The organism is Streptomyces sp. NPDC059875 (assembly GCF_042731085.1).
Taxonomy (GTDB): domain Bacteria; phylum Actinomycetota; class Actinomycetes; order Streptomycetales; family Streptomycetaceae; genus Streptomyces.
Genome location: NZ_JBHWJZ010000023.1, coordinates 55,095 through 110,901, shown reverse-complemented (window position 1 = coordinate 110,901; position 55,807 = coordinate 55,095). Strand labels below are relative to the sequence as shown.

The 55,807-nt window shown below is 73.0% G+C and carries 50 protein-coding genes and 1 riboswitch (1 of these 51 running past the window's edge); of the genes, 30 read left to right on the top strand and 20 right to left on the bottom strand.

What is annotated here, in order from left to right; translation table 11 throughout:
- A protein-coding gene (locus ACFV9D_RS26200; RefSeq protein ID WP_385150952.1) for a VOC family protein crosses the window boundary here: on the top strand, positions 1-150 show its final stretch. 252 nt of this gene lie to the left of the window's left edge; only the last 150 of its 402 coding nucleotides appear in the window; the start codon falls outside the window, past its left edge; it ends in the stop codon at positions 148-150.
- 7 nt (positions 151-157) lie between these two features.
- On the opposite strand, the gene ACFV9D_RS26195 is transcribed toward ACFV9D_RS26200, so the two are convergent.
- Positions 158-1,612, bottom strand: a complete 1,455-nt coding sequence (locus ACFV9D_RS26195; RefSeq protein WP_385150949.1) for a hypothetical protein — start codon at positions 1,610-1,612, stop codon at positions 158-160.
- A 144-nt stretch (positions 1,613-1,756) separates the two neighbouring features.
- On the bottom strand, positions 1,757-2,884 hold the full coding sequence (locus ACFV9D_RS26190) for an alpha/beta hydrolase (RefSeq protein WP_385150946.1): 1,128 nt from the start codon (positions 2,882-2,884) through the stop codon (positions 1,757-1,759).
- 392 nt (positions 2,885-3,276) lie between these two features.
- On the opposite strand from ACFV9D_RS26190, the gene ACFV9D_RS26185 reads away from it, so the two are divergent.
- The 7 genes from ACFV9D_RS26185 (at position 3,277) to ACFV9D_RS26155 (ending at position 11,653) form a co-directional block, all read left to right on the top strand.
- The gene (locus ACFV9D_RS26185; RefSeq protein ID WP_385150944.1) at positions 3,277-4,533 is read left to right on the top strand and encodes an anion permease; all 1,257 of its coding nucleotides are present in this window, start codon (positions 3,277-3,279) and stop codon (positions 4,531-4,533) included.
- Between the two features lie 12 nt (positions 4,534-4,545).
- On the top strand, positions 4,546-4,767 hold the full coding sequence (locus tag ACFV9D_RS26180; RefSeq protein WP_385150941.1) for a hypothetical protein: 222 nt from the start codon (positions 4,546-4,548) through the stop codon (positions 4,765-4,767).
- Positions 4,768-4,887: 120 nt separating this feature from the next.
- A riboswitch (cobalamin riboswitch) is annotated at positions 4,888-5,032 on the top strand.
- Positions 5,033-5,064: 32 nt separating this feature from the next.
- Positions 5,065-6,027, top strand: a complete 963-nt coding sequence (locus tag ACFV9D_RS26175; RefSeq protein WP_385150938.1) for a cobalamin biosynthesis protein — start codon at positions 5,065-5,067, stop codon at positions 6,025-6,027.
- Positions 6,024-7,541: a cobyric acid synthase gene (locus ACFV9D_RS26170; protein ID WP_385150935.1), complete on the top strand. Its 1,518-nt coding sequence runs from the start codon at positions 6,024-6,026 to the stop codon at positions 7,539-7,541. Before ACFV9D_RS26175 ends, ACFV9D_RS26170 begins: the two co-directional genes overlap by 4 nt.
- 46 nt (positions 7,542-7,587) lie before the next feature.
- A complete protein-coding gene (locus ACFV9D_RS26165; RefSeq protein ID WP_385150932.1) occupies positions 7,588-9,618 on the top strand; it encodes a putative cobaltochelatase in 2,031 nt (676 codons plus the stop codon).
- Positions 9,618-10,226 (top strand): cob(I)yrinic acid a,c-diamide adenosyltransferase, encoded by a 609-nt coding sequence (cobO, locus tag ACFV9D_RS26160; RefSeq protein ID WP_385150929.1) that lies wholly within the window; start codon positions 9,618-9,620, stop codon positions 10,224-10,226. The genes ACFV9D_RS26165 and cobO overlap by 1 nt, the downstream gene beginning before the upstream one ends.
- Positions 10,220-11,653: a cobyrinate a,c-diamide synthase gene (locus ACFV9D_RS26155; RefSeq protein ID WP_385150926.1), complete on the top strand. Its 1,434-nt coding sequence runs from the start codon at positions 10,220-10,222 to the stop codon at positions 11,651-11,653. Before cobO ends, ACFV9D_RS26155 begins: the two co-directional genes overlap by 7 nt.
- Positions 11,654-11,655: 2 nt before the next feature.
- Here ACFV9D_RS26155 and ACFV9D_RS26150 read toward each other — a convergent pair whose 3' ends face one another.
- Positions 11,656-12,384 carry a ZIP family metal transporter gene (locus ACFV9D_RS26150; protein ID WP_385150923.1) on the bottom strand — a complete coding sequence of 243 codons (729 nt, stop codon included), beginning with the start codon at positions 12,382-12,384 and terminating at the stop codon, positions 11,656-11,658.
- 68 nt (positions 12,385-12,452) lie between these two features.
- Here ACFV9D_RS26150 and ACFV9D_RS26145 point away from each other — a divergent pair, with 68 nt between their 5' ends.
- Together ACFV9D_RS26145 and cobC are read left to right on the top strand one after the other, a co-directional pair.
- Positions 12,453-13,619 (top strand): precorrin-6Y C5,15-methyltransferase (decarboxylating) subunit CbiT, encoded by a 1,167-nt coding sequence (locus tag ACFV9D_RS26145; protein WP_385150920.1) that lies wholly within the window; start codon positions 12,453-12,455, stop codon positions 13,617-13,619.
- Positions 13,616-15,163 (top strand): Rv2231c family pyridoxal phosphate-dependent protein CobC, encoded by a 1,548-nt coding sequence (gene cobC / locus ACFV9D_RS26140; protein ID WP_385150917.1) that lies wholly within the window; start codon positions 13,616-13,618, stop codon positions 15,161-15,163. The genes ACFV9D_RS26145 and cobC overlap by 4 nt, the downstream gene beginning before the upstream one ends.
- 64 nt (positions 15,164-15,227) lie before the next feature.
- On the opposite strand, the gene ACFV9D_RS26135 is transcribed toward cobC, so the two are convergent.
- Together ACFV9D_RS26135 and ACFV9D_RS26130 are read right to left on the bottom strand one after the other, a co-directional pair.
- Positions 15,228-16,199: an SCO1860 family LAETG-anchored protein gene (locus ACFV9D_RS26135; protein ID WP_385150914.1), complete on the bottom strand. Its 972-nt coding sequence runs from the start codon at positions 16,197-16,199 to the stop codon at positions 15,228-15,230.
- 310 nt (positions 16,200-16,509) lie between these two features.
- Entirely contained in the window at positions 16,510-17,229 is a 720-nt protein-coding gene (locus ACFV9D_RS26130) for a siderophore-interacting protein (protein WP_385150911.1), read from the bottom strand.
- A gap of 79 nt (positions 17,230-17,308) precedes the next feature.
- Between ACFV9D_RS26130 and ACFV9D_RS26125 the strand changes: the two genes are divergently transcribed.
- Together ACFV9D_RS26125 and ACFV9D_RS26120 are read left to right on the top strand one after the other, a co-directional pair.
- Positions 17,309-19,630: a penicillin acylase family protein gene (locus tag ACFV9D_RS26125; RefSeq protein WP_385150908.1), complete on the top strand. Its 2,322-nt coding sequence runs from the start codon at positions 17,309-17,311 to the stop codon at positions 19,628-19,630.
- Positions 19,617-20,192: a GNAT family N-acetyltransferase gene (locus ACFV9D_RS26120; protein WP_385150905.1), complete on the top strand. Its 576-nt coding sequence runs from the start codon at positions 19,617-19,619 to the stop codon at positions 20,190-20,192. The genes ACFV9D_RS26125 and ACFV9D_RS26120 overlap by 14 nt, the downstream gene beginning before the upstream one ends.
- Before the next feature lie 39 nt (positions 20,193-20,231).
- On the opposite strand, the gene ACFV9D_RS26115 is transcribed toward ACFV9D_RS26120, so the two are convergent.
- Entirely contained in the window at positions 20,232-21,317 is a 1,086-nt protein-coding gene (locus tag ACFV9D_RS26115) for an amidohydrolase family protein (RefSeq protein WP_385150902.1), read from the bottom strand.
- Between the two features lie 41 nt (positions 21,318-21,358).
- Positions 21,359-22,882, bottom strand: a complete 1,524-nt coding sequence (locus tag ACFV9D_RS26110; RefSeq protein WP_385150899.1) for an esterase — start codon at positions 22,880-22,882, stop codon at positions 21,359-21,361.
- Positions 22,883-23,169: 287 nt separating this feature from the next.
- Between ACFV9D_RS26110 and ACFV9D_RS26105 the strand changes: the two genes are divergently transcribed.
- Positions 23,170-24,270, top strand: coding sequence for a pyridoxal-phosphate-dependent aminotransferase family protein (locus tag ACFV9D_RS26105; protein ID WP_385151071.1), 1,101 nt, complete (start codon positions 23,170-23,172; stop codon positions 24,268-24,270).
- A gap of 49 nt (positions 24,271-24,319) precedes the next feature.
- Here ACFV9D_RS26105 and ACFV9D_RS26100 read toward each other — a convergent pair whose 3' ends face one another.
- On the bottom strand, positions 24,320-26,605 hold the full coding sequence (locus tag ACFV9D_RS26100; protein WP_385150897.1) for a DUF4157 domain-containing protein: 2,286 nt from the start codon (positions 26,603-26,605) through the stop codon (positions 24,320-24,322).
- 448 nt (positions 26,606-27,053) lie between these two features.
- Here ACFV9D_RS26100 and ectA point away from each other — a divergent pair, with 448 nt between their 5' ends.
- From ectA to thpD, 4 genes are read left to right on the top strand one after another with little or no spacing between them, the layout of a single operon-like run.
- Entirely contained in the window at positions 27,054-27,587 is a 534-nt protein-coding gene (gene ectA / locus ACFV9D_RS26095) for a diaminobutyrate acetyltransferase (protein WP_385150893.1), read from the top strand.
- Positions 27,584-28,852, top strand: coding sequence for a diaminobutyrate--2-oxoglutarate transaminase (gene ectB / locus ACFV9D_RS26090; RefSeq protein ID WP_385150890.1), 1,269 nt, complete (start codon positions 27,584-27,586; stop codon positions 28,850-28,852). The genes ectA and ectB overlap by 4 nt, the downstream gene beginning before the upstream one ends.
- Before the next feature lie 32 nt (positions 28,853-28,884).
- Positions 28,885-29,283 carry an ectoine synthase gene (locus ACFV9D_RS26085; RefSeq protein WP_329122052.1) on the top strand — a complete coding sequence of 133 codons (399 nt, stop codon included), beginning with the start codon at positions 28,885-28,887 and terminating at the stop codon, positions 29,281-29,283.
- A gap of 2 nt (positions 29,284-29,285) precedes the next feature.
- Positions 29,286-30,152 carry an ectoine hydroxylase gene (gene thpD / locus ACFV9D_RS26080; protein WP_385150887.1) on the top strand — a complete coding sequence of 289 codons (867 nt, stop codon included), beginning with the start codon at positions 29,286-29,288 and terminating at the stop codon, positions 30,150-30,152.
- A 39-nt stretch (positions 30,153-30,191) separates the two neighbouring features.
- On the opposite strand, the gene ACFV9D_RS26075 is transcribed toward thpD, so the two are convergent.
- Positions 30,192-31,259 carry an alkene reductase gene (locus ACFV9D_RS26075; protein WP_385150884.1) on the bottom strand — a complete coding sequence of 356 codons (1,068 nt, stop codon included), beginning with the start codon at positions 31,257-31,259 and terminating at the stop codon, positions 30,192-30,194.
- 136 nt (positions 31,260-31,395) lie between these two features.
- Here ACFV9D_RS26075 and ACFV9D_RS26070 point away from each other — a divergent pair, with 136 nt between their 5' ends.
- Entirely contained in the window at positions 31,396-31,923 is a 528-nt protein-coding gene (locus ACFV9D_RS26070) for a MarR family winged helix-turn-helix transcriptional regulator (RefSeq protein WP_385150881.1), read from the top strand.
- Positions 31,924-32,131: 208 nt separating this feature from the next.
- Here ACFV9D_RS26070 and ACFV9D_RS26065 read toward each other — a convergent pair whose 3' ends face one another.
- The 4 genes from ACFV9D_RS26065 to ACFV9D_RS26050 all read right to left on the bottom strand — a co-directional run bounded on the left by ACFV9D_RS26065 (position 32,132) and on the right by ACFV9D_RS26050 (position 35,558).
- The gene (locus ACFV9D_RS26065) at positions 32,132-33,187 is read right to left on the bottom strand and encodes an aminotransferase class V-fold PLP-dependent enzyme (RefSeq protein ID WP_385150878.1); all 1,056 of its coding nucleotides are present in this window, start codon (positions 33,185-33,187) and stop codon (positions 32,132-32,134) included.
- 123 nt (positions 33,188-33,310) lie between these two features.
- Positions 33,311-34,009, bottom strand: a complete 699-nt coding sequence (locus ACFV9D_RS26060) for a DsbA family oxidoreductase (RefSeq protein ID WP_385150875.1) — start codon at positions 34,007-34,009, stop codon at positions 33,311-33,313.
- Positions 34,010-34,071: 62 nt separating this feature from the next.
- Positions 34,072-34,557 (bottom strand): GNAT family N-acetyltransferase, encoded by a 486-nt coding sequence (locus ACFV9D_RS26055; protein WP_385150873.1) that lies wholly within the window; start codon positions 34,555-34,557, stop codon positions 34,072-34,074.
- The gene (locus ACFV9D_RS26050; RefSeq protein WP_385150870.1) at positions 34,554-35,558 is read right to left on the bottom strand and encodes an AraC family transcriptional regulator; all 1,005 of its coding nucleotides are present in this window, start codon (positions 35,556-35,558) and stop codon (positions 34,554-34,556) included. Before ACFV9D_RS26050 ends, ACFV9D_RS26055 begins: the two co-directional genes overlap by 4 nt.
- 87 nt (positions 35,559-35,645) lie before the next feature.
- Between ACFV9D_RS26050 and ACFV9D_RS26045 the strand changes: the two genes are divergently transcribed.
- The gene (locus ACFV9D_RS26045) at positions 35,646-36,644 is read left to right on the top strand and encodes a zinc-dependent alcohol dehydrogenase family protein (RefSeq protein ID WP_385150868.1); all 999 of its coding nucleotides are present in this window, start codon (positions 35,646-35,648) and stop codon (positions 36,642-36,644) included.
- A gap of 15 nt (positions 36,645-36,659) precedes the next feature.
- Here ACFV9D_RS26045 and ACFV9D_RS26040 read toward each other — a convergent pair whose 3' ends face one another.
- Positions 36,660-38,153 carry an aldehyde dehydrogenase (NADP(+)) gene (locus ACFV9D_RS26040; protein WP_385150865.1) on the bottom strand — a complete coding sequence of 498 codons (1,494 nt, stop codon included), beginning with the start codon at positions 38,151-38,153 and terminating at the stop codon, positions 36,660-36,662.
- Between the two features lie 119 nt (positions 38,154-38,272).
- Between ACFV9D_RS26040 and ACFV9D_RS26035 the strand changes: the two genes are divergently transcribed.
- Positions 38,273-39,043 carry an IclR family transcriptional regulator gene (locus tag ACFV9D_RS26035; protein WP_385150862.1) on the top strand — a complete coding sequence of 257 codons (771 nt, stop codon included), beginning with the start codon at positions 38,273-38,275 and terminating at the stop codon, positions 39,041-39,043.
- A gap of 1 nt (position 39,044) precedes the next feature.
- On the opposite strand, the gene ACFV9D_RS26030 is transcribed toward ACFV9D_RS26035, so the two are convergent.
- Positions 39,045-39,539, bottom strand: a complete 495-nt coding sequence (locus ACFV9D_RS26030; protein WP_385150859.1) for a cupin domain-containing protein — start codon at positions 39,537-39,539, stop codon at positions 39,045-39,047.
- Between the two features lie 162 nt (positions 39,540-39,701).
- Between ACFV9D_RS26030 and ACFV9D_RS26025 the strand changes: the two genes are divergently transcribed.
- From ACFV9D_RS26025 to ACFV9D_RS26010, 4 genes are all read left to right on the top strand, one after another.
- The gene (locus tag ACFV9D_RS26025) at positions 39,702-40,700 is read left to right on the top strand and encodes a hypothetical protein (protein ID WP_385150856.1); all 999 of its coding nucleotides are present in this window, start codon (positions 39,702-39,704) and stop codon (positions 40,698-40,700) included.
- Positions 40,697-41,926 (top strand): sensor histidine kinase, encoded by a 1,230-nt coding sequence (locus tag ACFV9D_RS26020; protein WP_385150853.1) that lies wholly within the window; start codon positions 40,697-40,699, stop codon positions 41,924-41,926. The genes ACFV9D_RS26025 and ACFV9D_RS26020 overlap by 4 nt, the downstream gene beginning before the upstream one ends.
- A gap of 29 nt (positions 41,927-41,955) precedes the next feature.
- A complete protein-coding gene (locus ACFV9D_RS26015) occupies positions 41,956-42,573 on the top strand; it encodes a response regulator (RefSeq protein WP_385151068.1) in 618 nt (205 codons plus the stop codon).
- Positions 42,574-42,684: 111 nt separating this feature from the next.
- The gene (locus ACFV9D_RS26010) at positions 42,685-44,133 is read left to right on the top strand and encodes a peptidoglycan D,D-transpeptidase FtsI family protein (RefSeq protein WP_385150851.1); all 1,449 of its coding nucleotides are present in this window, start codon (positions 42,685-42,687) and stop codon (positions 44,131-44,133) included.
- 13 nt (positions 44,134-44,146) lie between these two features.
- Here the strand turns inward: ACFV9D_RS26010 and ACFV9D_RS26005 are convergent, their stop codons facing one another.
- Entirely contained in the window at positions 44,147-44,689 is a 543-nt protein-coding gene (locus tag ACFV9D_RS26005) for a GNAT family N-acetyltransferase (RefSeq protein ID WP_385150848.1), read from the bottom strand.
- 71 nt (positions 44,690-44,760) lie between these two features.
- Here ACFV9D_RS26005 and ACFV9D_RS26000 point away from each other — a divergent pair, with 71 nt between their 5' ends.
- Both ACFV9D_RS26000 and ACFV9D_RS25995 read left to right on the top strand, forming a co-directional pair.
- Positions 44,761-45,150, top strand: coding sequence for a hypothetical protein (locus tag ACFV9D_RS26000; protein WP_385151065.1), 390 nt, complete (start codon positions 44,761-44,763; stop codon positions 45,148-45,150).
- The gene (locus tag ACFV9D_RS25995) at positions 45,147-47,147 is read left to right on the top strand and encodes a hypothetical protein (RefSeq protein WP_385150845.1); all 2,001 of its coding nucleotides are present in this window, start codon (positions 45,147-45,149) and stop codon (positions 47,145-47,147) included. Before ACFV9D_RS26000 ends, ACFV9D_RS25995 begins: the two co-directional genes overlap by 4 nt.
- Here ACFV9D_RS25995 and ACFV9D_RS25990 read toward each other — a convergent pair.
- Positions 47,140-48,558: an NCS2 family permease gene (locus ACFV9D_RS25990; RefSeq protein ID WP_385150842.1), complete on the bottom strand. Its 1,419-nt coding sequence runs from the start codon at positions 48,556-48,558 to the stop codon at positions 47,140-47,142. The two genes, ACFV9D_RS25995 and ACFV9D_RS25990, sit on opposite strands and share 8 nt — an antisense overlap.
- 141 nt (positions 48,559-48,699) lie before the next feature.
- Between ACFV9D_RS25990 and ACFV9D_RS25985 the strand changes: the two genes are divergently transcribed.
- Positions 48,700-49,926, top strand: coding sequence for an MFS transporter (locus ACFV9D_RS25985; RefSeq protein ID WP_385150839.1), 1,227 nt, complete (start codon positions 48,700-48,702; stop codon positions 49,924-49,926).
- A gap of 62 nt (positions 49,927-49,988) precedes the next feature.
- Here the strand turns inward: ACFV9D_RS25985 and ACFV9D_RS25980 are convergent, their stop codons facing one another.
- Positions 49,989-51,119: a hypothetical protein gene (locus tag ACFV9D_RS25980; RefSeq protein WP_385150836.1), complete on the bottom strand. Its 1,131-nt coding sequence runs from the start codon at positions 51,117-51,119 to the stop codon at positions 49,989-49,991.
- Entirely contained in the window at positions 51,116-52,054 is a 939-nt protein-coding gene (locus ACFV9D_RS25975; protein ID WP_385150833.1) for a 5-dehydro-4-deoxyglucarate dehydratase, read from the bottom strand. The genes ACFV9D_RS25980 and ACFV9D_RS25975 overlap by 4 nt, the downstream gene beginning before the upstream one ends.
- A 224-nt stretch (positions 52,055-52,278) precedes the next feature.
- On the opposite strand from ACFV9D_RS25975, the gene ACFV9D_RS25970 reads away from it, so the two are divergent.
- Positions 52,279-53,088 (top strand): NAD-dependent epimerase/dehydratase family protein, encoded by an 810-nt coding sequence (locus ACFV9D_RS25970; RefSeq protein WP_385150829.1) that lies wholly within the window; start codon positions 52,279-52,281, stop codon positions 53,086-53,088.
- A 174-nt stretch (positions 53,089-53,262) separates the two neighbouring features.
- On the opposite strand, the gene ACFV9D_RS25965 is transcribed toward ACFV9D_RS25970, so the two are convergent.
- The gene (locus ACFV9D_RS25965; protein ID WP_385150826.1) at positions 53,263-54,231 is read right to left on the bottom strand and encodes an AraC family transcriptional regulator; all 969 of its coding nucleotides are present in this window, start codon (positions 54,229-54,231) and stop codon (positions 53,263-53,265) included.
- Between the two features lie 70 nt (positions 54,232-54,301).
- Here ACFV9D_RS25965 and ACFV9D_RS25960 point away from each other — a divergent pair, with 70 nt between their 5' ends.
- Both ACFV9D_RS25960 and ACFV9D_RS25955 read left to right on the top strand, forming a co-directional pair.
- Positions 54,302-54,532, top strand: coding sequence for a hypothetical protein (locus tag ACFV9D_RS25960; RefSeq protein ID WP_385150823.1), 231 nt, complete (start codon positions 54,302-54,304; stop codon positions 54,530-54,532).
- Positions 54,533-54,577: 45 nt separating this feature from the next.
- A complete protein-coding gene (locus ACFV9D_RS25955; protein WP_385150820.1) occupies positions 54,578-55,804 on the top strand; it encodes a TerD family protein in 1,227 nt (408 codons plus the stop codon).
- Positions 55,805-55,807 lie beyond the last annotated feature (3 nt).

The window sequence follows — 55,807 nt, the reverse complement described above, 5'->3', positions numbered from 1 at the left end:
GACGTACACCACGCGCGGGCGGTGGAGCACGGCATCGAGATCGTCATGCCGCCGAAGGACCAGGACTACGGCTCGCGGGACTACATGGCCCGCGACGCCGAGGGCAACATCTGGAGCTTCGGTACGTACCTCCCGGGAGGCGCGGAGTAGCCGACCCTCACGCTCCCCCGGTGTGGACCTGGAAGGCCGCCCTGCGGACGGCCTTGGCGAGGGCCGGATCGGGGTGGGCGGCGGCGAGGGCCACCAGGACCTGGACCGTACGGGGGTGACCGATGGCCCGGACCTCGTCGAGGAGGGCCGGGACGGTGCCCTGTACGGCGGAGTCGAGGTGGCGGACGAGCAGCGTGCTCTCGCCGTGGTCGGCGACGGCCGCGGCGGTGTCCACCCAGAGCCAGGTGGCCTCCTCGCGGGTGAGCACGTCCGGGGCGTCGTCGGGGTCGGCGCCGTCGTACTCGGCGAGCCAGAGCAGGGCGTAGGGCCGGAGCGACGCCTCCTCCGCGGCGGCCCGGACCTCGGCCTCGGCGGGGGCTCCGACGACCCGGAGCGCCTCGAAGGCGAGACCGCGCAGCAGGGCGTCCTCACCGCGGGCGACGGCGAGGAGTTCCGTGACCGCGCTGGAGAGCGTGCGGGCCGCGAGCCAGGCCCGGTACTCGTCACGGGCCGGACCGGGGGTGAGGCCGGCGCAGCCGCGGAGCATGTCCTCGGCCGACTGCTCGATGTTTCCGGCCGGGCTCTGGGCGGCGACGCAGATCTGCTCCAGCTTGACCCAGACCGCCCAGTTCCCGAGCGGGGTCAGGGTGGCCTGGCCGCGGTCCGCACCCTCGCCGAGGGTCAGGGCGCCTACGGCGGCCAGGCCTTCGAGGGCCCAGTCGAGCAGCGCGGAGAGCCCGTCGGTGCCGGCCGGGGACACGCTGTCGGTGTCGGTGCCCGCCCCCTCGACGGGGACCTCGCAGCGCTCCTCGCGCAGCTCCTCGACCCGCTGCTGGAGCAGGTCGAGAAGAGCGGGGACGTGCACGGGTCCGGCGGAGAGCTGGAGGAGGGAGAGCACCTGGGGGACGGCCTCGACGACCTCGGCCACGGCGCTGGGCGCCACGTCCTCGGGAGCCGGGTGCACGAGGGACCAGGCGTCGAACAGGGCGACCCAGCCGCGCAGCACGGCGGAGTCGTCGCGGTCCCAGGCGTGCAGCCGCCAGCCGGGGCGTGCGGTGCCGCCGTGGAGTTCGACGAGTCCGGCGAGCCTGGCCCGGTCCCAGCCGGCCCGGATCTGGCCGGGCGTCAGGTCCAGTGCGGCGGCGGCGCGTTCCTGGGCCAGGACGGCCTCGGGGTCGCCTGCGGTGCGAGTCGGGGTGCTCGGTGCGGTGCGTGGTGCGGTGCGGGTCGCCTCGGCGCCGCCGTCGACGGCCGCCCAGCGGGCGATCCGTACGGCGTCGGCGAGGACGATCCGTGCCTGTCGGGCCAGTTCCGACCGGGGCGGAGTGCCCTCGGGCGGCCGCGGCGCCGGCCGGGTGCGCCGGGTCGTCACGGCCCGTCGGGCGGTGGCGAGTGCCCGCGGACGGACGAGTCGGAGTCTGGAGTTGCGCGCCAATTGCTCATCAGGCTTTCGAGACGTCACGGAGGCAGTCTTCCCGCTGACGGCCCGAAAGCCCAATCGGAATCGACAGCGCCGGTGGAGCGCCGCCGGACGAGGGGTCGGCGCAGGGGGATGGCGCCCCGAGAGGAAGGGTCGGCGCAGGGGGATGGCGCCCCGAGAGGAGGGTCAGAGCAAGGGGGTGAGGAAGCGGCGCAGGGCCTCTTCGTAGGGGACCGGGTCGGCGTTCCACATCGAGGCGTGCGGGGCGCCGCGGACCGTGTGCAGGGTGACCAGTTCCGGGCGGCGGGCGGCCAGTTCGAGGGAGGGCTCCCAAGGGGCGATCGTGTCGTCGGGGCCGTGGAAGATCAGCGTCGGCACGCGCAGACCGGCGGGGTCGGCGACCTCCTGGAGGTGGGCGCCGTGCAGCCCGGTCCTGCCCTGGGCGGAGCGGACGGCTAGCGGCAGCAGCGGGCCGGGGACGCGGCGGGCGGCGGCGAGGTTGCGCAGGGTGGTCTCCCAGTCGAGGACCGGGGAGTCCAGGACGAGCCCGTGGACCATGTCGCGCAGGCCGGAGTCGGCGGCGGCGTGCAGGGCCATCGCGGCGCCGGTCCCCCAGCCGTGCAGGACGACGTGCTGGGCGCCCTTGCGGACGGCGTAGCGGATGGCGGCGTCGACGTCGCGCCACTCGGAGTCGCCGAGGTGGCCGAGGCCGTCCGGGGAGGGGGGCGCGCCCTCGTCTCCCCGGTAGGCGACGCAGAGGACGGGGATCTGCCGGCGGGAGAGGAAGGGGACGAGGTTGAGGGGGTGCCGGCGGGTGGTGCCGATGCCGTGCAGGGCGATCACCCAGGTGGATCGGGCGCCGGGGACGAGCCAGGCCGGCAGGGCGCCGAGTTCGCCGGGGATCTCGATGTCCTCGTAGTCGACACCGAGCGCGGTGCGCGGGGTGCCGCTGTGGAGCTCGGGGGTGAGACGGACCTTGGCACCGGGTTCCAGGGTGCCGAGCTCGACCCGTTCCAGGCGGCGGACGACGGTGTCCGCGGTGTGCGGCACGCGGTCGAGGACCGGTCCGACGACGGCGTGGACGCCGGGGCCCTCCATCCCGTACGTACCGGGGCGCAGCGAGGCAAGGCTGCGCGTGAGGGTGACCCGGTCGGAACCGGTCGCGTGCACGGTCAGCCGGGGGTCACCGGGCAGTGGGGGTCCGGACGCCGCCTTGAGGGCGGCATCGCTGGCGTACCGGCCGGCCGCGAACGCGGCCGCGCCGACACCGAGCAGAGTGGTGACGGCCGCTGCCGTCGCTGTAGCCGGGCGCACGGTCCCAGTGTCGGCAGGGCGGGAGCGGGCTGCCACCGGACAGACCCGCACGGGGCCGAACCCGCACGGGACCGGACCCGCACGGGGCCACTCGGGAGTGACATGGATCTCCTCGGCGGGTCCCTCGGTCGGCTGACACGGGCCCGGGGGTGTCCAGGGGGTGACATGCGACGAGAGCGACGCAAGTGGAGGAAGTCGCTTCTGTCCCGCAACAGCACGGCTTACCCATGGTTGCGGGGTGACCGCATCGTGGACAGAACCTGCCCCGGGACGCTAAGCGGAATGTCCGGACGCCGGATAGAGACACCATGCAGCCCGACCCAGTTCACCTTCCGTTCACTCAGGTTGCCTACGTTCGTCCAGCCACTGACGTCAAACGATTGCCTGGGTAAATGGAACACATCACGCTGCTGCTCGCGATTGTGGTCGTGACAGCTCTCGTGTTCGATTTCACGAACGGTTTCCACGACACCGCCAACGCGATGGCGACGACCATCTCGACCGGTGCCCTCAAGCCCAAGACGGCGGTGGCCATGTCCGCCGTGCTGAACCTGGTCGGCGCGTTCCTGTCGGTGGAGGTTGCCAAGACGATCTCCAAGGGACTCGTCAACGAGGAGGGCATTCAACCCGAGGTCATCCTCGCCGCGCTCGTCGGCGCGATCCTCTGGAACCTGGTGACCTGGCTGGTCGGCCTGCCGTCCAGCTCCTCCCACGCCCTGATGGGCGGCCTCATCGGCGCGACCATCGCCTCCATCGGCGTCAGCGGCGTCAACGGCGGGACCGTCGTCAGCAAGGTGCTCATCCCGGCGGTCGCCGCCCCCCTGGTCGCCGGTCTGGCCGCGATGTTCGCCGCCCGCCTGACGTACCGCCTCGACAAGAAGGCCGACAAGAAGACGACCGACAAGGGCTACCGGGCCGGTCAGATCGCCTCCGCCGGTCTCGTCTCGCTCGCCCACGGCACCAACGACGCCCAGAAGACCATGGGCATCATCACCCTCGCCCTGGTCGCCGGCGGCATCATCGCCCCCGGCTCCAACCCGCCGGTCTGGGTCATCGTCTCCGCCGGTACGGCGATCGCGCTCGGCACCTACCTCGGCGGCTGGCGCATCATCCGCACGATGGGCAAGGGCCTCACCGACCTCCAGCCGCAGCAGGGCTTCGCCGCCCAGACCAGCGCGGCCACGGTCATCCTGGCCTCCTCCAGCCTCGGCTTCTCCCTCTCGACCACGCACTCCTGCTCCGGCGCCGTCATGGGCGCGGGCCTGGGCCGCAAGGGCGGTGTCGTCCGCTGGTCGACCGCCACCCGGATGTTCGTCGCCTGGGGCCTGACCCTGCCGGCCGCCGGCCTGGTCGGGGCCGGCGCCGAGTACGTCGCCAGCCAGGGCGACTGGGGCGTCTACGCCGTCGCGGCCTTCCTGGTCGCCTCCTGCGTCGCCATCTGGGTCGTCTCCCGCCGCCAGGTGGTCGACCACACCAACGTCAACGACGTCGAGACCGAGCCCGCGGGCGTCGTGACCACCGCCATCGCGGCCGTCACCCCGCCGCCGGCCGGTTCCGTCGCCGCCGTCGCGGACGAGGACCTGAAGACCACCATCCCCTCGCCGGCCCCCGCGGACCCGGCAGCCCCCGCAGCCTCGGCCGCGGTGTAAGGAACGAACGACATGAAGATCGACTGGGCAGCTCTCGGCTCCGTCTTCGGAGTCAGCCTCGTGGCGACCGTCGCCCTCGTGGGCCTCTTCACCCTCGGCATCGTCGGCCTCTCCAAGCAGGAGCAGGCCGCCTCCCAGGGAGGCTCGGCCACCCTGGCTCGCACCGGCGCGTACGCGGCCTTCGCGCTGTGCGCGGCGGCCGTCGCGTACGGGATCTATCTCATCGTGGCCTGACGGGACACGCATCGTCGACCGGGCGGGTCGCACCTTCGGGTGCGGCCCGCCCGTCGTCGTGTCCGCGGGTCCGTGTGGGGCTTCGCACACTGTCCCGCCGCAGGTCAAAGGTGAGTTGACGGGTGTTCGCACAGCGTGGTGGACTTCCGGGGCCATTACGGCGGCAGTAGAGGAAGTCCGGTGCGAATCCGGCGCGGTCCCGCCACTGTGACCGGGGAGTCGATCCCCGGGAGCCAGGAACTCTCACCGCCGGTCACGTCGAGCCAGGGCGCGGACCCTGAGTGAGGACACAGCGCCATGCCCGGCCGCAGTGCAGCCACAGGTGTATTCGCGTACGGCGCCGCCGCCGGTCTGGCCGCGGACCTGATCGTCGGCGACCCCCGCCGCGGCCATCCGGTCGCCGCGTTCGGGCGGGCCGCCGGCTCCGTCGAGAAGCTACTCCGGCGCGACCACCGAGGGTGGGGCGCGCTGCACACCGCCGTCTGCGCCGGCGGTGCCACGGCGGTCGCGGCGCTGGCCGCCCGTACCGTACGCGACCACCCCCGCGCCGCGGTCGCCCTGACCGCCGCCTCCGTCTGGGCCGTCGTCGGCGGTACGACCCTGGGCCGGGAGGCGCGCGCCATCGGCGGGGCCCTGGCCGCCGGAGACCTGGAGGTGGCCCGCGAGCGGCTGCCGCATCTGGTGGGGCGTGATCCGCAGGCCCTGGACGGTCCGGCGATGGCCCGCGCGGTGGTGGAGTCCGTCGCCGAGAACACGTCCGACGCCGTCGTGGGTGCCCTGGTCTGGGGCGCGGTCGCGGGGGTTCCGGGCCTGGTCGGCTTCCGGGCCGTGAACACGCTGGACGCCATGGTCGGCCACAAGTCCCCCACGTACCGGCGCTTCGGCTGGGCCTCGGCCCGGCTCGACGACGTCGTCGGCTGGCCGGGCGCCCGGCTGACCGCCGCGCTCGTGACGGTGGCGGGCGGCGACCCGCGGGGGGCGGCGCGGGCCTGGCGGCAGGACGCGGCCCAGCACCCCAGCCCCAACGCCGGTCCGGTGGAGGCCTCCTTCGCGGGGGCGCTCGGCGTACGGCTCGGGGGCACGCTGTCGTACGGCGGACGGGTCGAGCACCGGCCCGTGCTCAACGGGGAGGGCCGGGCCGTGGAGGTCGGGGACATCGAGCGGGCGGTGCGGCTCTCGCGCCGGGTGACCGCGCTGACGCTGGCGGTGTGTGTGGGTGGACGGCTGGCCGCAAGGGCCATGAAGCGGAGGCGGGCATGAGGGGCGGACCGGGTGGCGGACTGCTGGTCGCGGGGACCACGTCCGACGCGGGCAAGAGCGTCGTCACGGCGGGCATCTGCCGCTGGCTGGTCCGGCAGGGCGTGAGGGTCGCCCCGTTCAAGGGCCAGAACATGTCGCTGAACTCCTTCGTGACGAGGGAGGGCGCGGAGATCGGCCGGGCGCAGGCCATGCAGGCGCAGGCGGCTCGGGTCGAGCCGAGCGCGCTGATGAACCCGGTGCTCCTGAAGCCGGGGAGCGACCGCTCCAGCCAGGTCGTCCTGATGGGCAAGCCGGTGGGCGAACTCAGCGCCCGGGGCTACCACGGAGGGCGGCAGAAGGAGCTCTTCGAGCCGGTGTTGGCGTGCCTGGAGGAGCTGCGGGGCACGTATGACGCCGTGATCTGCGAGGGGGCGGGCAGTCCGGCCGAGATCAATCTGCGGCGCACGGACATCGTGAACATGGGCATCGCGCGGGCGGCTCGGCTGCCCGTGCTCGTGGTCGGCGACATCGACCGGGGCGGGGTGTTCGCCCAGTTCTTCGGCACGACGGCGCTGCTCGCGCCCGAGGACCAGGAGCTGATCGCGGGCTATCTCGTGAACAAGTTCCGCGGTGACGTGACCCTTCTCGAGCCGGGCCTCGACATGCTGCACGGGCTCACCGGGCGCCGCACGTACGGTGTCCTGCCGTACGCGCACGGGCTCGGCATCGACGAGGAGGACGGCCTGCGGGTCTCGCTGCGGGGCGCGGTCCGCGAGTCGGTCGTGGCGCCGCCGGTCGGCGAGGACGTGCTGCGGGTCGCGGTGTGCGCCGTGCCGCTGATGTCGAACTTCACGGACGTGGACGCGCTGGCGGCCGAACCGGGCGTGGTCGTGCGGTTCGTGGACCGGGCCGAGGAGCTCGTCGACGCGGACCTGGTGGTCGTGCCGGGGACCCGGGGGACGGTCAAGGCGCTGGCCTGGCTGCGGGAACGCGGCCTCGCGGACGCGCTGGCACGCCGGGCGGCGGAGGGCCGGCCGGTGCTGGGCGTCTGCGGCGGCTTCCAGGTGCTCGGCGAGCGGATCGAGGACGAGGTCGAGTCGAAGGCCGGCACGGTCGACGGGCTCGGACTGCTGCCCGTACGGGTCCGGTTCGCGGCCGAGAAGACCCTCGCCCGGCCCGTCGGCGAGGCGCTCGGCGAGCGCGTCGAGGGGTACGAGATCCACCACGGCGTCGCGGACGTGCTGGGCGGCGAACCGTTCCTCGACGGATGCCGGGTCGGCGCGGTCTGGGGGACGCACTGGCACGGATCCCTGGAGAGCGACGGTTTCCGCCGGGCGTTCCTGCGGGAGGTCGCGGCGGCGTCCGGACGGCGCTTCGTCCCGGCCCCCGACACCTCGTTCGGCGCGCTGCGCGAGGAGCAGCTGGACCGCCTCGGCGACCTGATCGAGGAACACGCGGACACCGACGCGCTGCTGCGGCTGATCGAGGAGGGCGCGCCGGCCGGGCTGCCCTTCGTGCCGCCGGGTGCGCCGTGACCACGCGAACCGTCGGACATCAACGAATCGAAGGAGTGACCACCCGATGAGCACCCGGTATCCGTTCACCGCCGTCGTCGGCATGGACGACCTGCGCCTTGCGTTGCTGCTCAACGCGGTGAGCCCGGCGGTGGGTGGTGTCCTCGTCCGCGGCGAGAAGGGCACCGCGAAGTCGACCGCCGTGCGGGCGCTCGCGGACCTGCTGCCCGAGGTGCCGGTCGTCACCGGCTGTCGGTTCAGCTGCGACCCCGTCGCGCCCGACGCGCAGTGCCCGGACGGGCCGCACGAGGCCGCGGCGGCCGGCGCGCGCCCCGCGCGGATGGTCGAGCTGCCCGTCGGCGCCTCCGAGGACCGGCTCGTCGGCGCGCTGGACATCGAGCGGGCGCTCGCCGAGGGCGTGAAGGCCTTCGAGCCCGGGCTGCTCGCGGACGCACACCGCGGGATCCTGTACGTGGACGAGGTCAACCTCCTCCACGACCACCTGATCGACCTGCTCCTCGACGCCGCCGCCATGGGCTCCTCGTACGTCGAGCGCGAAGGCGTCTCCGTACGGCACGCGGCCCGCTTCCTGCTCGTCGGCACGATGAACCCCGAAGAGGGCGAGCTGCGGCCGCAGTTGCTGGACCGCTTCGGTCTCACCGTCGAGGTCGCGGCCTCCCGCGAGCCCGAGCAGCGGGTCGAGGTCGTGCGCCGCCGGCTCGCCTTCGACGACGACCCGGCCGCCTTCGCCGCCCGCTGGGCCGGCGAGGAGACCGCGCTGCGGGACCGGATCGTCGCCGCGCGCGTACTCGTCCCGCAGGTGGTCCTCGGCGACGGGGCGCTGCTCCAGATCGCCGCGACCTGCGCCGCGTTCGAGGTGGACGGCATGCGCGCGGACATCGTGATGGCCCGGACGGCGACGGCGCTCGCCGCGTGGGCGGGGCGGACCGAGGTGACGTCCGAGGACGTACGGCAGGCCGCGCTGCTCGCCCTCCCCCACCGCAGGCGGCGGAACCCCTTCGACGCGCCCGGCCTCGACGAGGACAAGCTCGACGAGACCCTGGAGCAGTTCAAGGGCGACGAGGACGACGATCCGGACCCCGGTCCGGAGGGCCCGGGCGGCCCCGGTGGCGGTGGCGGTGTGCCGCCGCAGGGTGAGGGGCCGGACTCCGCGCCCGAGAGCGACCGTGCCGACGGTACGGACGAGGCCCCGGCCCCCGCGCCCGCTCCGGGCAGTGGCGGCGCAGGTGAGCGGGCCGCGGTGCAGGCCGCCGAGCCGTTCCGTACGAAGATGCTCAGCGTGCCCGGGCTCGGCGAGGGCGCGGCCGGGCGCCGCTCCCGGGCCCGTACCGAGCACGGCAGGACGACGGGATCCGTGCGCCCCCGTGGCGCGCTGACCAAGCTCCATCTGGCCGCGACCGTGCACGCCGCCGCCCCGCACCAGAAGGCCCGCGGACGGACCGGCCCCGGGCTCGTGGTCCGCCGGGACGACCTGCGGCAGGCGACCCGCGAGGGCCGCGAGGGGAACCTCGTGCTCTTCGCCGTGGACGCGTCCGGTTCGATGGCGGCGCGGCAGCGGATGAGCGCGGTGAAGGGAGCGGTGCTCTCGCTGCTCCTCGATGCCTACCAGCGGCGCGACAAGGTCGGCCTGGTCACCTTCCGGGGCCGGGACGCCGAGGTGGCGCTGCCGCCGACCTCCTCCGTGGACGCGGCCGCCGCGCGGCTCGAACAGCTCCCGACGGGCGGCCGTACGCCGCTGTCGGCGGGGCTGCTCAAGGCCCATGACGTGCTGCGCGTGGAGCGGCTGCGCGACCCCTCGCGCCGCCCCCTGCTCGTCGTCGTGACCGACGGCCGGGCGACCGGCGGCGGCGCCGACCCCGTGGCGCTCGCCGCCCGCGCGGCGCGGCTGCACGCCTCCGAGGGCACCGCGGCCGTCGTCGTGGACTGCGAGACCGGGCCCGTACGGCTCGGGCTCGCCGGGAGCCTCGCCCGCGAACTGGGCGGCACCGCCGTGACCTTGGACGAACTGCGCGCGGACTCGATCGCCGGTCTCGTCAGGAACGTACAGGCAGAGCACGCAACGAGGAGGGCCGCTTAATGCCGCAGGGACAGCCGACCGTCGTTCCCGACGACGGTCTCACGACCCGTCAGCGCCGCAACCGTGCGCTGGTGATGGTGCACACGGGCGTCGGCAAGGGGAAGTCGACCGCCGCGTTCGGCATGGCGCTGCGCGCCTGGAACCAGGGCTGGCCGATCGGGGTGTTCCAGTTCGTCAAGTCCGCCAAGTGGAAGGTCGGCGAGGAGAACGCCCTCAAGGCGCTCGGCGAGACCGGCAAGGGCGGCACCGTCACCTGGAACAAGATGGGTGAGGGCTGGTCCTGGATCCAGCGCGAGGTCGCCGAGGGCGAGCAGTCCCACGAGGACAAGGCGCGCGAGGGCTGGGAGCAGGTCAAGCGCGACCTCGCCGAGGAGAAGTACAAGTTCTACGTCCTCGACGAGTTCGCCTACCTGCTGCACTGGGGCTGGATCGACACCAAGGAGGTCGTCGAGGTACTGCGCGACCGGCCCGGTCAGCAGCACGTCGTCATCACCGGCCGCAACGCCCCGCAGGAGCTCGTGGACTTCGCTGACCTGGTCACGGACATGTCGAAGGTGAAGCACCCGATGGACGCGGGTCAGAAGGGCCAGCGGGGCATCGAGTGGTAGCACGTCTCGTCATCGCCGCGCCGTCGTCCGGCGCGGGCAAGACCACGGTCGCGACCGGCCTGATGGCCGCGTTCGCCGGCCGTGGTCTGGAGGTCTCCCCGCACAAGGTCGGGCCGGACTACATCGACCCGGGCTACCACGCGCTGGCGACCGGCCGGCCCGGCCGCAACCTCGACGCGTACATGTGCGGTACGGGGCTCATCGCGCCGCTCTTCGAGCACGGGGCGCGCGGCTGCGACCTGGCGGTGGTCGAGGGCGTCATGGGCCTGTACGACGGGGCGGCCGACCAGGGCGAGCTGGCGTCCACGGCGCAGGTCGCGAAGCTGCTCAAGGCCCCGGTGGTCCTGGTCGTGGACGCGTCCTCGCAGTCGCGCTCGGTGGCGGCGCTGGTGCACGGGTTCGCGTCGTGGGATCCGGAGGTGCGGATCGGCGGGGTGATCCTGAACAAGGTCGCGACGGACCGGCACGAGCATCTGCTGCGGGAGGCGCTTGGCGGGTCGGGGGTGCCCGTGCTGGGCGTGCTGCGGAGGGCGCCGGCCGTGGCGACTCCGTCACGGCACTTGGGTCTTGTGCCGGTTGCCGAGCGGCAGGCCCAGGCCGTTGAGGCGGTGGCTGCGCAGGCTGAGCAGGTCCTTGCAGGGTGCGACATGGATGCGCTCTTGGCCCTTGCGCGCAGCGCGCCTGAACTGCACGCGGAGGCGTGGGATCCTGCCCTCGCGGGGCGGCTGACCGCCGGTGAACAGGGTGCCCACCCTTACCCTCCCCCTAGGACTTCGTCCTGGGGGGACCCCCAAGCGGAACAGTTGCCCACAACCACGCCGGTAGTCGCTGTTGCCGGTGGGGCCGCGTTCACGTTCTCGTATGCCGAGCATGCCGAACTGCTCACCGCCGCCGGGGCCGAGGTCGTGACCTTTGATCCTCTTCGGGATGAAGAGCTGCCCCCCGGGACCTCCGGGCTCGTCATAGGTGGGGGTTTTCCCGAGATGTACGGGGCCGAGTTGTCCGCCAACGAGCCGCTTCGTAAGGCCGTTGCCGAGCTCGCCGCCTCCGGGGCGCCGATCGCCGCCGAGTGTGCCGGGCTGCTGTATCTCGCGCGCTCGCTCGACGGGACGCCGATGTGCGGGGTGCTCGACGCGGAGGCGCGGATGTCGGAGCGGCTGACGCTCGGGTACCGGGACGCCGTGGCGGTGAGCGACAGTTCGCTCGCCGCGGCCGGGGCGCGGATGCGGGGCCACGAGTTCCACCGGACCGTGATCGAGCCGGGCGCCGGGGCGAAGGCGGCCTGGGGGCTGCGGCAGCCGGAGCGGCGGCTGGAGGGGTTCGTCCAGCAGGGGGTGCACGCGAGTTACGTGCACACCCACTGGGCGGGCGCCCCGGAGGCGGCCGTGCGGTTCGTGGAGCACTGCGTGAACGGGCCCGTCGCGTGAGATCAGCCGCCGGACACGCCCACCACGAGCCAGATGAAGGCCACGCCCGCCACCGTGCACAGCAGGGTGGAGCGAGCCGGGTGTTCGTGGTGGGCCTCCGGGAGGATCTCGGCGGCGGCGAGGTAGAGCAGGGCGCCGCCGAAGAACCCGAGATAGCTGCCGAGCAGTTCCTCCGGAAGAGTGAAGAGCAGGGTCGACGCGGCGCCGACGATCGGCGCGAGCGCGTCCGCGACCAGCATGACGACCGCCTTGCGACGGGCGTTCCCGTACAGGCTGGTGATCGTGTACGTGTTGAATCCGTCGGCGAAGTCGTGGGTGATGACGGCGAGTGCGACGGTGGCGCCCATGCCGCCGCCGACCTGGAAGGCGGCGCCGAGCGCGATGCCGTCCATGAGGCTGTGGGCGACCATGGCGGCGGCCGCGGTGAGGCCGACCTGGGGGACCCTCTCCCCCGCGTCGACGCCGTGTGCGGCCTGACGGACCGCCAGCAGGCGTTCCACCACGTGCGCCAGGAGGAAGCCTCCGACGAAGAGCAGCAGCGCCTCCGGCACGCCGAAGACCTTGTCGCCCGCGGCCTCCAGTGCCTCCGGCAGGAGGTCGAGTCCGACCACGCCGAGCATCAGTCCGCCGGCGAGGCCGAGGACCAGATGCCGTCGGTCGGTGACGCGCTGCGCCGTCCAGCCGCCGAAGAGCGTCATGAGGAACGCGCCGAGCGCGACGAATACGGCCATGCGCCCTTGCTATCCGATCGGGCGTGCATCGCGCACATCAGCCGCGTCGGTGTGGGGAGGCTGGTCGCATGATCACGGTGATCGGAAGCAGTGCGGGGGCCGACGCGGGCTCCTGGGCGGGCGAGGCGGCCCTGGTGGTGGACGTACGGGGCGACGAGTTGACGGACACGGAGCTCGACCTGGTCGAGAAGCACGTGTCCGGGGGCGGGACACGGGTGGTCGTGCGGGTGCTGGGAGACCCCGGATTCTTCGGGGTGGTACGCACGTTGGAGCAGCGCTTCGGGCCTGCGGAGCTCGAGGTGCGGCCCGGGCCCACGGCCATGGGGCTCGCTTTCGCGCGGCTCGGTCTGCCCTGGGACGACGCGCTCGTGGTGGAGGGCTCGGAGCTGAACCGGGCCGTGAACGTGTGCCGGGCCCATCCGAAGGTGGCCGTGGTGCCCGGGCCCGGGGTGGGTCCGGCGGAGCTGGGCGGGGAGTTGGTGCACCGGGTGGGGTCCCGGACGCTGGTGGTGTTCTCGGCGCTGGGCGATCCGTTCCGTGAGCGCTTCGAGCGGGTGGAGCCCGCGGAGGCGATGTGCCGGAGCTGGGAGGGGGTGAGCCTGATCCTGTGCCTCGACGAGTCGCGGACGGAGGGGCCGCCTCCGATGGTGACGGGTCCGCTGGCGGGGCCGGGCCGATGGGCGTTGCCGGACGGGGAGTTCGGGGCGGACGGCGCGGACGGCGGGTCCGTGCTGCCGTACGAGGCGCGGGCGTTGGCGCTCGCGCGGCTCGGGCCGCAGGCCGGGGACCTGGTCTGGGACATCGGCACGGGCTGCGGCTCCGTGGCGATCGAGTGTGCCCGGCTCGGCGCGGCGGCGGTCGCCGTGGAGAAGACGGCGTCCGGTGTCGAGCGGATCCGGGCGAACACGGCGGCGCACGGCGTGGAGGTGCGGGCGGTGCACGGCGCGGCGCCGACGGTGCTGTCCCATCTGGCCGATCCGGACGGGGTGTTCATCGGCGGTGGGGGCTGTGAGCTGAAGTCGATCGTGCTGGCGTCGGCCCGGCGCGCGCGGCGTGCGGTGGTGGTGGCGGTGACGGCTCTGGAGCAGGTGACGCCGGTCCGCTCGGCGCTGGAGTCCTGCGGGTTCGCGGCCGAGGGGGTGCTGCTGCAGTCCCAGCGGCTGCTCGCGCTGCCGGACGGTTCCTCGACGATGGCCCCGGTGGCGCCCGTGTTCCTGGTGTGGGGCACGCGGTGAGCGGGGCGACGGTGGGGGTCGGGGCCCGCTCGGGGGTGTCGGTGGACGAGGTCCTCGCCCTGGTCGCGGAGGCGCTGCGGGAGGCGGGCGTCACGGCCGGGGACGTGACGGCGGTCGCCACGCTGGAGGCGCGGGCGGCGGAGCCGGGGATCGTGGGCGCGGCCGAGCGGCTCGGGGTGCCTCTGCGGGCGTACGGGGCCGAGGAGCTGGCCGCCGTGTCCGTACCGCATCCGTCCCGGGCTCCGCTGGCGGCGACGGGGACGGCTTCGGTGGCGGAGGCCGCGGCGCTGCTCGCGGCGGGTCCCGGTGCCGAACTTCTCGTACCGAAGCGGAAAACGGAGCGCGTGACGTGCGCTATCGCCCGGTCCCTCCCCTTTCGTCCGAACGAAGATGCCTCCGCCGTACGGTTGTTGCCCCAGGGACAGGGGTACATCGCTGGTCAGACGGAGCCCCGTACACCCCCCACTCACCACCCGACGGCGGCCATGGATACCCACGCGCACAGAGACGTCCACGATCTGCGGCACCACGGTGACGCGGAGGTACGGGACGAGAAGCTGATCGACCTCGCGGTCAACGTCCGGACGCACACGCCGCCGGAGTGGCTGCGCGAGCGGATCGCCGACTCGCTCACAAGTTTGGCGCTCTACCCCGACGGGCGGGCGGCACGGGCCGCCGTCGCCGAGCGGCACGATCTGCCGGCCGGGCGGGTGCTGCTGACGGCCGGGGCGGCGGAGGCGTTCGTGCTGCTCGCCCGGGCGCTGCCGGTGCGGCGGCCGGTGGTGGTGCATCCGCAGTTCACCGAGCCGGAGGCGGCGCTCCGGGACGCCGGCCACGAGGTGGGCCGGGTGCTGCTGCGCGAGGAGGACGGCTTCCGGCTCGATCCGGCGGCGGTTCCGGAGGACGCGGACCTGGTGGTGATCGGGAACCCGACGAACCCGACGTCGGTATTGCACCCGGCGGAGACGATCGCCTCGCTGGCGCGCCCCGGGCGGACGCTCGTGGTGGACGAGGCGTTCATGGACGCGGTGCCGGGCGAGCGGGAGTCGCTGGCCGGGCGCACGGACGTGCCGGGTCTGGTGGTGCTGCGGAGCCTGACGAAGACCTGGGGTCTCGCCGGCCTGCGGATCGGTTACGTCCTCGCGCACCCGGAGACGATCGAGACCCTTGCCACGGCGCAGCCGCTGTGGCCGGTGTCGACGCCGGCTCTGGTGGCGGCGGAGGCGTGCATGTCGCGGGCGGCGCTCGCGGAGGCGGAGTTCGCGGCGCACCGGATCGGGGTGGAGCGGGCCCATCTGCTGGCGGGGCTCGCGGAGTTCGACGAGGTCCGGACGGTCGAGGCGGCGGAGGGACCGTTCGTCCTGATCCGGGTCGACCGCGCGGACGAGGTGCGGGAACGGCTGCGGGCGCTCGGCTTCGCGGCGCGGCGCGGTGACACCTTCCCGGGTCTGGACCGGAACTGGCTGCGGCTCGCGGTCCGGGACCGGGTCACGACGAACCGTTTCCTGCAGGCCCTGGACCAGGCCCTGTTGATCACGGGCTGATCATGGGTGGAGGGCGGTGGCACGACCACCGCCCTCCACTTCCCCGCTCCCCCCTCGGGTTCGGTCAGCTGCGGGCGCGGACGCGCGCCAGGACGAGCGCTCCGCCGCCGACGCCGAGCAGGAGGGCGGCGCCGCCGGCCAGGTACGGCGTCATCGAGCTGCCGCCGGTCGCGGCGAGGTTCTGGTCGGCCGGGTCGGAGCCGCCGTTCTGGGTCGTCACGCCGCCGTCGTCGGTGGGCTCGGCCGAGGGCTCCTTCGAGGGCTGCTCGCTCGGCTGCTCCGTGGGCTTCTCGGTCGGCTTCTCGGTGGGCTGGGTGCCCTTCGGGGTCTCGCAGGTCGCCTCCGCGAGCGTCACCACACCGTTGACCTCGGCCACGCCGAGCTTCAGCGGGTCGACCTCCACCTTCAGCTCCAGGGCGGTGGCGGCCGCGGTGCGCGAGGTGGTGGAGGTGCGGGACAGGTCGAGGGTCACCTCGCCGATGCCCGGCACGGTGACCTTGGTCTGGCCGCCCGTCGACAGGGTGGTCTTCTTGCCGAAGACGGTCACGTGCCCGAGGACGTTGGACTCGGCGACCGGCTGCTTGCCGGACTCGCAGACCGCCTTGGAGGTGACCTTCTCGACCTCGATCAGGGAGAGTGCGCGGATGCCCGGGACGTGGACCCGCGCCTTGGCCAGGTTCACGTACCCCTCGGCCTTGTTCCCCTCCACCGTGGCCGTCGAGGTGGCGACATCGGCGCGCAGGATGTCGATCGGCTTGCCGTTCTCGGCACCCTCGACCTTCACGGTCAGCGCGGTCCTGTTCTCGCTCTCCGGCGCCTTGACCTCATTGAGGGAGGCCCGCAGCGGCACGTTCACCGACTTGCCGAGCAGGGAGACGTCGAGGCCGGTCCGCAGGACGACGGCGGTCGCGCGCCCTTCGCCACCCGTGGCGTGCGCCGCGGGGGCCAACAGGACCACGGGGCCGACGGCCAGCGCGGCGACGGTCGCGGCGGCCGCGGTACGGCGTACGGGCATGCGGAAGGTGTTGCTGTTCAAGATGGTGGAACCCCCACAAGAGACATGGCGTCGCCGGCCGCTCACCACGGGGACACGGGGTCGGCGCGGCGTCGGCGACTTGAGACACCGGAATCTTTACGCACGGAGAGTGAACCGGCAGACACCTGACGTGAGTTCACTCCAAAGGGGGGTTTCCGCGCCCATATTCGATTCTTTCGGCACACGCGTTCCCGCGCGCCCCGCGCGTTGCGTATCGCGCGGGCGCACGCGTGAAGTGTTTCAACGAGATGCGCCGCCGCCGGGTAACGGACCGTCAACCTGACGCGGGCGGGGGCGTCGCCCGCGTGGCTCAGGTGGCGCGCCAGTAACCGAGGGAGTGCACCCGCTCCTTGGGGAGCGCGAGCTCCTTGCGCACGTACGTGGCGAGGGTGCGGGTGGTCGCCGTGTCGCAGGCGATCCAGACGTACGGGTCGCTCCCGAGCAGCTCCGGCAGCTCGGCCCGCACGCGCTCGACGAGCGCCGCGCCGCCGCCCTTGCGCGGGACCCGGCGCAGCTCGTGCCGGTCCGCGTCGAGGCGCAGCGGCAGGTCCTCGTCGGCGTCGTGGGAGGTCTCGAACCAGAGGATGGCCGGAACGTCGGGCGCGGAGTCGAGGAGGGAGTTGATGGCGGGCAGCGAGGCCGGGTCGCCGATCACCAGCATCCTGTCGGGGCGCGGCTCCGGGGCGGTGAAGCCGGTGCCCTGAAGGGTCGCCTCGATGGTGTCGCCGGGGGCGCAGGAGCGGGCCCAGTCGCTGGCGGCGCCGTCGTGGAGGGCGAACTCCAGACTGAAGGTGCCGGCGTCCCGGTCGGGGTCGACCAGGGTGTAGGCGCGCTGGTGCGGCTTGCCCGCGTTCTCGAACCAGAGCCGTACCCACATCGTCGGATGGACGCCGGCGGCGGCGAGGAGCCCGCCGTCCGTCATGTGCACCCGGCGGTAGTGCTCGGTGACCCGCTCGGCCCCCGTCACGGTGAATGTGAAGTCCCGCCCCCGGAACAGCTTGAGGACCACACCCTCCCAGCCATGCCCCACCGCACTCTCCTCCCCTGTGAAGCTGTAGATTAATTTAGGTCAGCCTAACCTAAGAAGCACGGATGGGATCGGGATCGGATTGAGCATCGAGGTCTACCGGGACGATCGGGGCGTACCGCACCTGCGGGCCGCCGATCCTGAGGAACTCGCCTTCGCCCAGGGCCGGGTGACCGCGGTGGACCGGGCCTGGCAGCTGGAGGTGGAACGGCACCGGGCGCAGGGCACCACGGCGTCGTTCCTCGGGGCGGGCGAGGCCGGCTGGGACGCCTTCGTACGGCGGGCCCGGCTGGCCGACACCGCGCGCCGCTGCTTCGACCGGCTCGACGCCGGGACGGCGCGGTGGGTGCGGGCGTACGTGGACGGGGTCAACGCGGGGCTGCCGGAGGGCGCCGGCCGGGCACCCGAGTTCGCGACGACGGGGCTCGCACCGGGGCGCTGGGAACCGTGGACGCCGCTGGCGGTCTGGCTCTCCACCCACATCCTCTTCGCGGGCTTCCCCACCAAGCTGTGGCGGGAGGAGGTCGCGCGCCGGCTCGGCGAGGAGTGGACGGAGCTGTTCGCCACCGACGGACCGGGGACGGCCGGCTCCAACGGCTGGGTGGTGTCCGGTGACCGCACGGCGAGCGGCGCGGCGATCGTGGCGGGCGATCCGCACCGCTTCATCGAGGCGCCCGGGGTGTACCAGCAGATCCGGCTCGCGTGCCCGGAGTACGACGTGCTGGGCATCGCCGTACCGGGCGTCCCGGGCCTCGCCCACTTCGGGCACACGGGTCGGGTGGCCTGGGCGATCACCAACGCGATGGCCGACTACCAGGACCTGTACCGGGAACGGCTGCGGCAGACCGCGGACGGGGGCGTGGAGGCCCTCGGCCCGGAGGGCTGGCGCCCGGCGGCGGTGCACGTGGAGACGGTGGAGGTCGCGGGCGCGGAGCCGGTCGTGATCGAGGTGATCGAGACGGAGCGGGGGCCGGTGATCATCGGCGCGGCCGCGGGTGCGGGCGCCGGTGCCGGCGGCGATGGCGCCGATGGCCCCGCCTCCTGGGAGGCGATCAGCCTGCGGTACCCGCCGAGGGTCACCGGCGAGCTGGGCTTCGGCGTCCTGCCCGCGCTGCTCACCGCCCGCACCGTCGCGGACGTGGACCGCGCGGTCGACGGCTGGGTCGAGCCGGTCAACGTCCTCATGGCGGCGGACGTGGACGGCGGCCTGCTGCACCGGGTGGCGGGGTACGTCCCCGTGCGCGACCGCGCCAACTCCCTCCGAGTGGTCCCGGCCTGGGAGGCCGCCCACAGCTGGCAGGACGGGCGGGCCGCGACGCCCCGCGCAGAGGTCGAGGGCCACGCCGTCATGGCCAACGCGCGGGGGCTGGCGGCTCCCCTGGGCGTCGAGTTCTCCCCCGGGCACCGCGCGGCGCGGATCGACGCGCTGCTCGCCGCCTCGAAGACCTGGACGCCGGAGGCGATGACCGCCGTCCACACGGACACCGACAACCCCTCGGCGGCGCGCCTGCTGGCAGCGATCCGAGCGGCGGGCGCGGCGGACGGGCCCGGGCAGGACTCCGAAGCCGCGGCCCCGGTGGGCGGCACTCCGCTCGCCCCTGACGCCGCCGGCAGCGGGCAACGCCCGGAGACCGACACGGCGGACGGGCTCGCCCCGGTGGGCGGCACTCCGCTCGCCCCGCAGGCCGCCGACGCGGCGGAGGGGCTCGGGCAGGCGCCCGGGGCCGCTCTCGCGGCCGCGCCGCTCTCCCCCGCCGCGGCCGCCGTTCGGGCGCGGCTTCTCGCCTGGGATCGGCGGATGGACGCGGAGAGCGTCGACGCCGGGCTGTACGCCGCCGTGCGCGGGGCCGTCGTGCGGGGGGTCGCCGGGCATGCGGCGTTCGCGGCGCTGCGGGAGCCCGCCCCGCATCCCGCGCTGTTCCAGCCGTGGCTGGCGCTCGGGCCGCGCGTGGCCTTCGCGCTGGAGACGCTGCTCGTCGCCGGGCCCGTACCGGCCGAGGACATCGCGGAGATCGTCCGGGCGGCCCTGGAAGAGGTCGCCGCCGGGGAGGAGCCGCCCGCATGGGGCGTGACGCACCGGCTCGCGCCCTGGCAGGCGCTGCCCGACGCGGACGACGCCGCCGACGCGCGGTGGCCGGGCCTGGCCGGGGACCACGACTGCGTGCTGTCCACGTCCAGCGTGCCCGGGTTCACCGACCGCGCCGCCCGGGCCTCGGCCGCCCGCTACGTCTGGGACCTCGCCGACCGCGACAACAGCCTCTGGGTCGTGCCGTTCGGCGCCTCCGGCGTCGCCGGCGATCCCCACCACCGCGACCAACTCCCCCTGTGGCTGCGCGGCGATCTCGCCGCCGTCACCACCGACTGGCACCACCTCAGCAAGGAGCTTCCGCATGACGACCACTGAGCCGGGCAGACCCGTTCACCTCCAGGACGTCGAGGGCTTCGGCACCGTCCGGATCGACCCCGTCGACCCGGACCGCGACGCCGCCCTCATCCACGGCTGGGTCAACGAGGACCGCGCCCGCTTCTGGGGCATGGGCGGAACGACCGTCGACCAGGTGCGGGACATCTACGCGCACCTCGACTCGCTCACCACGCACCACGGTTTCCTGGTCCGCCGCGACGGCGAGCCGGTGGCGCTCTTCCAGACGTACGAGCCCGAGGCCGACCGGGTCAGCGAGTGCTACGAGGTGCGGCCCGGCGACATCGGGGTGCACATCCTGATCGCACCGGCCACCACCCCCGAACGCGGCTTCTCCGGCGGGCTGCTCACCGCGCTGATCGACTTCACACTGACCGGACGCACCCGGATCGTCGCCGAGCCGGATGCCGCGAACGAGAAGGCGATCGCCCTGCTGGTGCGCGCCGGGTTCGAGCTGGGCCCGGAGGTCGTGCTGCCGGAGGTGGACCTGCCGGAGGTCTTCATCCCGGAGAAGAAGGCGCGGCTGGCGTTCCTGACCCGCTGACGCACGGCCCCGTGGGGCGCCCCACGGGGCGCCCCCGGGTCAGCCGATCACGCGTCCGTTGACGATCACCCGACGGGGCGCCGCCAGGGCGCGGACGTCCGCCCGCGGGTCCTCCCCGTAGACGACGAGGTCCGCCGGGGCGCCCTCCTCCAGGGAGGGGCGGCCGAGCCACTCCCGCGCGCCCCAGGCCGTCGCCGAGAGGGCGTCGAGCGGGGGGATGCCGGCCTTGACCAGTTCCTCCACCTCGGCGGCGACCAGGCCGTGGGCCAGGGAGCCGCCCGCGTCCGTGCCGACGAAGACCGGGACGCCCGCGTCGTACGCCGAGCGGACCGTGTCGTACCGGCGCTCGTACAGCCGCCGCATATGCGCCGACCAGCGCGGGAACTTCTTCTCGCCGCCCTCCGCGAGCTGCGGGAAGGTGGCGATGTTGACGAGCGTCGGGACGATCGCGACACCCCGCTCGGCGAAGAGCGGGATCGTCTCCTCGGTGAGTCCGGTGGCGTGCTCGATGCAGTCGATGCCCGCTTCCACCAGGTCCCGCAGCGAGTCCTCCGCGAAGCAGTGCGCGGTGACCCGTGCTCCGAGCCGGTGGGCCTCGGCGATCGCCGCCTCGACCTCGGCGCGGGGCCAGCAGGCGCCCAGGTCGCCCGACTCCCTGTCGAGCCAGTCTCCGACGAGCTTGACCCAGCCGTCGCCGCGTCGGGCCTCCTGTCCGACGTACGCGACCAGGTCCGAGGGCTCGATCTCATGGGCGTAGTTACGGATGTAGCGGCGGGTCCTGGCGATGTGGCGGCCCGCGCGGATGATCTTCGGCAGGTCCTCGCGCTCGTCGATCCAGCGGGTGTCGGACGGCGAGCCCGCGTCCCGGATCAGGAGCGTGCCCGCGTCCCGGTCGGTCAGCGCCTGCTTCTCGCTCGTGCCGGCGTCGACCGGGCCGTGCTGGTCGAGGCCGACGTGGCAGTGGGCGTCGACGAGGCCCGGCAGGGCCCAGCCCTCCACGGTCAGCGCGTCGCCGGACGGCCGGGTGTACGTGATCCGCCCGTCGACGGCCCACAGCTCGTCCCGTACGTCCTCCGGGCCGACGAGCACCCGCCCCTTCACATGCAGCACCACGCGATCGCTCATGTCTGCACTCTACGAGGGGCGGGCGCCCCGCTACAGACGGGTCATTCGTCGATCGCCGCGCCGAAGCGGGCGTCCACGGCCGGCCCCCCGAGCGAGCCGGCCGAGTACGTCCACGAACCCGCCGCCGTCGGCCCTCCCGTACCCGCCGAGAACACCCACACGTGACCGTCGTCGGTGTTCTCGCCGGGCGCCGCGGCCAGCATGCCGAAGCGGCCGTCGCGGTCGGGGTCGACCAGCCGGACCTGGCCGCCGAACCGGTCGGCCCGCTCGACCACGCCCGGCACGGACGCCGAGTCCTGCGTCCACCACAGGGCGCCGGTGCCGGTGAGTCCGGCGCGGGCGCCGCGCAGGACCGTCACCATGCCCGCGTCGGCGACCGTACCGATGTCCTCCCCGGGCGCGCCGATCGCCACGTCCGCGTGGCCGTCGCCGTTCGTGTCCGCGACGGAGAGGTCGGAGCCCCAGCCGTCACCGCGCTCCGAGGCGCCGGGCACGCCCGGGGAGTCCTGGGTCCACCAGCGCGGCGGGGTGCCCGGGCCCTCCACACCGGCGGGTCCGGCCGGGCTGCCGAGGTAGACGCCGACCATGCCTCCGGTCGTCGTCTCGCCGCCGTCGTCCGGGCTGTGCGGCTCACCCGTGACGAGGTCGTCGTAGCCGTCCGCGTCGATGTCACCGGAGGCGGTGACCGGTCCGCCGCGCAGTTCGCGTTCGAGGTACAGCGCGTCGGCGTGGCCGGAGAAGTACCAGGACCATCCGTACCCGGGTTCGCCGCCGGTGCTGACTCCGCTGATCACCAGGTCGGCGAAGCCGTTGTTGTCGTAGTCGCCGGTCGTGACGGACTTCGCGACGATGTCGCGCGGCGGGTCGTCGGCGGCCGCCGGGGAAGGCCGGGCGGCGCTCGGTGTCAGCCGGACGGCCCGGCCCTGGCGGGCGGCCGCGCCCGGCCGCGGGGCCGAGGCGTACTGGTGCCACTCCGCGTACCGGCTGTCGAGCACGATCAGCTGGTCGCCCGGATACTCGGCGGTGAAGCGGGCCGCGGCGAAGGCCGAGCCGAAGCGGGCCCCGGCCGTGGGGCCGAGGAGGCTGTCCAGGCCCTGGCTGCGGGTGCCGACGAGTCCCTGCGGAGAGCCCCAGAGGATCACGGCACCGCCGGCGTCGACCGTGGTGCCGATGTCCTCGCCGGGGACGCCGACGATCGCGTCGTCGTAGCCGTCGCCGTCCAGGTCTCCGGTGGCGACGGCCTGGCCGAAGGCGTCCGCGGTCTCCGCGGTGCCGGGGACGCCGGCGGTGTTCTGGCTGAGGACCGCGGCGCGGGTGGTGCCGATGCCGCGGGACGAGCCGTACTGGACGGTGACGAGGCCGGCGCCCCGCTTCCCGCCGACGGTCGCGCCCGGCGCGCCGACGAGTACGTCGTCGTGGCCGTCTCCGTCGAAGTCGCAGTTGCGGTCGGCGGCGCGGGTGCTGCCGGGGACCCCGGCATGGGCGGTGGGCGCGGTGAGGATCCCCGCGCCCGCGACGAGAAGGAAGGTGGCTGCGGTGACAGCGATGTTGCGGTGCTTGCGCATGGAGCGGCTCCTGGATGCAACAGAGGATCCGGGCGGCTGCGGGGGTGTCCGGAAAGGGCCCGTCCCTTGTCCGTCGCGTGGTTCGACAGCTGATGCACCTTCAGGGTTGTACGCGCGTGATGCCCTGTTTCGGAGCGGAGTCGCACGAAGGTCCGGAGCACCGCTCGGTACCCTGAACCGACGCTCGACCCTCCGCACCACCGATAGCTCGACCCTCCGCGCCACCCATAGCTCCACCCGTAGCTCCACCAGCACCGAACTGATCCGAAGAAGGCACCGCCGTGACCGTGACACACCCGCTTCTGGACCTGGCCCCGCTGACCGCCGCGCACTTCGCGTCCATCGAGCGGCGCGTCGCCGCCCTGCTCTCGACCGAGCAGGACGTGGTGATCACCCAGGGCGAGGCGCTGCTGCCCCTGGAGGGGTGCATCCGCAGCGGGGCCCGGCCCGGCTCGACGGCGCTGAACATCGTGACGGGGCCGTACGGTCAGACCTTCGGCAACTGGCTGCGGGACTGCGGCGCCACGGTCGTGGACCTGGAGGTGCCCTTCCACACCGCGGTGACGGCCGCGCAGGTGGAGCGGGCGCTTGCCGAGCGCCCGGAGATCGACTTCGTGTCCCTGGTGCACGCGGAGGCTGCCACCGGCAACACCAATCCGGTCGCCGAGATCGGCGCGGTCGTGCGGGCGCACGGCGCGCTGTTCTACCTGGACGCGGTGGCGTCGATCGGCGCCGAGCCGGTGCTGCCGGACGCGTGGGGCGTCGACATGTGCATCATCGGCGCGCAGAAGGCGATGGGCGGTCCGGCAGGCGTCTCCGCGGTCTCGGTCAGCGAGCGCGCGTGGGAGCGCTTCGCCGCCAACCCGCAGGCGCCGCGCCGTTCGTACCTCTCCCTCCTGGACTGGAAGGAGCGCTGGATCGACGGCGGCCGCAAGGCGCTGCTGCACGCTCCGGCGCAGCTGGAGATGCTGGCCCTCGAGGCGTGCGTGGAGCGGATCGAGGCCGAGGGCCTGGCCGCGCTGATGGCCCGTCACGCCGCCGCGGCCGCGGCCACCCGGGCGGGGGCGCTGGCCCTGGGCGGCGGCCTGGAGCCGTACGTCCTCGAGGCGAGGGACGCGGCTCCGGTCGCGACGACACTGCGTTCCCCGGCGGGCGTGGACGCCTCGGAGCTGGTCGCGAAGGCGCTGGCGGCCGACCCGTCCCTGCCGCTGATCGCGGGCGGCGGGGCGCTGTCGAAGGAGATGATCCGGGTCAATCACTACGGCGTGGACGCGACTCCGGGCGCGGTCCAGTCCTCGCTGGCGGCACTGGGCGCCGCGCTCGGCGAGACGGGCCGCACGGTGGACCTGGAGGGCGCCCGGCGCGCGGTGACGGAGGCGTGGGGATAGGACCTGTCCGGCGGATCAGGGTCGGACAGGCCCTGGGGAGCCGCCCGGGTCAGCGCCCCTTCTCGTAGCGCAGCGTCTGCTCGGCGTTGAGCTGTTCGACGAGCGTGAAGACGGCGACAGCCAGCCGCTTCAGCTGCGTCGTGGGTACGTTGTCCTTCATGCGCCGCAGCTCGGCGACGATCGCTTCCTGGTCGCCCTGGGGGCCGACGAGGTTCTGCTGCTTGCCGAGGGCGCCGAGGGACTTGTGGACGGCTTCCGCGCTCTCCTGGTCGACCATGCCCTGCTCGGACTCGGCCAAGTGCTCCCAGTTCTTGAGCAGATCGATGCCGTCCGGCAGCGCGCTCAGCCATTCCGTGCGGGTCAGATCGATGGTGGTCCGGGTGCGGTCGTTGGCGAGACCCCGCTCGACGTCGTTGCCGAAGACCCGGGCGCCACCGTTGCCGTCCATGCCCGCGGCCCGCAGGACCAGCGCGACGAAGCCGGCCGAGTTCGCCTTGAAGTGGCCCGTGAGGTTCGGCGGCAGCAGGCTGAAGGCGTGGGCGAAGTCCGTACGGGCCATCAAGGCCCCTGCGATCGACTTGGCGTTGGATCCCGCCTGGAGGTTCTTCCCCTGCATCAGGTACGCGGCCAGGTGCATGACGAGCCCGGTGAGCGCTTTCGTGTCGGACCTCGACATCTCGAAGCCGAGCTGCGGCACCAGCGCGTCGATCGCGGTGTCGGCACCGGCCCGTGCCGCGGCGAGGTCGCCGAGACCGCCCGCCGACAGGTCGGTGGACGCCTGCTTGCGACCCTTGACCCGCCCCTTCCCGAACACGGGGAGCCGCTCCACCAGGCTCATGGGCTTGCGGTTGTCGAGATAGTCGATCAGCTTGGGCAGCCGCTCCAGGCGCGCCCCGAGCGTTGCCTGCGGAGCGAAGCTCAGGAGGTTGCCGTCCGGGTAGATCCGCAGGTCGGGCACGGGGGTCCCGCCGCCCGCGGTGATGTCCTCGGAGGGGATGAACCCATGGCTCCGGCGGCTGTCGAGGTAGGAGGCCATGGCGGTCACGTCGTCCATGACCGTCCCGACGTCGGCGAGCGAGGTGAGCGGGTCGGTGATCCACTCCAGGTTCGAGCCGCCGGTGGGGCTCGCGTCCGCGGTCAGGTCGAACTTGGTGCCCTTCACGACGAGTCCGTTGACCCGCCCCTTGCCGAGGTTCTCGCCCGCCAGGGGCTCCTCGGACACATCCCCTCTGATCAGCAGGGTCGATATCAGGCCCGTGCGCTCGGCCTCCTTGACGTCGAGGTCCTTCAGACGCTGCTCGCCGGCCGCGTTCAACAGTCCGTCGTCGCCGAACCACCGCGACCGGAGCCCGTCCACGCGGCCCGCTCTCACCTCGTTGCGCTCGTCCTCGCCGAGGCGCGGATGGTACGCCGACCAAGGGGAGAGGAAGGCCTCCAGGATCTTGGCGTCGATCAGCCGCAGACGCTCCTGGGCCCGCAGGTCGCGGACCGCCTCGGAGTCCTCCTCCATCCTGCGTACGTTCCACTGGGCCTCGAACTCGAACCCGACGGCGCGCTGCACCGCTGGTGCCGTCCCGGTCGTCCCGGTCGTCCCGGTCGTCCCGGTCGTCCCGGCTGTCCCGGCTGTCCCTGCCGTGCGGGCCGAGCCCGAGCCCGCTCCCGTGTGCCCGTCGGCCCCTTCCTGGTGCGCGGAGGGCAGCGGCGCCGCCATCACCCGCGTCGCGTTCGCCTCTGCGGCCCGCTCGAAGCGGTCGGACGGGTCGCTCACGCGCAGTCCGTCGCCGCTTTCGGTGCCGGAGACGGGGCCTTGCCGTTGCTGGATGACGTGCGTCAGCTCATGGGCGAGGGTGTGCTTGTCGGCGCCCCCCGAGCCGATCACGACGTGGTCGCCCGAGGTGTACGCGCGGGCGCCCAGCTCCGCGGCCGAGCGCTGGGCGGCGGCGCCCGTGTGCAGACGTACGCCGGAGAAGTCCGCACCGAGGCGCGCCTCCATCTCGGTGCGCAGCGGCGCCTCCAGCGCGCGGCCCGACGAGCGGAGCACGGTGTGCGCGGCGGCGCGCTGCACCGACGCCCCGTGCGCATGATCGGCGGCGTGAGCGTGACCGTCGCCGTGGCCGTGCTCGTGGCCGTGCTCGTGGCCGTCGGCATGGCCGTCCTCGTGGCCGCGCCGTTCGGCGAGCATCGCGGTCACGGCCCGGTTCCCGACCGTGCGCTGCAGGGCGAGGAGGTGCTGGGGCGAGAACGTCCCCGGGACGTGCGCGGGGGTGGCGGGCGCCGAGTGCCGCGTCGACCGCTCCGGTTCACGGCGATCCCGGCCGGGCTCCTGAACGCGCATGGCATCTCCGTTGATTCCGACAGCGTCACGAAGGTCGGTGACCCAGGATCACGGCCCGCGGGGCGTCGCGGAAGCACCCTGCGGGCAACGGCCGGGCACACATCCTGCCCTCGCCGTGCGATTCCGCCCCCGTCGCCCGCTCGGGTGCAGCATTCAACCCAGAGCATTCTGCTTTTCCACTGAATTCCGGCGCGCATTCTCCAAGCGAATTCCCCGTGCACCTTCCGCGCTTCTTCTGCCCGGTTTCCCTGGCCCTAAACGCAAAGGTTTCATCAGCGTTTCCGACGCAATCCGAGCTTGTGACCGACTCCACATCCCGCCCGATTAGGGAGGATATATACGGGCAAACATGCGGAGATTCGTGCCCGCGCGAATAACACACACAGCAGCGCCCGCCCAGCCCTTCGCCACATGCAATCCGAGAAATCGATCGGTAAATTCCCTCGCTATGACCGCAGCACAAGCAGCCATGACACTGGAAAGCCCACGCGTGGAGGACGGAGCCGCGATCTGGCGCATCGCCCGCGATTCCGAGGTACTGGACCTGAACTCCCCGTACAGCTATCTGCTGTGGTGCCGCGACTTCGCCGCCACCTCGCTGGTCGCGCGCGCCGCCGACGGCGAACCGGTCGCCTTCGTCACCGGATACCTGCGCCCGGACCGCCCGGGCACCCTCGTCGTCTGGCAGATCGCCGTCGACGCGGCGCACCGCGGGCGGGGCCTGGCGGGCGTACTTCTCGACGCGCTCACCGCGCGGGTCGCCCCCGCCTCCCTGGAGACGACCGTCACCCCCGACAACACGGCTTCCGGCCGGCTCTTCACCTCGTACGCCGCACGACACGGGCTCCCCCTGGAGCGCGAAGTCCTCTTCGACGGGGGCCTGTTCCCCGACGCGTCGGACGACACCTCGGGCGGCGCCGACCATCTGCCCGAAGTACTGCACCGCATCGGCCCCTTCCACTCCCCCGGAGCATCGCTGTGACCATCACCCCTCCCGAACTGAGCGTCTTCGAGACCCTGGAGTCGGAGGTGCGCAGCTACTGCCGCGGCTGGCCCACCGTCTTCGACCGCGCGCAGGGCGCCCGACTCACCGACGAGGACGGGCACGAGTACCTCGACTTCTTCGCCGGAGCCGGCTCGCTCAACTACGGCCACAACAACCCCGTGCTGAAACGGGCCCTGATCGACTATCTGGAACGCGACGGGATCACCCACGGTCTCGACATGGCGACCACCGCCAAGCGGACCTTCCTGGAGACCTTCCAGGAGGTCGTGCTGCGGCCGCGCTCGCTGCCGTACAAGGTGATGTTCCCGGGGCCGACCGGCACCAACGCCGTGGAGTCCGCGCTGAAACTGGCCCGGAAGGTGAAGGGCCGCGAGTCGGTCGTGTCCTTCACGAACGCGTTCCACGGAATGTCGCTGGGCTCGCTCGCCGTCACCGGCAACGCCTTCAAGCGCGCCGGGGCGGGCATCCCGCTGGTCCACGGCACGCCGATGCCGTTCGACCACTATCTCGACGGCCAGGTCCCGGACTTCCTCTGGTTCGAGCGGCTGCTCGACGACCAGGGCTCCGGACTGAACAAGCCGGCCGCCGTGATCGTGGAGACGGTGCAGGGCGAGGGCGGAATCAACGTGGCGCGGCCCGAGTGGCTGCGGGCGCTCTCCGACCTGTGCCGGCGCCAGGACATGCTGCTGATCGTCGACGACATCCAGATGGGCTGCGGCCGCACGGGCGCCTTCTTCTCCTTCGAGGAGGCCGGCATCACCCCGGACATCGTCACGCTGTCGAAGTCGATCAGCGGCTACGGGCTGCCGATGTCGCTCTGCCTGTTCCGGCCGGAGCTGGACGTGTGGGAGCCGGGCGAGCACAACGGCACGTTCCGCGGCAACAACCCGGCGTTCGTCACCGCGGCGGCCGCCCTCGACACGTACTGGGCCGACGGCCAGATGGAGAAGCAGACCCTCGCGCGCGGCGAGCAGGTCGAGCAGGCGCTCCTCGCCCTCTGCGAGGAGAACTCCGCCGACGGCGCGCACTACCGCGGCCGCGGCCTGGTCTGGGGCCTGGAGTTCGCCGACCGCTCGCGGGCGTCGAGGATCTGCGCGCGCGCCTTCGAGCTGGGACTCCTGCTGGAGACCTCGGGCCCGGAGAGCCAGGTCGTCAAGCTCCTCCCGCCGCTGACCATCACGCCGGAGGAGCTGGACGAGGGGCTGCGCACGCTGTCCCGCGCGGTCCGCGAGACCTTCTGAACCACCCGTAGACGAAAGGGAGTTGTACCACCGTGATCGTCCGATCGTTCAAGGACATCGAGAACACCGAACGCCATGTGCGGGCCGCCTCCGGCACCTGGGAGAGCAAGCGGATCGTCCTCGCCAAGGAGCGTGTCGGCTTCTCGCTCCACGAGACCGTGCTGTACGCGGGCACCGAGACGTCCATGTGGTACGCGAACCACATCGAGGCCGTCCTGTGTGTCGAGGGCGAGGCCGAGCTGACGAACGACGAGACCGGCGAGACGCACTGGATCGAGCCGGGCACGATGTACCTGCTCGACGGCCACGAGCGGCACACCCTGCGCCCCAAGACCGACTTCCGGTGCGTCTGCGTCTTCAACCCGCCGGTCACCGGGCGGGAGGACCACGACGAGAACGGGGTCTACCCCCTGCTCACGGAGGAGGGCTGATCATGACCGACGTACTGACGGACCTGTACCCCACCCGCGGCGCCGCCGAGGTGCTCACTCCCCGCCGTGATCCGGTGGTGTGGAGCGACGCCCCGGGCCTGGAGTCGTTCGACCGCGACGGCTTCCTCGCCGAGCCCGGTCTGCTGACCGACGACGAGGTCGCCGTGTACAAGCGGGAGCTCGACCGGCTGATCGCCGATCCGGCGGTACGGGCCGACCCGCGCGCGATCGTCGAGTCGAAGTCGGCGTCCGTACGGTCGGTCTTCGAGGTCCACCGGATCAGCGAGGTCTTCGCCCGGCTCGTGCGCGACGAGCGGGTGGTGGGCCGGGCCCGCGAGATCCTGGGCTCGGACGTGTACGTCCACCAGTCGCGGATCAACGTGAAGCCGGGCTTCGGTGCCTCCGGCTTCTACTGGCACTCCGACTTCGAGACCTGGCACGCGGAGGACGGGCTGCCGCGGATGCGGGCGGTGTCGGTGTCGATCGCGCTGACCGAGAACCACGACACCAACGGCGGCCTGATGATCATGCCGGGCTCGCACCGGACGTTCCTCGGCTGCGCGGGCGCCACTCCGAAGGACAACTACAAGCGCTCGCTGCAGATGCAGGACGCGGGCACCCCGTCGGACGAGGCGCTGACCTCGCTCGCGGACGCGCACGGCATCCGGCTCTTCACGGGCCGCGCGGGTTCGGCGACCTGGTTCGACTGCAACGCCATGCACGGCTCGGGCGACAACATCACGCCCTATCCGCGCAGCAACGTCTTCATCGTCTTCAACAGCGTGGAGAACGCGGCGGTGGAGCCGTTCGCGGCGCCGGTGCGGCGACCGGAGTTCATCGGGGCGCGGGACTTCACACCGGTGCGCTGAGCCCGGGTGCGGGGGCCCCTCGGGGCCCCCGCAGGTCCCTCACAGCGCCGGGTAGTCCGTGTAGCCGCGGTGGTCGCCGCCGAAGAAGGAGGTGCGGTCCGGGGTGTTGTACGGGCCGTCGTTCCTCAGCCGGGCCGGCAGGTCGGGGTTGGCGATGAACAGCGCGCCGTACGCGACCATGTCGGCGGTCCCGTCCTCGATCAGGGCCAGCGACTCGGCGCCGGTCGGGCCGTCGGTCGCCGGGTTGAGGACGAAGGTGCCGGAGAACTGCTTGCGCAGCGCGAGCGTCAGTTCGCGGACGGCCGGGGCGGCCTCCAGGACGTGCAGATACGCGATGCCGATCGGGTCGATCGCCGCGACCAGGGCCGCGTACGTGTCCTCCGACTCGGCCTCCTCGATGTCGTTGTAGGTGTTGGCCGGGGAGATGCGCAGCCCCGTGCGCGCGGGGCCGATCTCAGCGGCGACGGCCTTGACCACCTCGACGGCGAACCTGATCCGGTTCTCGACGGAGCCGCCCCACTCATCGGTGCGGTGGTTGGAGCCGGTGGCGAGGAACTGGTGGACGAGGTAGCCGTTGGCGCCGTGGATCTCGACGCCGTCGAAGCCCGCTTCCACCGCGTTGCGTGCGGCGGCCGCGAACTCGGCGACGGTGGCGCGCACCTCGTCGGCGGTCAGCTCGCGCGGGGTGACGAAGTCCTTCATGCCCTCGTGGGTGTAGACCTGCCCGTTGGCGCGGACGGCGGACGGACCGACCGGGTGGAGTTCGCCGTCGAGGAGGTCGGGGTGGCCGATCCGGCCGGTGTGCATGAGCTGGGCGAAGATCGTGCCGCCGCGGGCGTGGACGGCGTCGGTGACCTCGCGCCAGGCGGCGGTCTGCTCGGCGCTGTGCAGTCCGGGAGTGTCCGGATAGCCCTGGCCGACGGCGGAGGGCTGGGTGCCCTCGGTGATGATCAGGCCGGCGGAGGCGCGCTGGGCGTAGTACTCGACCACCAGCGCGGTCGGGGTGCGGTCCGCGCCGTGGGCCCGGCTGCGGGTCATGGGGGCCATGGCGATGCGGTTGGGGAGTCGTACGCCTGCCAGGTCGATCGGGTCGAATGCGGTGGTCATGTCGGTCTCCCAAGATTTATGTGGTCGGCCAAGTATTTGGCCTGTCGCCACTGTAACGCATTACTTGGCCGACCAAGGTAATCTTGGGGGCATCACCCGCCGAAGCCCGCCGTGAGCGTGCCGCAAGGAGCCAGCGATGCCCGAGTCCCCGTCCGCGCACCCGTCGGACCCCGCTTGTAGCGGCCCGGTTCCGTCCGCCGCGCAGGGCGGTCCGGTGAGCCACGCCCTGGCCCGTGTGGCCCGGCTGCACCGGATCGCCGCGGGCCGGCTGCTCAAGGAGGTCGGGCTCCACCCGGGCCAGGAGTTCCTGATGATGTGCCTGTGGGACTGCGGGCCGGTCCGCCAGTCGGAGCTGATCAAGGCGATGGGCCTCGACCCCTCGACGGTCACCAAGATGCTCCAGCGCCTGGAGCAGAGCGGCCACGTACGGCGCAGCCCGGACCCCGCCGACCGGCGCGCGGTCCTGGTCGAGGCGACGGAGGACGGCGGCGCGCTGCGTTCGGGGGTCGCGGACGCCTGGACGGGCCTGGAGGAGTACACGCTGGCCGGACTCGCCCCGTCCGAGCGCGCCGAGTTCACACGGCTGCTGGCCAAGCTCGAGGGGAACCTGTGCGCGGAGGCGGGCGACTGCCCGGAGCAGGGCACGGCGAGCCCCGGCCGGTGATCTTGCGGGTCATCTCGACCAGAGTGGGGCCGGGCTCGCCCTTGTGGGCCCGGGTGGCCGCTTCGAGGGCGACGACGACGGTGCCGCGGAAGTTGTCGGCCTCGGCCGGGTCCTGCTTCTTGAGCAGGAACGGCCGAACTCCTTGTGAATTCGCCTGCACGGAGATCGACGCGCCCAGGGCCACCGGGGCCGCCGAACCGGCGGGCCGTCAGCCGGCCAGGACCTCCAGGGCACGGTCCACGTCCGCCGCGCTGTTGTAGAGGTGGAAGGACGCCCGCAGATTGCCCGAGCGGGCGGAAACGATGACGCCGGCCTCGAGAAGTGCGGGCCGGCGGTCGCCGAGGCCCGGCACGCCGACGACGCCCGACACGTCCTGCACCGGCGCGTGGCCCAGGTCCACGAGACCTTCCCGGAAGCGTGCGGCGAGCGCCTTGTTGTGGGTCTCGATCCGCTCGATGCCGATCTCCTCGAGCAGCGCGAGCGAACGCGCGGCCCCGTGGTACGAGAGGAAGGCCGGCGGCTCGTCGAACCGCCGGGCGGACCTGGCCAGTTCGCGCACCGGGCCGTAGCTGTTGATCCACAGGTCCTCGCCCGTCACCCACCCCGCGTGGATCGGGACCAGCGAGTCCTGGGCCTCCTCCGTGACCGTGAGGAAGGACGCCCCGCGCGGGCACAGCAGGAACTTGTAGCCGCCGGCCACCGTGAAGTCCCACTCCCCCGCCCGCAGCGGCAGCCAGCCCGCCGACTGGGTGGCGTCGAGGAGCGTACGGGCGCCGTTCGCGGCCGCCGCGGCCCGTACCGCCGCGAAGTCGGCCGTCCGACCGTCCGCGGACTGTACGGAGGAGAAGGCGACCAGGGCGGTCTCGGGACCGATGGACTCCGCGAGCCGCTCCAACGGGACGAAGCGCGTCTTGAGGTCGCCGCGGACCATGAACGGTGTGATGACGGAGCTGAAGTCGCCCTCGGGGAAGAGGATCTCGGACCCCGCGGGCATCGACTGCGCGATCATCCCGACGTGTACGGAGACCGAGCTGCCGACGGCCACCCGGTCCGGGTGGACGGACATGAGCCGGGCGAAGGTCGCGCGGGCCTCGGCGACGATCTCGAAGCTGCCGGCGCCCTCCGGCCGCCCGTCGGCGGTCTCCTCGGCGAGCAGGGTGATCGCCTCGATCGTGCGGCGCGGCAGCAGCGCGCAGGCGGAGGTGTTCAGATAGGTGTGCTTCGGCGCGAACTCGGCGCCGCCGAGGGGATCCATGGCATCCATGGCCCCAGCCTGGGCTCCCCCCGACCTTCCGTCAACGAGGAATGATCAAGGGGAAGGCCCAGGGGAGGCTCATGGACCGAGGTGGGCGAGGCAGCCCCACCGCGGCCGCTGCATGTCCGGGGCTCAGACCTCGCAACTGCCGTCGATGTCGCAGGCGGCCGCGTCGCCGCCGACCGGCTGCAGCGCCCGGCCCTGCCAGGCCTGCTCCAGGGCCTGTGTGAAGACCTCGGCGGGCTGCCCGCCGGAGATGCCGTAGCGGCGGTCGAGCACGAAGAACGGCACCCCGTTCGCACCGAGTTCGGCCGCCTCGCGCTCGTCCGCCCGTACCGCGTCCGCGTACGCGCTCTCGTCGGCGAGCACGGACCGGACCTCGTCCTCGTCCAGACCGGCCTCGACCCCGAGCCGCACCAGGGTCTCGGCGTCGAAGACGGAGCGCTCCTCGGCGAAGTTGGCGCGGTAGGCGAGGTCGAGCAGCTCGTTCTGCCGGCCGCGGTCCTTGGCGAGGTGGAGCAGGCGGTGGATGTCGAAGGTGTTGCCGTGGTCGCGGCCCTCGGTGCGGTATCCGAGTCCCTCGGAGTGCGCGTTGGAGGCGACGTGGGCCTCCATGGCGCGGGCCTCCTCGAGGGTGCGGCCGTACTTCTTCGCCAGCATGTCGATCACCGAGGCGGTGTCGCCCTTGGGCCGGTTCGGGTCGAGCTCGAAGGAGCGGTGCACCACCTCGATCTCGTCGCGGTGGGCGAAGGCCGCGAGCCCCTTTTCGAAGCGGGCCTTGCCGATGTAGCACCAGGGGCAGGCGATGTCGCTCCAGATCTCGACGCGCATGTTCTTACTTCTCTCCGGGGTCGTGGGGTCTTCCGTGGCCGAAACACGCCGGGGCGCCGGATTCATTCCGCGCCGGGCTCCACTGTGAGGCGGAGCACGAGGTGCGTACCGGAGCGCGGGGCGTCGGCGTCCGGGGTCCAGCCGTGGGCGGTGTAGAAGGCCTGGGCCCGCTCGTTCTTCTCGAAGACCAGCAGGCGGGCGGCGGTGAGCCCCTCGGCGCGCCAGACGTCCAGACAGGCGGTGTGCAGTTCGGTGCCGATGCCGCGGCGCCAGTGGTCGGGGTGGACGTGGAGCTGCGTGAGCGTCACCGCCCCGTCGCCCCCGTCGCCCCTGTCGTACGCGGCGACGCCGGCGAGCACGCCGTCCCGCTCGGCACAGATCACGTCACCGCGCTCGACCGCTCTGCTCCACCCGCCCCGGGAGCGGGTGAGCTCCTCGGGTCCGGCGTACTCGGCCTCGGAGAGATGGCCGCGGTAGTACGTGGCACGGGCCTCCAGATGCAGGGCGGCTATGGCGTCGAGGTCGTCGGGCGTCGCGATTCTGATCATGACTGCGGGGACGCGACGGACGGGACGCCGGTTGCGATCCGAACGGAGGAGGAGCGGCGGGCGTCCTCCTCTCCGCCGGACAGGCCCTGGGCCCCCTTGCGGTACCGGCCCGGCGCCATGCCGTACTCGCGCTTGAACGCCTTGGCGAAGGCGAACTCCGAGGCGTAGCCCGCGCGTTGGGCCACCGTGCGCAGGGGTGTGTCGGCCGTGCGGAGCAGTCGTCCCGCCGTCGTCATGCGCCACCACGTCAGGTACGCCAGCGGTGGCCGGCCCACCAGCGCGGTGAAGCGGCGGGCGAAGGCCGCTCGGGAGAGGCCGCCCTGGGCGCCGAGTTCCTCCACCGTCCACGGCCGGGCCGGGTCCGCGTGGATCGCGCGGAGGGCCGCGGTGACGGCCGGGTCGCTCAGGGCCGCGGACCAGCCGCCGGCGCGGTCGGGGCGTTCGCTCAGCCACCAGGTGCGCAGCATCAGCAGGAGCAGGGTGTCGAGCAGGGCGGGCACGAGCGCGTCGGATCCGGGCTGTGGGTCCGCGAGTTCGGCGCCGAGCAGGTCGACCGCGGCGCGCAGCCGGGGGTGGGCGCCGGCCCGGGCGGGGATGTGCACGAAGGGCGGCAGCTCGGTGAAGAGGGGATGGGCCCTGGCCCTGCTCACCTGGTAGGCGCCGCACAGCAGCAGCGTCCGGTCCCCGCCCGCGGGTGCGCGGTCGGGCGGGGTGGGCCAGGAGCCGTCGGGGGCCTGTACGGCGTCGGCGAGCGGGGTGTCGGGCCGGTCGGCGAGACCGTGGCCGGTGCCGTGCGGAAGCAGGACCACGTCACCGGGGCGGAGCTCGACGGGCTCCTCGCCGCCCGGCGGGATCAGCCAGGCCGTGCCCTGGACCACCACGTGGAAGCCCGCACCCTCGCTTGGCGGGAAACGGACGCCCCACGGACCGGAGTTGACGGTACGGGAGGAGTGCGGGCGCCCGGTGCGCATGGCCGCGACGGCATCGCTCAGTACGTCCATGGCCGCACCGTACCGTGAGACGTACGGACATGGTGGGGAGGTCCTGGAACATGGAACGTCTCGTCGTGCCTGCCTACGGTCGATGCCATGACGACTCAGCAGATGACGCGCACGGTGCTGTTCCACGAGATCGGCGGGCCAGAGGTACTGACCGTGGAGGAGGTTCCGCTGCCTGCGCCCGGCCCCGGCGAGGTGCTCTTCCGGGTCGAGGCCATCGGCCTCAACCGCGCCGATGCCCTGTTCCGGGCGGGCACCTACTACTACCCGGCCACGCTCCCCGGCTCCCGGCTCGGCTACGAGGCGGCGGGGGTGGTCGAGGCGGTCGGCGCCGGCGTCACCGCGTACGCCGTCGGCGACCCGGTCATGGCGGCCGCCAACTTCGACTTCGGGGTGCACGGGGTCCACGCGGAGCGGGTGGTGCTGCCCGAGGAGTACGTGGTGCCCCGGCCCGAGGGCGTGGACGCGGTGACGGCGGCCGCTGCGTGGCTGACGTACTCGACCGCGTACGGCGGCATGGTGGAGGCCGGCGGGCTGCGTCCGGGCGACGCCGTGGTGATCACGGGGGCGTCCAGCGGCGTGGGCACGGCCGCGATCCAGGTGGCCCGGCGCATCGGCGCCGTACCGATCGCCACGACGCGGGGCGAGGGGAAGCGGCAGAGGCTGCTCGACCTGGGCGCGGCACGGGTGATCACGACCGAGAGCGAGGACGTGGTGAAGGAGGTGCGCCGGTTCACCGGGGGCCACGGCGCCCGGCTCGTCTTCGACGCGATCGGCGGGCCGGGGTTCGCCGAGCTCGGGAACGCCCTGGAGCCGGACGGCACGGCGGTGCTGTACGGCTGGCTCGACCATCGGCCGGCCACGATGCCGATGAACTGGCCGCTCACCGTGCGGGGTTACGCCAACGGCGCGGTGGTGCGTACGGAGGAGGGCCGGCGCCGGATGGCCGGATTCATCGGATCCGGTCTGCGCGACGGCTCGCTGGCGCCGGTGATCGCCGAGACCTTCGAGGGTCTGGAGCGGATCACCGACGCCCACCGCCTGATGGAGGCCAATACGCATACCGGGAAGATCGTCGTGCGCGTCTGACCGCACCGGGCCGGGTCAGCGGCGCGGCAGCCCCAGCGGGTTGTCGTCCCGCAGCTCCGGCGGCAGCAGGTGCTGCGGGGTCGACTGGTAGGTGACCGGACGCAGCCAGCGTTCGATCGCGGTCGCGCCGACCGAGGTGGAGGTGGAGGTGGTGGCCGGGTACGGACCGCCGTGGTGCTGCGCCCCCGCCACCGCCACGCCCGTCGGCCAGCCGTTGACGAGCACACGCCCGGCCAGCGGGGTGAGTTCGGCGAGCAGGGAAGCGGCCTCGGGGTCCTCCTCGGCCATCTGGAGGGTGGCGGTGAGGTTGCCGGGCAGCAGGGCGAGGACGTCGGTGATCTCCTCCGGGGAGCCGTAGCGGGCGACCACCGTCACCGGGCCGAAGCACTCCTCCAGGAGCGGCCCGTGCCCGCCCCCGAGCAGGGTCTCGGTGTCGACGGTCAGGAAGCCCGCGTTGACCGTGTACGCGCCGCCCGCACCGGGCAGGACGGGCGCGGTGACGCCGGGGAGTCCGGCACGCTCGGCGGTACCGGCGACGAACGCGCCCCGCATCCGCTGGTCGAGCAGCACACCGGGCTCGGTCTGGCTCACCGCGTCCGTCAGAGCGGAGACGAAGCGGTCGCCCGCCTCCCCCGTCGGCGCCAGGACGAAGCCGGGCTTGGTGCAGAACTGGCCCTGGCCCATGGTCATGGAGGCCGCGAGCCCGGCCCCGATCTCGGCGGCCCGCTCCTCGGCGGCGGCGCCGGTGATCACGACGGGGTTGAGGGAGCCGAGTTCGCCGTGGAACGGGATGGGGACGGGCCGGGCGGCAGCGGCGTCGAAGAGCGCCCGCCCGCCCCGGACCGAACCCGTGAAGCCGGCCGCCGCGACCAACGGGTGGCGGACGAGCTCCACGCCGGCGTCGAAGCCGTGGACCAGGACCACCACGTCCTCGGGCAGTCCGGCCTTGGCGGCGGCCCGGCGGAGGAGGGAGGCGCAGAGCTCGGAGGTGGCCGGGTGATCGGGGTGGGCCTTGATCACGACCGGGCAGCCGGCCGCGAGGGCGCTGGCGGTGTCGCCGCCGGGCACGGAGAAGGCGAGCGGGAAGTTGCTGGCCGCGTAGACGGCGACCACGCCGAGCGGGATCTTCCAGCGGCGCAGGTCGGGCCGGGGCGGGGTGGCCGTGGTGTCGGGCAGGTCGATCCGTATGTCGAGGAAGGAGCCCTCGTCCACGACGTCCGCGAAGGATCGCAACTGGGCGGTGGTGCGCGCGAGTTCACCGGTCAGCCGGACCGGGCCGAGCGCCGTCTCGGCGTCGGCGGCCTCGATGACGTGCGGTCCGGCCTCGTCGAGGAGGTCCGCCGCGGTACGCAGCAGGGCGGCCCGCGCCGTACGGTCGGCGAGCGCCTCACGGGTGGCGGCCGCGGCGCGGACGGCCCGGTCGACCTCCTCGACTGTGGCCTCCACCGCAACCTGCTCCCGCGGCTTCCCCGTCCGGGGGTCCACACTCCACACTGGTTCAGCTGCCACCGCCACGCCCCTCTTCACGACCTGTTCGCTATTCTGAACAGAGTTCCTGTAGATGAATCAGGACTCTATTGACGGGCGTGCCGACTGCACAAGGGGCGCCAGGAAGAGGGGCGAGGGCAATGTCGACTGCCGACACGGGTGGGGCCCAGGTCAAGTCCGCGGTGCGCACCGTGGAGCTGCTCGAGTACTTCGCCGGACGCCCCGGAATGCACTCGCTGGCCGCCGTCCAGGAGGCCGTCGGCTACCCCAAGTCCAGCCTGTACATGCTGTTGCGCACCCTGGTCGAGCTCGGCTGGGTGGAGACGGACGCGACGGGCACGCGGTACGGCATCGGGGTGCGAGCCCTGCTGGTCGGCACCTCGTACATCGACGGCGACGAGGTCGTGGCCGCCGCCCGGCCCACCCTGGACCGGCTCTCCGACGACACGACCGAGACCATCCACATGGCGCGGCTCGACGGCACCAACGTGGTCTATCTGGCGACCCGTCAGTCCCAGCACTATCTGCGGCCGTTCACCCGGGTCGGCCGTCGGCTGCCGGCCCACTCGACCTCGCTCGGCAAGGCGCTGCTCGCCACCCACAGCGACGAGCAGGTCCGCAAGCTGCTCCCGGAGACGCTGCCGGCGCTGACCGAGCACACGATCACCGACCGCGAGAAGCTCATCGAGGAGCTGCACCTCGTCCGGGAGCAGGGCTACGCGGTGGACCGCGAGGAGAACACCCTCGGGCTGCGCTGTTTCGGCATCGCGATCCCGTACCGGACCCCGGCGCGGGACGCGATCAGCTGCTCGGTGCCGGTCGCCCGGCTCACTCCCGGCCACGAGCAGATGATCAAGGACGCGCTCTTCGACGCGCGCGACCGGCTGACGCTGGCGACCCGCCGACTCTGAATCAGCGCGCGGCCAGGGCCGCCTGCCACACCGGGCTGTCCACGTAGTGGTTGTCGTACCGCTCGGAGGACTCCTTGATCTCCTCGAAGCTCGCCTCGCCGCGCATCACACGGCCGAGCAGCCGCAGGTAGTCGAAGCGGGCCATGCCCGGCGTGAAGACGAACAGGACGTCGGCCTCGGCGCCGGGCGCCGCGGCGAAGGCGTGCGGGGTGTGCGGCGGCACGAGCAGGAAGTCGCCCTGCTCCAGGACGGTCAACTCCTCGCCGAGCAGCACCTGGAGCGAGCCGCCGAGCACGTAGAACATCTCCGACGCCTTGGTGTGGAAGTGCGCCGGGGCGCCGACGGCACCCTTCGCGAAGGTCGAGCGGTAACTGGTGAGCTGCCCGCCGGTGGTGTCGGAGTCGGCGAGGAGCGTCATCACGCTGCTCGGGTCGGCGGTGGTCTCGGCGGTGGCGGCGCGGGTGAGGAGCGGGGCGAAGGTCTGCGTCGTGTTCATGAAGATCACTTTACGCGTGCCAGTGACCTGACGAGGGGTGCATTTCTGCTCGGAAGACATGGGTCAATTCGGGGAGGCGGAGGTCCGTCTCCCCCGTGCGGCGGAGGCGGTTCGTCGGCGGGCAGGAGGTGAGGGGCGGGGTCCGCGCGGGAGCGTGAAGCCATGACACAGACCGCTCCCCTCCCCACCCCCGCGCCGACCGGCCGACCCGGCCGCCCGAGCACGGCCCGCCGAATCCTGTGCACCGCCGCCGAGTTGGCCTGCCTCCCGTACATCTCGCTCAAGATCGCCTGGGTGGCGGGCAGCGACATCGGCATCCCGGCCGGCAGCGTCCTCCTGGAGAACCGAGGGCTGATGGTCACCGTCAACGCGATCTCGGTGGTGATGGACGCCGCGGTCGTGGCCCTCGCCCTGCTGCTCACCCAGCCGTGGGGCCTGCGGGTGCGGGCCTGGCTGCTCGCCTTCCCGGTGTGGGCCGCGACCGGTCTGCTCTCCCCGATCATGATCGGCTTCCCCGCGCAGATCGCGGTCTCTCTCCTCACCGGCCCGCGGAAACCCGCGTCCAGCAGCGAACCGTTCCTCGACGAGTGGGTCTTCGGAGTCGTCTACTGCGGCTTCATCGTCCAGGGACTCGCCCTCGGCACCCTCTTCTTCCTCTACGCACGGGACCGCTGGGCGCACGTCTGGCGCGGCACCCTGGGCGACCTGCCCGCCCGGCTCCACGGCACCGGTGCACGCGTCACGGCCGTCGTCGCCTCACTGCTCGCCCTGGCACCCATGGCCGTCCATCTGATGTGGGGGCTCGGCTCGACGCGTGGGCTCTCGGCGGCGCAGATCTCCCGGCGCACCGGCGACTTCTACGTCCTGGAGTGGATGCGCGCGCTCTTCGTCGCCGTCGCCGTCGTCACCGTGCTACTGCTGGTCTTCCAGCGGGCCCGGTCGCTGTCGGTCCGTACGACGCTGGGCCTGGCCTGGGTCGGCTCGGGCGGGGTGGGGTGCTGGGGCGCGTACATGACCCTGGTGACGTTCATGCCGGACAGGGATGGGGCCAAGGCGTTCACCGGCCTGGCCCAGCTGACCTACGCTGGTGAAATGATCACGGGGTTCCTGCTGGCCGGTTGCCTGGCCGTCTTCCTTCGGCGCCGGAGCGCGAGCGCGTGAGCGTCCTGTTCGGGCAGCGGGCCCGGCTCCGCTGGATCCATCTGATCCTGGGCGGCGCCCTGTTCATGCCGTACTGGCTGGTCGGCACCGTGGTCATGGGATGGCTCACCGGCGGGGGGTCGATGTTCACGGCGAGCCTGACCGTGCAGTTCGGGGCGTACGCCATCGGCCTGCCGCTCGCCGCGCTCACCTCGCTCTTCCCGCTGACCCGGCCGATGTCGGTGGCGGCGGCGCGGGCGCTGTGCGGGATCCGGGCGGACCGGCTCGCCGACGGTCCGGCCCGGGGCAGGAGCGCCAAGGCGCGGACGGCGGGCTGGTTCACGCTCCACCTGGGCGTCGGCGCGCTGGTCAGCGGAGCGACGCTGGCGCTGCCGCCGTTCGCGGTCACGGTGCTGGCGCTGCCGTTCTCGGCGTCGCTGCAGAAGTCGGAGCTGACCGCGCTCTGGGGTCTGGACCGGCCCTGGCTGCAGTGGGCCGGGGTCCCCGCCGGGCTGCTGATGCTCCTCGCGCTCGCCGCCGCCGCGGCGGCCACCGGGGAGTTCCTCGCCCGGCAGGCGCCGCGGTTGCTCGGTCCGAGCCCTGCGGACCGGCTGGCGGCGGCCGAGCGGCGCGCCGCCGAGCTGGCCGTGCGCAACCGGCTCGCCCGCGAGCTGCACGACTCGGTCGGCCACGCGCTCAGCGCGGTCACGCTCCAGGCGAGCGCGGCGCGGCGGGTCCTGGACACCGATGTGGAGTTCGTACGCGAGGCGCTGGCGGCGATCGAGGCGACCACCCGGCGCACGGTCGGCGAACTGGATTCCGTCCTCGGCCTGCTCCGTCAGGGCGAGGACGACGGGGAGCTGCCGGGGCTCACGCTCGACGCGCTGGACGCGCTCGTGAAGGGCGCGGGGCAACGGGTGGGGCTGTCGGTGACCGGGGAGCTGGACCGGGTTCCGGAGGCGGTGTCGAGGGAGGCGTACCGGATCGTCCAGGAGGGCCTGACGAACGCGGCCCGGTACGCGGACGGCGAGCGCGTGACCGCGCGGCTCGCCCTGCACGACGACGAGTTGGAGATCACGATGGAGAACCCCCTGCCGGCCCGCGCGCCGGTCGCCCGCCCTGACGGCGGCCGCGGCCTGCTCGGCATCGCGGAGCGCGCCCGCCTGCTGGGCGGCACGTCGGAGGCGGGCCCCGCGGACGGCACCTGGCGCCTCGCGGTGCGCCTGCCGCTGGGGGATGCCCGGTGATCAGGGTCGTGCTCGCGGACGACGAGCGGATGGTGCGGACCGCCCTGCGGGTGATCCTCGACGCGGAGACCGACCTGGAGGTCGTGGGCGAGGCGTCGACGGGCGCCGAGGCCGTGTCGGTGGTGCGTGAGCGGCGGCCGGACGTGGTGCTGATGGACGTGCGGATGCCGGAGATCGACGGGATCCGGGCGACCGAGCAGATCCTGGCGGGGATGACGCAGCCGCCGCGGATCGTGGTGGTGACGACCTTCGAGAACGACGCGTACGTCTACGAGGCGCTGCGGGTGGGCGCGGCCGGGTTCCTGCTGAAGCGGGCGGCGGCCGAGGAGCTGGTGGACGCCGTCCGGCTGGTCGCGCGCAGCGACTCGCTGCTCTACCCGGCGGCGGTCCGGGGCCTCGCAGCCGAACACGCCCGCCGCCGTCCCCCGGCGGCGCCGCCCTGGGTGGCCCGGCTGACCGAGCGGGAGGCGGAGGTGCTGCGCCTGGTGGCGACGGGCCTGACGAACGCGGAGATCGCCGGCCGGATGGGCGTGGGCCCGGCGACGGTGAAGACCCACGTGGCGTCGGTCCTGGCGAAGACGGGGGCGCGGGACCGCACGCAGGCGGTGATCCTGGCGTACGAGTCGGGGTTCGTCAGCCCTCGGTGAGGTGGGCCCCGGTGAGGTGGGCCACAGCAGGCTGTCCGGGAGGTGAACGTTCCCTGAGAAACGGAACACACCCGGAACGCCACGCCCCCTCCCGCTCGTCCCGTATACGGGATGAACAAGACGATCAGGCGCGCCTCGGTCTTCTCGCTGCTCCTGGTGCTCGCCCTGCTGGGCCGGGCGACCTGGGTGCAGGCGTACGAAGCCAAGGCCCTCGCGGACGACAAGAAGAACCGGCGGAACGTCATGGCGCAGTACGCGCAGCCGCTCGGGAACATCATCGTGGCCGGCTCCCCGGTCACCGGTTCGAAGGAGACGCAGGGCAGCGATCTCGCGTACAAGCGCAGCTACACCGACGGCGAGCTCTACGCGGCCGTCACGGGCTACAGCTCGCAGGCCTACGGCGCGACGCAGCTGGAGGGCATCTACTCCGACGTCCTGGACGGCACCGACACGCGGCTGAAGAACCCGCTGGACGCCCTCACCGGCAAGCAGCAGGAGCCCGGTGACGTGGTCACGACGATCGATCCGGCGGTCCAGAAGGCGGCGTACGAGGCGCTCGGCGACAAGAAGGGCGCGGCCGTCGCCATCGACCCGAAGACCGGGCGGATCCTGGGGCTGGTCTCCACGCCCTCGTACGACCCCTCGAAGATCGCCGGCCTGACCGACGGCTCCGACTGGCAGGGGTTGACCACGGACAAGGACAAGCCGCTGGTCAACCGGGCGCTGCGGCAGCCGCTGCCCCCGGGCTCCACCTTCAAGCTGGTCGTCGCAGCGGCCGCGCTGGAGAACGGGCTCTACGGCTCCGTGGACACGGCGACGAACAGCCCCAATCCGTACAAGCTGCCCAATTCCACTCGGTACCTGGAGAACGAGAACCCCTCCGCGCCCTGCGAGAACGCCACGATCCGCACCGCGCTCCAGTACTCCTGCAACAACGTCTTCGCCAAGATCGCGGTCGATCTCGGCCAGGACAAGGTGAAGGCGATGGCGGAGAAGTTCGGCTTCAACGACGCCGAGCAGGACGTGCCCGTCCGCGCCTACGCGAGTGTGTATCCGTCCGACATGGACAAGGCGCAGACCGCGCTCACCGGCATCGGCCAGTTCGATGTGACGGCGACGCCGCTCCAGATGGCCATGGTGTCCGCGGCGATCGCCAACGACGGACTCATGGCGGCGCCCCACATGGTCTCGCAGGTCGTCGACTCCGACGGGGACGCCCTCGAGTCCTTCGAGGACGGGGACACCCGGCGGATCGTCTCCTCCTCGACCGCGGAGCAGCTGCGCAGTGCGATGGTGACCGTGGTCGACAAGGGCACGGGCTCCAACGCGGCGATCGCCGGCGCCGAGGTGGGCGGCAAGACCGGTACGGCACAGCACGGCGAGAACAACAGCAAGACGCCGTACGCCTGGTTCACGTCCTACGCCAAGGACGCGGACACCGGGAAGGAGGTCGCGGTCGCCGTCCTGATCGAGGACTCCGGCGCCGCGCGCTCGGAGGTCAGCGGCAACGGGCTGGCGGCGCCGGTGGCGCAGAAGATGATGAAGGCGGCGCTGAAGTGACGCCGCCTGCCCTTCAGCCCAGGGGCCTGGCCATGAAGAGGGCGGTCTCGCCCTCGGACTCGGTGCCGGTGTAGAGCGTGGTGTCCAGGCCACAGAGCCGGAACCCCATGCGCCGGTAGGCCCGTACCGCCGGGACGTTGACGCTGGTGACCTCCAGCCAGGCGGTACGGGCGCCGCGCTCGCGGCCGTGGGCCAGGGCGCGGCGCATCAGCTCGCCGCCGATGCCACGGCTGCGGTGGGCGGGGTCGACGGTGATCTGGTGGACGACGAGTCGCCGGTTCCACTCCTCGACGGCGACGGCGACGAAGCCGGCGACGGTCCCGTCGCCGTCGACGGCCACGATCTCGTGCAGGTCGCCGCCGGAGTCGTCCCCATCGCTCTCGTCGTCCGCGGGGAAGACCTTGACCAGCGGCGGGTCGACGGCGACGAGCCGCAGCCCGAACCCGACGTCCCCGGCGGCGACTGCGTAGACGTAGTCCGTGGTGAAGGAGTCGTCGAGCGCGGCGAGGGCCGATTGGTCGGCGGGCCCCGCGACACGGTATGCAAGGTCACTCATGAACCGAGCATAGTTTCGACCCCCTGCGGAGGACCGCCGTGCGACTGCCCCGTTCCCTGTCCGGCTGGACCATGGCCGTCTTCGGGCTGCTCGCCGCGGCGTTGGGGGTGGTGGGGCTGGTGGCACCCGACACCATGCTCACCGTCATGGGCTTCGAGCCCACATCGGAAGCGAGCCGCGCGGATGACGACCACACCCTCGTCTTCCTTACTGCGTCCTCGATGGCCGCGCTCAATATGGGCGTGTACTACGTCCTGGCCTCGCTCGCGGACTGGAAGCCGTTCTTCCGCTGGACGGTCCCGTTCCGTCTCCTCACCTGCGCCGTCTTCACCCTCGCCGTCGTGACGGGCCGGGCGCCGGCCGGATTCCTCGTAGTCGGTCTGTGGGAGGGGCTCGGCGCGGTGGTGACGGGGGCAGCGCTGCGGTACGAGAGCCGGGCCCGGAAGAGTGCGGTGGCATGAACGGCGACGCTCTCGCGGGGCTCGACGACATCGACTGGGCGGCCCTGCGGCACGCCTACGGGTCGGCCGAGGACGTGCCCGTGATGCTGCGGGACCTGTACCGTCCGGAGAAGGCGGCCCGGGCCTCCGACGACCTGCTGACCCATGTCCACCACCAGGGCGGCTGCGTAGAGACCGCGGCGGCACCTGCCCTGCCCTACGTGCTCCGGGCCGCGGCCGACCCGGCCGTGGCACCGGCAGTCCGTCAGGAACTCCTCGAGCTGGTCGGGTGCCTGGCCCACTCGGGGAACACTGCCGAGGCCCGTTTCGTCGACCCGGCCTGGCCCGCCGCCTGGGACCTGGCGGTGACGCGGCTCCTCCCCTGGCTCGACGCGCCGGAGGCGGCCATCCGCCGGGCCGTGGCGGACGCCTTGGCCGAGGCCCGTCACCGGGCCGACGAGGTGCTCACGGCGCTGCCGGCCCGGTGGGCCGTGGAGCCGGATCCGGAGACACGGCACCAACTCGTCGACTCCGTCGGCTCGTTGACGCCTCACGCCGACGAGGAGCGGGACGCGTCCCTCGCCTGGCTGCGCAGGCTGACGGACGGCGGCGAGCCGGCCGTCCGCCTCGCCGCCGTGAAGGCGCTGCACACGGCCCTGCGGGGGCAGGCCGACAGCGCGTACGCGCGGACCGTGTCCGAGGTCCTGCTGGGCAGCGATCCGGCCACCTGGCAGCCGGACGCCGCGCACGCCGCGTGGACCGTGGCGCGTACCGTCAGCCTGCTGAACGCCGACCCGGCGGAGCTGTTCGCCGCGATCCGGAACCTGCTGGCGCATCCGGACGCGGCCGTGCGGACAGGTGCGCTGAAAGCGGCAGCCGACGCGATGGGTCGGCGGCGCTCCGCCGTACCCGCGCTACTGCCGGCCGTCGCCCGTCTGCTGTCCGACCCCGAGCCCGGACACCGCCTCTTCGCCGCCCGCGTCCTCGGCATGTGCGGTCACGCGGCCCTCCCCTGGGCCGACGCGCTGGCGGCCATGGTAACGGACGAGGGAGAGCCGTACTTGCCCGCCCAGGACCACGCCGTCTGGGCGCTGTCCCGGCTCGGGGACGCACGGTGCGTACCCCCGCTCGTGGAGCGTCTCGCCGGCGAGCGGCTGGGGTTCGCGGACCACGAGACGCACGCCGACGGCTGGTGGACGTACGAGCTGAGTCTGGTCGAGACCGCGGGCGGTCTCGCCGCCCACGCCGATGTCCTGCTGCCGCCCCTGCGGTCCCGGCTCGCGGCCGCCTCGACCCTCGGCGAGCGCCGCGCGCTCTGCCGGCTCCTGGAGCGCTGGGGTCCCGCGGCGGCTCCCGCGATCCCCGAGTTGCTGCGCCTCCTGGACACCGACTGCGCCGTGTGGGCTCTGGACGCGCTCGCCGCGATCGGCCCCGTGGCCGCGGAGTCCGTGCCCCGGGAGCGGCTGCGGGCGCTGCTCCCACCCCCTTCCGAGGGCTGGTCGTTCGAGGGACCCGCCCTGGCGCTCGCGTACGGACGGCTCACGGGAGACCGGGAGCCGGCGCTCGCCCGGCTGCTCCCCAAGCTGGGCGAACCGTACGGCCGGGACAACGCCGCCACGCTGCTCGGGGAACTGGGGCCCGCGGGAGCGCCGTACGTCCCGCGGCTGCGCGAACTCCTCACCCGGCACAGGACGAACTGGCTGCCGCTGCGCGTCGGCACGGCGCTGTGGCGGATCACCGGCGAGACGAACGAGGTCGTCCCCGTTCTCGTCGGGGCGATCGAGCCCTTCGCCCGGGAGGGCGGGAAGGCCACCCGGGCGGTCACCGAGACGATCAGGCTGCTCGGCGAGATCGGCCCTCCCGCCGTCGAGGCCGCTCCCCTTCTGCGGCGGTATCTCGACGCCGACGAGCGGCCCGTCCCGCACGGCACCTGGCGCTCCGTCCCGGACGACGACGAGCTGTGCGACGCCGCGCGCACCGCACTGCTCGCCATCTCCGCTCCCGGCAGCGCTACTTGACGCCGAGCAACTGCTCGATCGGGTCGATCGCGAAGTAGACCGCGAACAGCGCGGCCGTCGCCCAGAGCAGCGCGTGCACCTCGCGCGCCTTGCCGAGGACCGCCTTGATCACGACGTAGGCGAGGAATCCGGCGCCGATGCCGTTGGTGATCGAGTACGTGAACGGCATGACGGCGATCGTCAGGAAGGCCGGGATGGCGATCTCGTAGCTCGTCCAGTCGATGTGCCGCACCTGGGCCATCAGCAGGAAGCCGACGGCGACCAGGGCGGGCGCGGCGGCCTGGGCGGGGACGACGGTGGCCAGCGGGGTGAGGAAGAGAGCCAGGGCGAACAGGCCGCCGGTGACGACCGAGGCGAAGCCGGTGCGGGCGCCCTCGCCGACGCCGGCCGCCGACTCGATGTAGGAGGTGTTCGAGGAGGCGGAGGCGGCGCCGCCCGCGACGGCGGCGGCGCCGTCGATGAGGAGGACCCGGCCGAGGTTCGGGACCTTGCCGTTCTCGTCGAGCAGGCCGGCCTCGCTGGAGACCCCGACGACCGTGCCCATGGTGTCGAAGAAGTCGCTGAGCAGCAGGGTGAAGACGAGCAGGACGAGGGTGACCACGCCGATCTGCTCGAAGGCGCCGAAGAGGCTGAAGGAGCCGACCAGCCCGAAGTCGGGCGCGGCGACGATGTCCTCGGGGACGGCCGGGACGGTGAGGCCCCAGGCGGCCGCCGGGATGTCGGCGATCTCGTTGATGACGATCGCGACGACGGTCATCGCGACGATGGAGAGGAGGATCGCGCCCTTCACCTTGCGCGCCATGAGCGCGACCGTGAGCAGGACGCCGAGACAGAAGACGAGGACCGGCCAGCCGGAGAGGTGGCCGCTCGCGCCGAGCTGGACGGGGACGGCGCCGGTCTCGCCGGGGATGCGGGTCACGAAGCCGGCGTCGACGAAGCCGATGAAGGCGATGAAGAGGCCGATGCCGACGCTGATGGCCTGCTTGAGCGGCTGCGGGATGGCGTGCATGACGGCTTCGCGGAGCCCGGTGACGACGAGGACGCAGATCAGGATGCCTTCGAGGACGACGAGCCCCATCGCGTCCGGCCAGCTCATGAGGGGTGCGAGCTGGAAGGCGACGACGGCGTTCAGTCCGAGTCCGGCGGCGAGGGCGAGCGGGAGCTTGCCGCCGACGCCCATGACCACGGTCATGACGGCGGCCACCAGGGCGGTGACGGTGGCCAGTTGGGCGCCGCTGAGCGTGTGGCCGAACTTGTCCTCCGCGCTGCCCAGGATGATCGGGTTGAGCACGAGGATGTAGGCCATGGTGAAGAACGTGGCGAGGCCGCCACGTATCTCCCGGCCGAAGGACGACCCCCTGGCGCTGATCGCGAAGTATCGGTCGAGCGGGTTGGTTCTGGTGTCGAACATGACTCTCCTCGGGACGGCTGGCTGGATTGTGCCCAGCGGCGGACCCTTTCAGGTGTCGTCGGTGTTACGGACCCGATCTCCACGCTCTCTAGGGCATCTGCCCGATCCGCACCGGCCGCCTCAGACGCCAGGCTGCCTCCCATGAGAGGAACAACAGCGGGTCTCTATCTGACCGGTGTACTGGTCTCGGGCTTCGGCACGACCGCGATGTGGCTGGCGTCGGGCATCTGGGTCAAGTCCCTGACCGGCTCGGACAGCCTGGCGGCCCTGACCGTGTTCGCCCTGTGGGCGCCGGCGCTCGTCGGTCCACTGCTCGGCACGGTCGCGGACCGGGTGCGGCGACGGCCGCTGATGGTGTGGTCGAACGTGGCGATGGCGGCGCTGCTGCCGACGCTGCTGTGGGTCGACACGGCGGACCGGGTGTGGCTGCTTTTCGCCGTGCTCGTGCTGTACGGGATCCAGGGCACCGTCCACGAGGCGGCGGAGGTCGCGCTGGCCGCGAGCGCGCTCGACAAGCGGCTGCTCGGGGACTTCAACGGGCTGCGGATGACGGTCAACGAGAGCGTGAAGCTCATCGCCCCGCTCGTCGCGGCCGGTCTCTTCGCGCGGTACGGCGGCGGTCCGGTGGCGCTGCTCGACGCGGCGACGTTCGCGCTCGCCGCGGGGGTGTTCGCGCTGCTGCGGGTACGGGAGGAGAAGCCGGTGCGTCCGGCGTCGGCGCACTGGCTCCGCGACACGGCGGAGGGCCTGCGGACGATCCGGGCCTCGCCGGCGCTGCGCCCGCTGATCCTGGCGGGCTCGTTCACGATGCTGCTCGCCGGGGTGAACGGGGCGGCGATCTACGCCGTCGTGGACCGGGGGCTCGGTCACTCCCCCGCGTACGCGGGGGTGCTGTACGCCGTCCAGGGTGCGGGCTCGGTCGTCGCGGGCCTGGTGGCAGGACCGATGCTGCGCCGTGTTCCCGAACGGCTGCTGTCCGCCGCGGGGCTGGCCCTGTTCGCCCTGGCGGCCGGCGCCCGCGCCGTTCCGCACGACGGGGTGGCGCTGGTGGCGAGCGCGCTGATCGGCCTGGGTCTGCCCTGTGTCCTGATCGCCGCGATGACCGCGGTCCAGCGGGAGGCACCGGAGAACGCCGTGGGCCGCGCGGCGGCGACGGCCCACACCCTGGTCTTCGTCCCGAACGCGATCGCCCTTGCGGCGGGCGCGGGCCTGGTCGCCCTCCTCGACATCCGTCTGCTACTGCCCCTCCTGACCGTCGCGGGCCTGGCGGGCGCGCTCGTCCTGGCGCTCCGGGGCGGATCCGGGCGGCCCGCCCGGACACCCGCCCCGGCCGAAGCGGCCGCCGCGGCCGGCACGGCCGACGCATGAGCCCGGACGTCCACTCCGCACGGGGGGCGTGGACGTCCGACGCACCGGTCCGGCGTCACCCCTCAGCCCAGGGCCCGCAGGCCCTCCCGTACCGCCGCGAGGTCGGCGTCCGATGCCAGGCCCGCGTGGTAGAGGCGGAGTTCGGTCGCGCCCGCCGCCGCCGCTCGCTCGGCGTCCTCGGCGAGCGTGGACGGGGAGCCGCCCATGCCCGTCACCACCGGGAAGTTGGCCGCGAGGACGGTGTCCGGGCCCGCGTGGGCCGCGAAGGGGGCCACGGTGCCGGCCGGGGTGACCACGCCGTCCGCCAGGGCGAGCACGTGCGCCGGGTCGGTGCCGACGTTCGCACCGCAGCGGTACGCGTGCGGGTCCGCGTGGAGCAGGACGCGGAAGCCGGGCGGGGCGGCCGCCCTGACCGCGGCCACCGCGGACTCCTGGAGCGCGCGGGCCGTCCTGACGCGCCAGGACAGGGCGGCGGACTCGAAGCCGTCGATCGGCCCGGCCGCGCCTCCGGCCCACACCGGCTCCAGCGCGCCCCGCACGGCCGCCGCCAGCGCGGCGGGGTCGACGCCCTCGTCCCCGTACCCCTCCCGGCAGGAGGGGCAGAAGCAGAGCGACATCAGGTACTGCTCCCGGTCCCCGAGCACGACCCCCGCGGTCTTGTCGTGGGCGTGCAGGTGCGCGAGGCCGTACCAGCCGCAGGACTCCAGCTCGGTGCCGGCCGCCCCGGGCCGTACCGCCGCCTCCACCGCGAGGTCCACCAGACAGGCACGGACGTCCGGTTGGGCGATGCACGGGGCCCAGGGGTAGCGGTCGCCGTAGGCGTTGACGACCGAGGTCCCCGGATGTTCGGCCCCCAGGCGGGAGTTGTGGGCGAGCACGACCCAGCTGTGCACCTCGAGGCCGGCGTCCGCGAGCGCGCCCGCCGCCTCCCCGTACGCGTCGCCGGGAGCCCACTCCCCCGCCTCGTACGGCCGCAGGGAGCGCCCCGACCAGCGGGCCCCGTCCGGCGGGTAGAGCACGGCGGCGTACTCGGCGGTGACGATCCGGTGCCCCGGATGCCGGGGCGTCAGGGCGCGCGTGGAGTGGTAGGCGGAGGCGAGCGTGACCTGTGCGACGCCGAGGTCGGCGAGGAGGCCCGGCGCCGCCGGGTCGCCGACGACGTCCCACGGGTAGAGATACGTCCCCGCCCTCACGCGTCGCCCTCCGGGGTCCCGAGGAGCGCCCGCCCGCGCTCGATGATCACGGCGAGTTCCTTCAGGTGCTCGGGCGCGGGCTCGCTCAGCGGCGGCCGCACCTCGCCGACGTCCAGACCGCCCATGCGTACCGCCGCCTTGACGAGGGAGACGGCGTAGCCGCGGCCCTTCGCCCGCAGTTCGACGAGGGGGCGGTAGAAGCCGTCGATGAGCCGTTCCGCGGTCGCGTCGTCGCCGGTGGCGAGGGCCCGGTGGAAGGCGAGGGCGATGTCGGGGGCGAAGCAGAAGACGGCGGAGGAGTAGAGCGTGACGCCGATGCCCCGGTAGGCGAGTCCGGTGAGTTCGGCGGTGGGCAGGCCGTTGAAGTACAGCAGGTCGAGGCCCTCGGCGCGGACGGCGCTGACGATCCGCTGCATCAGGTCGAGGTCGCCGAGACCGTCCTTGAGGCCGATGATCCCCTCGGCGCGGGCGAGCGCCACGGCGGTCTCGGGGGTGAGGATCGCGTTGTCGCGCTGGTAGACGATGACGTCGAGCGAGGTGGCGGCGGCGAGTTCGGTGTAGTGGCGCAGCAGCCCGGCCTGGTCGGCGACGACGAGGTACGGGGGCATGGCGAGGAGTCCGTCGGCGCCGGCTTCCTCGGCGAGCCGTGCGTACCGGATCGCGAGGGCGGTGCCGTAGCCGGCGCCGGCGAGGACGGGGACGCGGCCGGCGGACTCCTCCACGGCGGCGGCGACGCAGGCGCGGAACTCCTCGGGGGTGAGGGCGTGGAACTCGCCGGTGCCGCAGCAGGCGAAGACGGCGCCCGCGCCCGCCTCGATGCCGGTTCGGACGTGGGTGCGGAAGAGGTCGAGGTCGACGGTGCCGTCCGGTCCGAAGGCGGTGACGGGGAAGAACAGCAGGCCGTCGAGCCGGTCGGCGAGCGGGGCTGAGGTCACGGGCGCTCCCAGAGAAGTCCGTCGTGCACCGTCGTGCACAGTTCTGATTGTTGTCCATATTCTTGAACGACTTCACGCTAGAGCAGCCCCGAAGGGGCGGTCAAGGCGCAAACACCTCTCCACCGTTCGGTCTTGACGGTCCGTGTGCGCTCTTGACGCTCAGCGAGCCCCGTCCCTACCGTGTCCACGTTTGTGAATTCGATCCACGGACGGAGATCTCCTCCATGCCCACACCCCGCACCGTCCTGCTCACCGGCGCCGCCGGTGGCGTCGGCACGCTGATGCGCGAGCTGCTGCCCGCGTACGGGTACGAGCTCCGGCTGCTCGACCTGGCGCCCGTCGACGGCGCACCGGACGCGATCGTCGCCGACGTCACCGACCGCAAGGCGCTGCGCGAGGCCGTACGGGGAGTCGACGCGATCATCCATCTCGCGGGCATCTCCCTGGAGTCGACCTTCGAGAAGATCCTCGCGGCGAACATCACCGGCCTGCACCACCTCTACGAGGCCGCACGGGAGGAGGGGGTGGGCCGGATCCTCTTCGCCTCCAGCAACCACGCCGTCGGCTTCACCCCGCGCCCGCGCGGGGACGAGTCGGTGATCCCCGTCGACACCCCGCACCGGCCGGACACCTTCTACGGCCTCTCCAAGTGCTTCGGCGAGGATCTCGCCCAGTTCTACTGGGATCTGCACGGCCTCGAGACCGTCTCCGTGCGGATCGGATCGTGCTTCCCCGAGCCGACCTCGGTCCGGATGCTCTCGATGTGGCTGAGCCCCGCCGACTGCGCGCGGCTCTTCCACGCCGCTCTCACCGCCGAGAACGTGGGCCACACGGTGGTGTACGGATCGTCCGCCAACACCCGCCTGTGGTGGGACCTCTCCTCGGCCCGGGCCCTCGGCTACGAGCCGCAGGACGACTCGGAGCGGTTCGCGGAACGGATCATCGCCGAGCAGGGCATGCCGCCGGAGGGCGATCCGGCGAACGCGAACCTGGGCGGCCACTTCTGCACCGACCCGCCGCGCTGGCCGTACTAGACGCTCCGCCCCGGTCGTACGCAGGCCCCCGGCCGGACTTATGCGGGGGCGCCGGCCGGGGCCCGGGTCACTGCGTGCGTTGGCACACGCGACAGAGGGAACGTTACGGCGGCGGTGCGACGCACCGCGATCCGCTGAGCGCGGCGACTGTCCGCGGAACGCGGCGAGCCGCCGTCAGCGCTCCGAACGCAGGGTCTGCGAGGGCGTCTCGCCGAATCGCGTCCGGTACTGCGCCGCGAACCTCCCGTGATGGGCGAAGCCCCAGCGCCAGGCCACCTCGCTCACGCTCAGCTCACCCGGTCCACCGCTCCGCAGCTCCTCGTGGACCCGTTCGAGCCGGACCTCACGGACGTACGCCATGGGTGACATCCCCAGGTACTCCCGGAACGACTCCTGGAGCCGGCGCACCCCGACCCGGGCCAGGCCGGCGAGCTCAGTGGTGGTGAAGGGGTGCTCGGGGCGGTCCCGTACGGCGTCCATGGCGCGCTTGACGGGCGCGGGCCGCAGCGGCTCCTTCGGGTGGGCCAGCTCCTCGCGCCACGGGTGCTCGGCGGCCAGCAGCAGTCCGTTGAGCAGCGCCTCCTGAAGGGGCAGGGCGACGAGCTCGTGGTGGGCCAGGCTGTCCCCGGCGAGCGCCTCACGGGCCACCTGCCCGGCGAGGCGCGCCCAGCTCAGTCCGGGGCCGCGGGAGATGTCCAACCGCGGCTCGAAGGCGAGGGCGCCACGCGGCGGACGGCCGAGGAGCCGCTCGAGCCGGTCGTGCAGCGCGGCCGCGCCGATCTTCACGGAGACGGTCCGGCAGTCCCCGCTCCACCGGTCCAGGAAGGTGTCCCCCGAGGGGTCGAGCACCACGGCCTCGGTCGCCGTCGCCACCACCGGCGCGCGGCCGCCCTGGCGCATCTCCATCGTGCCGCTGAGCGGCGCGTTGACGTGGAACGCCCCGAGCTCGCCGAAGCGCATCCGCACGTCGGCCCCGCAGGCCAGATCGCCGATGACCAGTGCCCCCAGGTCGACGGTGTCGAACCGGGCGGCGAAGGGACGCTCCCGCCGCTCGATGACGTCCATGAAGTTGGCGTAGTACCGCGCGTCGATCTCCTGCCGCGCCTCGTCCACGTCCTGCGTACGAAAAGAGCTCCCACCCACGAGCGGCAAGGATACGAGCCGCTCGAATATTCGTATGACGCACCCGCCCCCGGGCGGCAGGATGACCGGCATGCCACAGCCCTTCGGATTCAGTTACGAGCAGCGCGCCGACGGCTCGGTCGTGATCACCCACCGAGGCCGCGCCGCGGGCACCCTGCGCGGGGGACGCGCGGAGAAGTTCCTGGCGGAGGTGGGGTCGGGGGACGCCCAGCTCGTCATGGCCCGGTGGACGGGCGCGTACAAGTTCGGCAACGAGCGCATGGCCCGGAACCACCCCCGTAACCAGAGTGGCCGAAGGTAGCGAAGGTAAGGGAACGGCAAAGCGGTCTCGCTCGTTACCCCTGGCATGACCGCTATGACCCCCGGCTCGAACATCCCTCTCTCCGCCGCGCGTGTGGCGGTGGACGTGGCCGCCCCGGTGCGGCTCGACGTCTCGGGCCTCCTGCTCAGCGCCGACGGCAAGGTGCGCTCGGACGACGACTTCATCTTCTACAACCAGCCGTCAGGCCCCGGTGTGACCTACCGCTCCGGCGGCGGCACGGCTCCCGACGCGATCCTGGTGGACACCGGCGCGGTGCCGCCCGGCATCGAGAAGATCGTCGTCACCGCGAGCCCCGACGCCGCGGGCCAGACCTTCCAGGGCGTCGAACCCACGGCGACGATCCGCAACGCCGACGACGGCAGCGTCCTCGCCACGTTCACCCCGCCGCAGCTCGGTACGGAGACGGCGCTGGTGGTCGTGGAGATCTATCTCCGCAACGGCGCCTGGAAGGCGCGTGCCGTCGGCCAGGGGTACGCCAACGGGCTGGCCGGCATCGCCACCGACTTCGGCGTCTCGGTGGACGAGGAGCCCGCCGCCGCGGCCGCTCCCCCGACCCCGGTCGCGCCGGCCGCCCCGGTCCCGCCTCCGGTGGCCGCTCCCGTGGACCCGCGGGTCGCCGCCTCGACGCCTCCCCCGCCGGCCGCTCCGCCCGCCGCCGCCCCGGTCTCCACCGGGAAGATCAACCTGGACAAGGGCCGGGTCAGCCTCCAGAAGAACCAGACCGTGTCCCTGGTCAAGGGCGGCCGCCCGCTGCTCTCCCAGGTCAAGATGGGCCTCGGCTGGGAGCCGGCGTACCGCGGCAAGGACATCGACCTCGACGCCTCGGTCATCGCGTACGGCCCGCAGCGCAACCACCTGGACAGCTGCTACTTCGGCAAGCTGTCCATCCTGAACGGCTCCATCAAGCACTCCGGTGACAACCTGACCGGTGAGGGCGCGGGCGACGACGAGGTCATCGTGGTCGACCTCGGCCGCCTCCCCGCCGACGCCACGGGCCTGGTCTTCACGGTCAACTCCTTCTCGGGCCAGAAGTTCACCGAGGTCGCCAAGGCGTACTGCCGGCTGATGGACGCGGCGACCGGCGAGGAGCTGGTCCGCTTCGACCTGACCACGGCCGAGCCCCAGACGGGCGTGATGATGGCCAAGCTCATCAAGCAGTTCTCCGGCGAGTGGGAGATGACGGCGATGGGCGAGTTCGTGAAGTCCCGCACGGTCCGGGGCATGGTGAAGCCGGCCGCCCAGGCCCTCTGATCC

What these genes read in the sequence shown, in the direction of transcription:
- ACFV9D_RS26185 (WP_385150944.1), top strand. Translation starts at nt 3,277, where the DNA reads ATGGAACACATCACGCTGCTGCTCGCGATTGTGGTCGTGACAGCTCTC.
- ACFV9D_RS26180 (WP_385150941.1), top strand. Translation starts at nt 4,546, where the DNA reads ATGAAGATCGACTGGGCAGCTCTCGGCTCCGTCTTCGGAGTCAGCCTC.
- ACFV9D_RS26175 (WP_385150938.1), top strand. Translation starts at nt 5,065, where the DNA reads ATGCCCGGCCGCAGTGCAGCCACAGGTGTATTCGCGTACGGCGCCGCC.
- ACFV9D_RS26170 (WP_385150935.1), top strand. Translation starts at nt 6,024, where the DNA reads ATGAGGGGCGGACCGGGTGGCGGACTGCTGGTCGCGGGGACCACGTCC.
- ACFV9D_RS26165 (WP_385150932.1), top strand. Translation starts at nt 7,588, where the DNA reads ATGAGCACCCGGTATCCGTTCACCGCCGTCGTCGGCATGGACGACCTG.
- cobO (WP_385150929.1), top strand. Translation starts at nt 9,618, where the DNA reads ATGCCGCAGGGACAGCCGACCGTCGTTCCCGACGACGGTCTCACGACC.
- ACFV9D_RS26150 (WP_385150923.1), bottom strand. Translation starts at nt 12,384, where the DNA reads ATGGCCGTATTCGTCGCGCTCGGCGCGTTCCTCATGACGCTCTTCGGC.
- ACFV9D_RS26145 (WP_385150920.1), top strand. Translation starts at nt 12,453, where the DNA reads ATGATCACGGTGATCGGAAGCAGTGCGGGGGCCGACGCGGGCTCCTGG.
- ACFV9D_RS26120 (WP_385150905.1), top strand. Translation starts at nt 19,617, where the DNA reads ATGACGACCACTGAGCCGGGCAGACCCGTTCACCTCCAGGACGTCGAG.
- ACFV9D_RS26115 (WP_385150902.1), bottom strand. Translation starts at nt 21,317, where the DNA reads ATGAGCGATCGCGTGGTGCTGCATGTGAAGGGGCGGGTGCTCGTCGGC.
- ACFV9D_RS26110 (WP_385150899.1), bottom strand. Translation starts at nt 22,882, where the DNA reads ATGCGCAAGCACCGCAACATCGCTGTCACCGCAGCCACCTTCCTTCTC.
- ACFV9D_RS26100 (WP_385150897.1), bottom strand. Translation starts at nt 26,605, where the DNA reads ATGCGCGTTCAGGAGCCCGGCCGGGATCGCCGTGAACCGGAGCGGTCG.
- ectA (WP_385150893.1), top strand. Translation starts at nt 27,054, where the DNA reads ATGACCGCAGCACAAGCAGCCATGACACTGGAAAGCCCACGCGTGGAG.
- thpD (WP_385150887.1), top strand. Translation starts at nt 29,286, where the DNA reads ATGACCGACGTACTGACGGACCTGTACCCCACCCGCGGCGCCGCCGAG.
- ACFV9D_RS26075 (WP_385150884.1), bottom strand. Translation starts at nt 31,259, where the DNA reads ATGACCACCGCATTCGACCCGATCGACCTGGCAGGCGTACGACTCCCC.
- ACFV9D_RS26070 (WP_385150881.1), top strand. Translation starts at nt 31,396, where the DNA reads ATGCCCGAGTCCCCGTCCGCGCACCCGTCGGACCCCGCTTGTAGCGGC.
- ACFV9D_RS26065 (WP_385150878.1), bottom strand. Translation starts at nt 33,187, where the DNA reads ATGGATGCCATGGATCCCCTCGGCGGCGCCGAGTTCGCGCCGAAGCAC.
- ACFV9D_RS26060 (WP_385150875.1), bottom strand. Translation starts at nt 34,009, where the DNA reads ATGCGCGTCGAGATCTGGAGCGACATCGCCTGCCCCTGGTGCTACATC.
- ACFV9D_RS26055 (WP_385150873.1), bottom strand. Translation starts at nt 34,557, where the DNA reads ATGATCAGAATCGCGACGCCCGACGACCTCGACGCCATAGCCGCCCTG.
- ACFV9D_RS26050 (WP_385150870.1), bottom strand. Translation starts at nt 35,558, where the DNA reads ATGGACGTACTGAGCGATGCCGTCGCGGCCATGCGCACCGGGCGCCCG.
- ACFV9D_RS26045 (WP_385150868.1), top strand. Translation starts at nt 35,646, where the DNA reads ATGACGACTCAGCAGATGACGCGCACGGTGCTGTTCCACGAGATCGGC.
- ACFV9D_RS26035 (WP_385150862.1), top strand. Translation starts at nt 38,273, where the DNA reads ATGTCGACTGCCGACACGGGTGGGGCCCAGGTCAAGTCCGCGGTGCGC.
- ACFV9D_RS26030 (WP_385150859.1), bottom strand. Translation starts at nt 39,539, where the DNA reads ATGAACACGACGCAGACCTTCGCCCCGCTCCTCACCCGCGCCGCCACC.
- ACFV9D_RS26025 (WP_385150856.1), top strand. Translation starts at nt 39,702, where the DNA reads ATGACACAGACCGCTCCCCTCCCCACCCCCGCGCCGACCGGCCGACCC.
- ACFV9D_RS26015 (WP_385151068.1), top strand. Translation starts at nt 41,956, where the DNA reads ATGGTGCGGACCGCCCTGCGGGTGATCCTCGACGCGGAGACCGACCTG.
- ACFV9D_RS26010 (WP_385150851.1), top strand. Translation starts at nt 42,685, where the DNA reads ATGAACAAGACGATCAGGCGCGCCTCGGTCTTCTCGCTGCTCCTGGTG.
- ACFV9D_RS26005 (WP_385150848.1), bottom strand. Translation starts at nt 44,689, where the DNA reads ATGAGTGACCTTGCATACCGTGTCGCGGGGCCCGCCGACCAATCGGCC.
- ACFV9D_RS26000 (WP_385151065.1), top strand. Translation starts at nt 44,761, where the DNA reads ATGGCCGTCTTCGGGCTGCTCGCCGCGGCGTTGGGGGTGGTGGGGCTG.
- ACFV9D_RS25995 (WP_385150845.1), top strand. Translation starts at nt 45,147, where the DNA reads ATGAACGGCGACGCTCTCGCGGGGCTCGACGACATCGACTGGGCGGCC.
- ACFV9D_RS25990 (WP_385150842.1), bottom strand. Translation starts at nt 48,558, where the DNA reads ATGTTCGACACCAGAACCAACCCGCTCGACCGATACTTCGCGATCAGC.
- ACFV9D_RS25985 (WP_385150839.1), top strand. Translation starts at nt 48,700, where the DNA reads ATGAGAGGAACAACAGCGGGTCTCTATCTGACCGGTGTACTGGTCTCG.
- ACFV9D_RS25970 (WP_385150829.1), top strand. Translation starts at nt 52,279, where the DNA reads ATGCCCACACCCCGCACCGTCCTGCTCACCGGCGCCGCCGGTGGCGTC.
- ACFV9D_RS25960 (WP_385150823.1), top strand. Translation starts at nt 54,302, where the DNA reads ATGCCACAGCCCTTCGGATTCAGTTACGAGCAGCGCGCCGACGGCTCG.
- ACFV9D_RS25955 (WP_385150820.1), top strand. Translation starts at nt 54,578, where the DNA reads ATGACCGCTATGACCCCCGGCTCGAACATCCCTCTCTCCGCCGCGCGT.